40 protein-coding genes, 1 pseudogene and 1 riboswitch (1 of these 42 only partly in view) are annotated in these 48,540 nt (G+C 70.9%); of the genes and pseudogenes, 32 read left to right on the top strand and 9 right to left on the bottom strand.

The window, feature by feature from the left end; genetic code table 11:
- The first annotated feature begins 434 nt into the window (after positions 1 to 434).
- Complete coding sequence (locus tag CW359_RS12345) at positions 435 to 2,102, top strand: thiamine pyrophosphate-binding protein (protein ID WP_105969911.1); 1,668 nt, start codon at positions 435 to 437, stop codon at positions 2,100 to 2,102.
- A 67-nt stretch (positions 2,103 to 2,169) separates the two neighbouring features.
- A complete protein-coding gene (locus tag CW359_RS12340; protein ID WP_105969910.1) occupies positions 2,170 to 2,904 on the top strand; it encodes an IclR family transcriptional regulator in 735 nt (244 codons plus the stop codon).
- Positions 2,905 to 2,993: 89 nt separating this feature from the next.
- Here CW359_RS12340 and CW359_RS12335 read toward each other — a convergent pair whose 3' ends face one another.
- The 3 genes from CW359_RS12335 to CW359_RS12325 form a co-directional block, all read right to left on the bottom strand.
- Positions 2,994 to 4,466: a sugar ABC transporter ATP-binding protein gene (locus CW359_RS12335; RefSeq protein WP_105969909.1), complete on the bottom strand. Its 1,473-nt coding sequence runs from the start codon at positions 4,464 to 4,466 to the stop codon at positions 2,994 to 2,996.
- 1 nt (position 4,467) lies between these two features.
- A complete protein-coding gene (locus CW359_RS12330; RefSeq protein WP_105969908.1) occupies positions 4,468 to 5,538 on the bottom strand; it encodes a sugar ABC transporter substrate-binding protein in 1,071 nt (356 codons plus the stop codon).
- Between the two features lie 70 nt (positions 5,539 to 5,608).
- Entirely contained in the window at positions 5,609 to 6,658 is a 1,050-nt protein-coding gene (locus CW359_RS12325; RefSeq protein ID WP_105969907.1) for an ABC transporter permease, read from the bottom strand.
- 146 nt (positions 6,659 to 6,804) lie between these two features.
- Here CW359_RS12325 and CW359_RS12320 point away from each other — a divergent pair, with 146 nt between their 5' ends.
- On the top strand, positions 6,805 to 7,530 hold the full coding sequence (locus tag CW359_RS12320) for an SDR family NAD(P)-dependent oxidoreductase (protein WP_105969906.1): 726 nt from the start codon (positions 6,805 to 6,807) through the stop codon (positions 7,528 to 7,530).
- Between the two features lie 10 nt (positions 7,531 to 7,540).
- On the opposite strand, the gene CW359_RS12315 is transcribed toward CW359_RS12320, so the two are convergent.
- The gene (locus tag CW359_RS12315; protein ID WP_198655188.1) at positions 7,541 to 9,022 is read right to left on the bottom strand and encodes a M1 family metallopeptidase; all 1,482 of its coding nucleotides are present in this window, start codon (positions 9,020 to 9,022) and stop codon (positions 7,541 to 7,543) included.
- A 164-nt stretch (positions 9,023 to 9,186) separates the two neighbouring features.
- Between CW359_RS12315 and CW359_RS12310 the strand changes: the two genes are divergently transcribed.
- The 4 genes from CW359_RS12310 (at position 9,187) to CW359_RS12295 (ending at position 15,545) form a co-directional block, all read left to right on the top strand.
- Complete coding sequence (locus tag CW359_RS12310) at positions 9,187 to 11,139, top strand: Xaa-Pro dipeptidyl-peptidase (RefSeq protein ID WP_105969904.1); 1,953 nt, start codon at positions 9,187 to 9,189, stop codon at positions 11,137 to 11,139.
- Positions 11,136 to 12,407 carry a M14 family metallopeptidase gene (locus tag CW359_RS12305; RefSeq protein WP_105969903.1) on the top strand — a complete coding sequence of 424 codons (1,272 nt, stop codon included), beginning with the start codon at positions 11,136 to 11,138 and terminating at the stop codon, positions 12,405 to 12,407. The genes CW359_RS12310 and CW359_RS12305 overlap by 4 nt, the downstream gene beginning before the upstream one ends.
- A 402-nt stretch (positions 12,408 to 12,809) precedes the next feature.
- Positions 12,810 to 13,853: an oxidoreductase gene (locus CW359_RS12300; protein ID WP_105969902.1), complete on the top strand. Its 1,044-nt coding sequence runs from the start codon at positions 12,810 to 12,812 to the stop codon at positions 13,851 to 13,853.
- A gap of 48 nt (positions 13,854 to 13,901) precedes the next feature.
- The gene (locus CW359_RS12295) at positions 13,902 to 15,545 is read left to right on the top strand and encodes an ABC-F family ATP-binding cassette domain-containing protein (RefSeq protein WP_105969901.1); all 1,644 of its coding nucleotides are present in this window, start codon (positions 13,902 to 13,904) and stop codon (positions 15,543 to 15,545) included.
- A gap of 288 nt (positions 15,546 to 15,833) precedes the next feature.
- Here CW359_RS12295 and CW359_RS12290 read toward each other — a convergent pair whose 3' ends face one another.
- Positions 15,834 to 18,221, bottom strand: coding sequence for a Tex family protein (locus tag CW359_RS12290; protein WP_105969900.1), 2,388 nt, complete (start codon positions 18,219 to 18,221; stop codon positions 15,834 to 15,836).
- A gap of 211 nt (positions 18,222 to 18,432) precedes the next feature.
- On the opposite strand from CW359_RS12290, the pseudogene CW359_RS47315 reads away from it, so the two are divergent.
- Positions 18,433 to 18,572, top strand: a pseudogene (locus tag CW359_RS47315) (DJ-1/PfpI family protein); the annotation flags it as partial.
- Here the strand turns inward: CW359_RS47315 and CW359_RS12280 are convergent.
- Complete coding sequence (locus CW359_RS12280) at positions 18,559 to 19,314, bottom strand: enoyl-CoA hydratase/isomerase family protein (RefSeq protein WP_105969899.1); 756 nt, start codon at positions 19,312 to 19,314, stop codon at positions 18,559 to 18,561. The pseudogene CW359_RS47315 and the gene CW359_RS12280 overlap by 14 nt on opposite strands.
- A 243-nt stretch (positions 19,315 to 19,557) precedes the next feature.
- Between CW359_RS12280 and CW359_RS12275 the strand changes: the two genes are divergently transcribed.
- Positions 19,558 to 20,067: an ATP-binding protein gene (locus CW359_RS12275; protein WP_105969942.1), complete on the top strand. Its 510-nt coding sequence runs from the start codon at positions 19,558 to 19,560 to the stop codon at positions 20,065 to 20,067.
- A 15-nt stretch (positions 20,068 to 20,082) separates the two neighbouring features.
- Here CW359_RS12275 and idi read toward each other — a convergent pair whose 3' ends face one another.
- The gene (idi, locus tag CW359_RS12270; RefSeq protein WP_105969898.1) at positions 20,083 to 20,679 is read right to left on the bottom strand and encodes an isopentenyl-diphosphate Delta-isomerase; all 597 of its coding nucleotides are present in this window, start codon (positions 20,677 to 20,679) and stop codon (positions 20,083 to 20,085) included.
- A gap of 230 nt (positions 20,680 to 20,909) precedes the next feature.
- Positions 20,910 to 21,845 carry a cation diffusion facilitator family transporter gene (locus CW359_RS12265; protein WP_105969897.1) on the bottom strand — a complete coding sequence of 312 codons (936 nt, stop codon included), beginning with the start codon at positions 21,843 to 21,845 and terminating at the stop codon, positions 20,910 to 20,912.
- A gap of 361 nt (positions 21,846 to 22,206) precedes the next feature.
- Between CW359_RS12265 and CW359_RS12260 the strand changes: the two genes are divergently transcribed.
- From CW359_RS12260 to CW359_RS12170, 20 genes are all read left to right on the top strand, one after another.
- A complete protein-coding gene (locus CW359_RS12260) occupies positions 22,207 to 24,051 on the top strand; it encodes a DUF5941 domain-containing protein (RefSeq protein ID WP_105969896.1) in 1,845 nt (614 codons plus the stop codon).
- The gene (locus CW359_RS12255) at positions 24,048 to 24,800 is read left to right on the top strand and encodes a phosphocholine cytidylyltransferase family protein (RefSeq protein WP_105969895.1); all 753 of its coding nucleotides are present in this window, start codon (positions 24,048 to 24,050) and stop codon (positions 24,798 to 24,800) included. Before CW359_RS12260 ends, CW359_RS12255 begins: the two co-directional genes overlap by 4 nt.
- Positions 24,788 to 25,849: an iron-containing alcohol dehydrogenase family protein gene (locus CW359_RS12250; RefSeq protein WP_105969894.1), complete on the top strand. Its 1,062-nt coding sequence runs from the start codon at positions 24,788 to 24,790 to the stop codon at positions 25,847 to 25,849. The genes CW359_RS12255 and CW359_RS12250 overlap by 13 nt, the downstream gene beginning before the upstream one ends.
- On the top strand, positions 25,827 to 26,609 hold the full coding sequence (locus CW359_RS12245; protein ID WP_105969893.1) for a CDP-alcohol phosphatidyltransferase family protein: 783 nt from the start codon (positions 25,827 to 25,829) through the stop codon (positions 26,607 to 26,609). The genes CW359_RS12250 and CW359_RS12245 overlap by 23 nt, the downstream gene beginning before the upstream one ends.
- Positions 26,606 to 27,490, top strand: a complete 885-nt coding sequence (locus CW359_RS12240; RefSeq protein WP_105969892.1) for a glycosyltransferase family 2 protein — start codon at positions 26,606 to 26,608, stop codon at positions 27,488 to 27,490. The genes CW359_RS12245 and CW359_RS12240 overlap by 4 nt, the downstream gene beginning before the upstream one ends.
- A 101-nt stretch (positions 27,491 to 27,591) precedes the next feature.
- Complete coding sequence (locus tag CW359_RS12235) at positions 27,592 to 28,521, top strand: ABC transporter permease (protein ID WP_105969891.1); 930 nt, start codon at positions 27,592 to 27,594, stop codon at positions 28,519 to 28,521.
- Positions 28,514 to 29,293, top strand: a complete 780-nt coding sequence (locus CW359_RS12230; protein ID WP_105969890.1) for an ABC transporter ATP-binding protein — start codon at positions 28,514 to 28,516, stop codon at positions 29,291 to 29,293. Before CW359_RS12235 ends, CW359_RS12230 begins: the two co-directional genes overlap by 8 nt.
- Before the next feature lie 381 nt (positions 29,294 to 29,674).
- On the top strand, positions 29,675 to 30,577 hold the full coding sequence (gene hpnC / locus CW359_RS12225) for a squalene synthase HpnC (protein WP_105969889.1): 903 nt from the start codon (positions 29,675 to 29,677) through the stop codon (positions 30,575 to 30,577).
- Positions 30,574 to 31,524 carry a presqualene diphosphate synthase HpnD gene (gene hpnD, locus CW359_RS12220; protein ID WP_105969888.1) on the top strand — a complete coding sequence of 317 codons (951 nt, stop codon included), beginning with the start codon at positions 30,574 to 30,576 and terminating at the stop codon, positions 31,522 to 31,524. The genes hpnC and hpnD overlap by 4 nt, the downstream gene beginning before the upstream one ends.
- Positions 31,524 to 31,664: a DUF6380 family protein gene (locus CW359_RS47550; protein WP_408647475.1), complete on the top strand. Its 141-nt coding sequence runs from the start codon at positions 31,524 to 31,526 to the stop codon at positions 31,662 to 31,664. Before hpnD ends, CW359_RS47550 begins: the two co-directional genes overlap by 1 nt.
- Positions 31,661 to 33,082, top strand: coding sequence for a hydroxysqualene dehydroxylase HpnE (hpnE, locus tag CW359_RS12215; protein ID WP_105969887.1), 1,422 nt, complete (start codon positions 31,661 to 31,663; stop codon positions 33,080 to 33,082). Before CW359_RS47550 ends, hpnE begins: the two co-directional genes overlap by 4 nt.
- A 62-nt stretch (positions 33,083 to 33,144) precedes the next feature.
- On the top strand, positions 33,145 to 34,212 hold the full coding sequence (locus CW359_RS12210) for a polyprenyl synthetase family protein (RefSeq protein ID WP_105969886.1): 1,068 nt from the start codon (positions 33,145 to 33,147) through the stop codon (positions 34,210 to 34,212).
- Between the two features lie 111 nt (positions 34,213 to 34,323).
- Positions 34,324 to 36,327: a squalene--hopene cyclase gene (shc, locus tag CW359_RS12205; RefSeq protein ID WP_105969885.1), complete on the top strand. Its 2,004-nt coding sequence runs from the start codon at positions 34,324 to 34,326 to the stop codon at positions 36,325 to 36,327.
- The gene (locus tag CW359_RS12200; RefSeq protein WP_105969884.1) at positions 36,327 to 36,962 is read left to right on the top strand and encodes a phosphorylase family protein; all 636 of its coding nucleotides are present in this window, start codon (positions 36,327 to 36,329) and stop codon (positions 36,960 to 36,962) included. The genes shc and CW359_RS12200 overlap by 1 nt, the downstream gene beginning before the upstream one ends.
- Before the next feature lie 5 nt (positions 36,963 to 36,967).
- Positions 36,968 to 37,990, top strand: a complete 1,023-nt coding sequence (hpnH, locus tag CW359_RS12195; protein WP_105969883.1) for an adenosyl-hopene transferase HpnH — start codon at positions 36,968 to 36,970, stop codon at positions 37,988 to 37,990.
- A 4-nt stretch (positions 37,991 to 37,994) separates the two neighbouring features.
- On the top strand, positions 37,995 to 39,152 hold the full coding sequence (ispG, locus tag CW359_RS12190; protein WP_105969882.1) for a flavodoxin-dependent (E)-4-hydroxy-3-methylbut-2-enyl-diphosphate synthase: 1,158 nt from the start codon (positions 37,995 to 37,997) through the stop codon (positions 39,150 to 39,152).
- A gap of 45 nt (positions 39,153 to 39,197) precedes the next feature.
- Positions 39,198 to 41,135, top strand: coding sequence for a 1-deoxy-D-xylulose-5-phosphate synthase (gene dxs / locus CW359_RS12185; protein ID WP_105969881.1), 1,938 nt, complete (start codon positions 39,198 to 39,200; stop codon positions 41,133 to 41,135).
- Positions 41,132 to 42,541: an aspartate aminotransferase family protein gene (locus CW359_RS12180; protein ID WP_105969880.1), complete on the top strand. Its 1,410-nt coding sequence runs from the start codon at positions 41,132 to 41,134 to the stop codon at positions 42,539 to 42,541. Before dxs ends, CW359_RS12180 begins: the two co-directional genes overlap by 4 nt.
- 83 nt (positions 42,542 to 42,624) lie before the next feature.
- The gene (locus CW359_RS12175) at positions 42,625 to 43,239 is read left to right on the top strand and encodes a helix-turn-helix domain-containing protein (protein WP_105969879.1); all 615 of its coding nucleotides are present in this window, start codon (positions 42,625 to 42,627) and stop codon (positions 43,237 to 43,239) included.
- Positions 43,236 to 43,358 carry a DUF6126 family protein gene (locus CW359_RS12170; protein WP_105969878.1) on the top strand — a complete coding sequence of 41 codons (123 nt, stop codon included), beginning with the start codon at positions 43,236 to 43,238 and terminating at the stop codon, positions 43,356 to 43,358. The genes CW359_RS12175 and CW359_RS12170 overlap by 4 nt, the downstream gene beginning before the upstream one ends.
- Positions 43,359 to 43,379: 21 nt before the next feature.
- Here the strand turns inward: CW359_RS12170 and CW359_RS12165 are convergent, their stop codons facing one another.
- The gene (locus CW359_RS12165) at positions 43,380 to 44,177 is read right to left on the bottom strand and encodes a tyrosine-protein phosphatase (protein WP_105969877.1); all 798 of its coding nucleotides are present in this window, start codon (positions 44,175 to 44,177) and stop codon (positions 43,380 to 43,382) included.
- 169 nt (positions 44,178 to 44,346) lie between these two features.
- Between CW359_RS12165 and CW359_RS12160 the strand changes: the two genes are divergently transcribed.
- The 3 genes from CW359_RS12160 to CW359_RS12150 all read left to right on the top strand — a co-directional run.
- Positions 44,347 to 46,428: an alpha-galactosidase gene (locus CW359_RS12160; RefSeq protein WP_105969941.1), complete on the top strand. Its 2,082-nt coding sequence runs from the start codon at positions 44,347 to 44,349 to the stop codon at positions 46,426 to 46,428.
- A 312-nt stretch (positions 46,429 to 46,740) separates the two neighbouring features.
- Positions 46,741 to 46,900, top strand: a riboswitch (cyclic di-AMP (ydaO/yuaA leader).
- Between the two features lie 2 nt (positions 46,901 to 46,902).
- Entirely contained in the window at positions 46,903 to 47,895 is a 993-nt protein-coding gene (locus CW359_RS12155) for a M23 family metallopeptidase (protein WP_105969876.1), read from the top strand.
- A gap of 198 nt (positions 47,896 to 48,093) precedes the next feature.
- Positions 48,094 to 48,540, top strand: the 5' portion of a protein-coding gene (locus CW359_RS12150; RefSeq protein WP_157968526.1) for a rhamnogalacturonan lyase family protein. 1,452 nt of this gene lie beyond the right edge of the window; the window shows 447 of its 1,899 coding nt (coding positions 1–447); it begins with the start codon at positions 48,094 to 48,096; its stop codon lies off the right edge, out of view.

The following is a 48,540-nucleotide window of genomic DNA, read 5'->3' as shown; positions in this document are numbered from 1 at the left end:
GCCGGGGGGGGGGGGGGGGGGGCGGTTGGGGGGGGGGGGGCACGGCGGGGGTGGGTGGTGGATCGGCCTGGACGGCCTCGTCCTCAAACGCCGGACGGGCTGAGTGGTGCTGGTCGTGGTCGGGGCCGGGGCTGGGGGCGCTGGTCAGGGCCGGGGGCGGTGGCCGGGGCTGAAGGGGCAGGCTTGGGGCTTGGCCTTGTAGCGCCGGTTCGTATCTTCAGCCTGTCCGGCGTTTGAGGACGAGGCCGTTCAGGCCGACAAGCGGGGGTCTGGGGGCGCAGCCCCCAGGGATGGGAACGGGTAGGGGCGGCGGGGGCGAGGAAAAGCGTGTCGTTCAGCGACACGGCTCCCTTGCTCCTCACCCACCTGTCCCCTGACCCTGACCAGCAACCGGCCCGCACCACCCCACCCCTCCCCGCCCCCGAGGAGCCCCCATGGGATCCCGCCCCGCCCTCGCCCTCCTGGAAATCCTCCGAGGCGAAGGCGTGGACCGCGTCTTCGGCAACCCCGGCACCACCGAACTCCCCTTCCTCACCGCACTCACCGAACTCACCGCCCCCGCCCACACCGAGGGCACCGACACCCCAACCCCCACCTACACCCTCGGCATCCACGAAGGAGCCGTCGTCTCCATGGCCGACGGCTACGCCCGAGCCACCGGCCGCCCCGCCTTCGTCAGCCTCCACATCGCCGCCGGCCTCGCCAACGGCCTCCTCGGCCTGCTCAACGCCCGCCGCTCCCGCACCCCCCTCGTCGTGATGGCGGGCCAACAGGACCGCCGCCACCTCCAGCAGGACCCGATGCTCACCGGCGACCTCGTCTCCCTCGCCACCCCCGCCGTGAAGGCCGCCTACGACATCCAGCACGCCCACGACCTCCCCCTCGCCCTGCGCCGCGCCTTCGCCCTCGCCGCCAGACCCCCCGCCGGCCCCGTCTTCCTCTCCGTCCCCATGGACCTCCTCGCCGAGGACACCGAGGTCGACGTCCCGGCCCGCGGCACCCCACCCCGACCCGGTCCAGCCCCCGCCCCCGACCTCGACCGCGCCGCCGCCCTCCTCGGCGCGGCCACCCGCCCAGTGATCGTCGCCGGTGACGCGGTCGGCCGCGAGGGCGCGCTGCCCGCGCTGATCCGGACCGCCGAGGCCTGTGGTGCCACCGTCCACCACCAACCCATGGCCGACTGGCTCGACTTCCCGACCACCCACCCCCTCCACGCGGGCATGCTCCCGCCCCGCCACGACGCGATCCGTGCCGCCCTCGCTCCGTACGACACCGTCCTGATCGCCGGCGCGCACGCCTTCACGCCCCACCACTACACGCCGGGTCCGGCGCTCCCGCCCGGCATCACCGTCGTACAGCTGGACTCCGACCCGGACGAGATCGGCCGCAACTTCCCCGTCGACGCGGGGCTGGTGGGCGGACTCGCGCCCTCCCTCGACAAGCTCGCCGAGCTGCTGCGCGGTCAAGTGCCCGCGCACACCGCGAAGTCGCGGATCCTGCGCGCCGGAGAGCGGCACAGCAGCGAGCGCGAGCGGACGGAGGCCGCCGCCCTCGCCGCGTACTCCCCGGCGCCCCTCGCCCCCTGGGCCGCCGCGCACGCCGTCGCCCGGGGACTGCCGCCGGACGCCGTGGTGGTCGAAGAGGTCATCACCGTAGGGCTGTTGCTGCGGCAGCTGGTACGGCTCGACCGTCCCGGAAGCTATACGCACACCGTCGGCGGCGGCCTCGGCTGGGGCATCGGTGCCGCCGTCGGACGCTCGCTCGCCGAGCCCGGGCGGCCGGTCGTCGCCGTACTCGGGGACGGGTGTGCCCTGTTCGGGCTTCAGGGGCTGTGGAGCGCGGCCCGTACGCGGGCTCCCGTGCTGTTCGTCGTCATGAACAACGGTGTCTATCGCACCCTCCAGGACACCTATGCGGCGATGGGCGGCCAAGGCGTCTGCCCGGGAACGGAGTTGGGGCCGCTCGACTTCACCCAGGCGGCCCGGTTCTTCGGCGTCGACGCCGTACGGGCGAGCGGCGCCGAGCAGGTGCGGGAGATCGTCGCCGGGGCGGGCGAGTTGACCCGGCCGATGCTGCTCGACGTACCGCTGCGGCAACCGTGAGGAGACGTTCCGGACTCATAGCCACGCGCGTCTTGTCACCCGGCCCCCAGGGCCCGACCATCTCCCCATGACGGACGGACCGGTTCCGAAGTCGGTGCTCGCGCGAGGCGTGACGCTGCTACGAGTCTGCGGTGACGCCGACACCGCGCTGAGCCTCGCCGAACTCGCCCTGCGCACCGGCCTGCCCAAGCCGACCGCGCACCGGCTGATCGGCGAACTGGTCCGGCTCGGGCTCGTCGAACGCACCCCCGAGGGCTCGTACCGCATCGGCCTCGCCCTCTTCGTCCTCGGCCAGTCGGCGCCGTCCGTACGCGAACTCCGGGACACGGCACTGCCGTTCCTCGGCGATCTGCACGACGCGACGAAGGAGAACGTCCACCTGGCCGTGCCGGACGGCACCGACACCCTGTTCCTGGAGAAGATCACCGGCCGCCGCGCCACCCCGATCGTCTCCCGCAGCGGAGGCCGGCTCCCCGCCCACTGCACGGCCACCGGCAAGATCTTCCTCGCCCACGGCCCCCGGCTGTCCCGCGCCACCCTGCCCCGCCTGACCCCCCGCACCCTCACCCTCCCCGGCCAGCTCGCCCGCGACCTGGCCCTGACCCGGGCCCGCGGCTACGGCGTCAACCTGGAGGAGGCCGAGGTAGGCATCTCGGCGGTGGCGGCCCCGGTCTACGGCCGCGACTCCCGCCCCGTCGCCGCCATCTCGGTGACCGGCGGCACCCGTCGCCTGGACGTGGACCGAGTCGGCGCCCACGTGTGCGCGGCGGCCCGAGCGCTGACGAGGCGACTCTCGGCCTGAGCCCTTCACCCTCCTTACCCCTACCCTCCTTAGCCCTCCACCGCCTTACCCCGCGCCCTCACTCCCCTTGCCCCGCCGCCCCTTACCCCTCACTCCACCCTCGGCGCCCCCCGCTGAATCGCCACCGCCAACTCATGCTCCGTCAACCGCTTTCCGTACACCTCTCCAGTGATCCGCCCCCGCACGAACACCAGCACCCGGTCGCACACCTCGGCCAGTTCGGCGAGGTCGGTCGAGGCGAGCAGGACGGCCGCGCCGTCCGCCGCCAACTCGCCGACTATGCGGTGCATTTCGGCCCGTACGCCGACGTCGACGCCCCGGGTCGGATCGTCCAGGACCACGATCCTCGGGTCGGTCGCGAGCCACTTCGCGAAGACGACCTTCTGCTGGTTGCCGCCGGAGAGACGGCCCACGACGTCGTGCGGGCCGCCGCGCAGTCGTAGACGTTCCGTCAGTTCCGCTGTCCTGCCGACGAGTTCGGCGCGGGACGGCATCACGCCACCCCGCCCCAGCGCCAGCCAGCTCACCGCCGTCGCGTTCTCCCACACCGTCCGCCCGGTCATCAGCCCGTACCGCTTCCGGTCGCTCGGCACGAACGCGACCCCGGCCCGCACCGCCGCCCGCAGCGAACGCGGCTGTCCCCGGCCCCCGATGTCGACCCGCCCGGCAGAGACATCCGAACGGCCGCACACCACCTCCAACGCGCCCAGATGTCCCGCCCCTTGGAGCCCCGCGACCCCGACCACCTCGCCCGCCCGCACCGTGAACGTCACGTCCGTGAGCCGCCCGGGCACGCTCACCCCGGCCAGCACCACCGGCGGCGGCGCGTCGATCGACTCGCGCCTCCGGCGGCGTACCGGCGGGGCGGGCCGGCCGCCGAGCATCGCGGTCACCAGCTCGGGGACGTCGAGTTCCGTGCGGCGTACGCCTGCCAGGGCGACCCGGCCGTCCCGCAGGACCGTCACGCGCTGCGCGAAGCGCATCACCTCCTCCAGGAAGTGGGTGACGTACAGGACCGCGATGCCCCGCTCGGTGAGGGTGCGCAGGACGCGTTCGAGGCGGTCCACGGCCGCCGCCGGGAGCGCCGAGGTCGGTTCGTCGAGGACCAGGAGTCCGGGGCGGCGCAGCAGGGCCCGGGCGATCTCCGTCAACTGCTGGTCCGCCAGCGGGAGTTCGCCGAGCAGGGTGCCGGGCTCGACGGCCAGGCCCAGGTCGGCCAGGACCGGGCGGGCGGCGCGGTCCATCGCGCCGTGGTCCAGCAGGCCGAAGCGGCGCGGTGGGCGGTGCGGGAAGAGGTTCTCCCGGACCGTGAGGTCGGGGAAGAGGCTCAACTCCTGCGAGACCACCGCGATTTGAGTCGCCCCGGTCAGACGCACCGTCCCCTCGTCCGCCGCCAGCGTCCCCGAGAGGATGCGCACCAGCGTCGACTTGCCCGCCCCGTTCTCCCCGACCAGCGCGTGCACCTCGCCGCCCCGCAGCCTGATCCCGGCGCCGTCCAACGCCCGCACCCCGCCGTACGACTTGACCAGGTCCCGCGCCACCAGCACATCCCCGTACGTCATTTCAGCGTGCGTCCTTCAGCGGCTTGAGGTTGGCCTGCTGGTCGCCGAGGAGCTTGTCGATCGTCGGCTTGTACCAGTCGTACGCCGCCTCGGGGGACTTCTGGCGGGTGATGATCTCGTCGATGTTGGTGGAGTCCACGACCCCGCCCGGGGACAGGAACCAGCCGTCGAGCAGCTTGCCGTCGTTCTCCCGGACCGCCTCGATCAGCATCGCCGTCGACAGATAGCCCTTGAGGAAGTGCTGCGGGTCGATGGTGACGAAGTTCGAGCCGTCCTTGACCGCGTCGAGCGTCTTCGGGTCGACGTCGAAGCCCGCCGTCAGCCACTTGCCGCCCTCCGCCTGCTTGATCTTGGCGAGGTTGTAGCTGTCGGCGTCCCCGACCCCGAGGAAGGCCAGCGCGTCCGGGTGCGCGTTGACCTGCGCCGACCAGGAACTGTAGTTCTGCCCGGGATCGCTGTACGTCTGGAAGGGGCCGAGCACCTTCACGTCCGGCACCTTCGCGGCGAACGTGTCGGCGATCCCCTTGGCCCGGTTGTCCAGCACCGGCGTGCCCGGGTTGGGCACGCCGATGACGATCTCGCCCTTCGGGTCGGCACCGAGCCGCTTCAGTGCCTCCGTCGCCATCAACTCGCCCAGCGCGTAGTTGTCGTTGCCCACATAGAAGGTGACCTTGCTGCCGTCGGTGGGGGAGGTGTCCAGGGCGACGATCGGGATGCCCTGGTCGACCGCACGGGCGGCGGGCCTGGTGAAGATCGGCGGGTCGAGGTTCTCCAGGACGATGCCGTCCTTCGCGCGGGCGGTGAGGTTCTGGAAGAGCTGCACCTCGGCGGGGCCGTCGGTGTTGGGCGGCCCGACGGCCTTGAAGTTCACGTCGCCCGCGTGGCTCGCCGCGCTCTCCGCGCCGAGGACCATCTCGTGCGCGAAGTTCAGGGAAATGTTGGCAACTGCTATGCCCATGTTGAGCTTTCCGCCCGAACCGGCGGAACCGCTGTCGGAGTCGCCGCATCCGGCGGCGGCCAGCAGCACCAGCGCGCCGAGCGCGGCGGGCAGCGTACGGAGTCGGCGGTGCATCGTGGCCTCCAAGGGAGCGACCCACAGGGGTGGTTGACGGGTGTGACAGAGGGGGGAGCCACCTGGGTGGCTATTTGCGTCGGCGTCCGGTCCGGCGCAGCGCGCTGTCGGCCGCGACCGCGACGAGGATGACCCCGCCGGTCGCGAACGACGTCCAGTTGATGGGGACTTCGAAGAACACGAGCCCGGCGGCCACGACCGACAGGATCATCGCCCCGGCCACCGCACCGATCACCGAACCGCGCCCGCCGGCCAGCGGAGTGCCGCCGATGATGCACGCGGCGATGGCCTGCAGCTCGTAGCCCTGGCCGAGCGTCGGATCACCGGCGCCGTTGAAGGCGAGGGCGAGAGCGGCGGCGCAGGCCGTGGTGAGGCCGGAGAGGGCGAGGGCCTGAACCCGGGTGCGTACGACGGGTATTCCGCTGAACTCGGCGGCCTCGGGGTTGGAGCCGATCGCCCGAACCCGGGCCCCGAAACGGGTGCGGGCGAGCACCACCGACAAGGCGACGACCACCGCGAGCAGCACCCAGAGCGCGAACGGGACTCCGCCCGCGTCGCCGCCCGCGAGGGTGAAGAACGAGTCGTCCAGCGGCAGATCGGTGATCTGCCTGCCGTCCGCGAGGGCCAGCCCGACACCCCGGAACAGCAGCAGCGTGCCCAGCGTGACGATGAACGACGGCAGCGCGAGCAGCGTCGTGACGAGCGCGTTGAACACCCCGAGCAGAATCCCGGTGGCCAGCATCACCGGCACGGCGAGCCACGGCGGCGTCCCCTCCCGCACCAGCAGCGCCCCCACGACCAGGCACATCGCGTAGCTGCCACCCACCGACAGGTCGACCTCGCGCATGGCGAGCGCGAACACCATCCCGCACGCCATCAGCGAGATGTACACGGAGTTGTGCGCGGTGGAGAGCAGGTTGTCACTGGCGAGGAAGTCGGGATACGGGATACCGATGCCCGCGATCAGCAGCCCCAGCACGAGCAGTACGCCCAGTTCGTCCCGTACCACCCGGCGCGGCAGCAGTCCGGCGAGCCGCGGCGGCACCCTGAACCGCCGCCGCCCGCCACCCTGTTCACGGGCGCGCTCGGCGTCGTCCACGGCAGGCTCGGTCTCGGTCATCGGACACGGCTCCCGTACGGGCGGCTGCAACGCGGGCTGGGGGGTGCACCGCAGCGTGGGCCCCCCGGGCGCGGGCGGCAACCGGGCCGTTCCGGCGAGTGAAATGCGCTCTTGCCGAGCGGCCGGTGTCTCACCACACTCGCCCCATGGAGACGCGCACCGCCCTCGTGACCGGCGCGGCACAGGGCCTCGGCCACGAGTTCGCCGTCGCGCTCGCGGGCCACGGCTACCGGGTCGCCGGACTGGACCTGGTCCCGCAGCCCGAGACCGCCGGAAAGGTGCTGGACTACCTGGAGTTGACCGCCGACGTCACCGACGAGTCCCAGGTGAGCCAGGCCCTGGAACGCGTCATCGACCGCTTCGGCACCCTGCACATCCTGGTCAACAACGCGGGCGTCTACCCCTCCTCGCCCTTCGAGGACACCACCCCGGAGGAGTGGCGGCGCGTGATGCGGGTGAACCTGGAGGCGCCGTTCCTGGTCACCCAGGCCGTGCTGCCGCACCTCAGGGCGGCGGGCTGGGGGCGCATCGTGAACATCACCTCGGCGGCCGTCCTCACCGCCCCGCCCACGATGGTCCCCTACGTCACCTCGAAGATGGGCCTGATCGGCTTCACCCGCGCGCTCGCCTCGGCCCTCGGCCCCTGCGGCATCACGGTCAACGCCATCGCCCCCAGCATGGTCCGCACGGCGACGGCCGAGCGGACGGTGGGCGCGGACGGCGGCTTCGAGCACGTCCGCGCCCAACAGGCCGTACCGCGCACGCAGTTGCCGTCCGACCTGGTCTCGACCCTCCTCTACGTCATCGACGAGGGCAGCGGCTTCCTGACCGGCCAGACCCTCAACGTGTCAGGCGGGTCGGCCTACTTGTGAGGCGTGCGGCTCAGTGCCCGTCGTCGTGCACGGAGTTGGTCGCCGCGATCGCCTTCCACGACTTCGGTGCCACCGGCACGGCCGACGCCCGTACCGCCGGAGCCGCCGGTTTCGACGCCTGGAACAGCCACGTGTCGAAGAGCGCCCCCAGCGACTCGCCGGACACCTGCTCGGCGTACGCCCGGAAGTCGGCGACGGACGCGTTGCCGTACGCGAACCTGGTGGGCCAGCCCTTCAGGATCGCGAGGAAGTCGGTGTCGCCGATCTCGTTGCGCAGCGCCTGGAGGGCCAGCGCGCCTCGGTCGTAGACGGCCAGGTCGAACTGGTTCTCGGGGCCCGGGTCGCCCGGCTTCACGGTCCAGAACGGGTCGTCGGCCGGGTGGACGGCGTACACGTAGTCGGCGAGTTCCTGTGCCGTGCCCTCGTTCTCGTGCTCGGACCACAGCCACTGCGCGTACCGCGCGAAGCCCTCGTTGACCCAGATGTCCTTCCAGCCGGCGACGGACACCGCGTCGCCGTACCACTGGTGGGCCAGCTCATGGACGACGACGGAGACGTTCGTGCCGTTCGCGAACTGGCGGGGACTGTAGAAGGGGCGCGTCTGCGTCTCCAGCGCGTACCCGGTGTTCGTGTTCGGGACATACCCGCCGAGGGAGTTGAACGGATACGGGCCGAAGTACTCCGCCAGCCAGTCGGCGACCTCCCCGGTCCGCTCGACGCTCGCCCGCGCGGCCCCGTAGTTGTCGCCGAGGTCCTTGCTGTAGGCGTTGACCACCGGGATGCCGCTCTCGGTCGTCCCGGTCGTGAGGTGGAACCTCCCGACGGCGAGCGTGGCGAGATAGGTGGCCTGCGGCTTGTTGGAGCGCCAGTTCCAGCGGGTCCAGCCGAGGCGTGAACTCGTCGACTGGAGCGTGCCGTTGGAGATCGCCTGCGAGCCGTCCGGGACGAGCACCGAGACGTCGTACGTGGCCTTGTCGAGCGGGTGGTCGTTGCTGGGGAACCACCACCAGGCGGCCTCGGGCTCGTTGGCGCCGACCCCGCCGTCGGGTGTCCGGTGCCAGCTGGTGAAGCCGTACGCCTGCTTCGACGACGGCACCCCGCTGTACCGCACCACGACCGTGACCGCCGTCCCCTTGGCCAGGGGAGTACGCGGAGTGATCTCCAGCTCGTGCTCACCGGAGGTCGCGAAGGCAGCCCGCGAGCCGTTGACCCGCACCTCGCTCACGTCGAGCAGGAAGTCGAGGTCGAAGCGCGACAGATCCTGGGTCGTGGTCGCCAGGAGGGTCGCCGTACCCTCCAACTCGTCTGTCGCGGGCTGGTACTTGAGCCGCAGGTCGTAGTGCGAGACGTCGTAGCCGCCGTTGCCGTACGACGGGTAGTAGGGGTCGCCGATGCCCGGGGCGCCGGGGGAGGGGCTCGCGGCGGATGCCGGGACCGCCAGCATCAGGGAGGCCGCCGCGAGCGCGCCCGACGGGATGAGTCTGCGGTGCACGAAAGCTCCAAGTCGTGGGGGGCATGAAGTCTGTTCGCAGCCTATTCATCACCTGTGGGACCGGGCGGGTCCACAACCACCCGTGTCACACGATCGCCATTCGGCCGCCACGATCCCAAGAGGCCCTCTTTTGAACGGGAGTTGACCGCAGTACCGTCCGGCGCATGCCGAAACGCACGCGCTTCACGACCTGGAGAACGCTCGCGACGGCGGCCACCGCCGCCCTGATGGCCGCCCTGCTCACCCCGGCGGTCGCCCACAGCGCCCCACGCGAGAGCAGCCCCGTCTACTCCTACGCCGACGCGATCCGCGAGGCCGTCTGGGTGGACACCGGACTCGACGGCGACAGCGACGGAAGGACCGACCGCGTCGCCGTCGACATCGTCCGGCCGCGTGAACCCGCCGCGCAGGGCCGGAAGATACCCGTGATCATGGACGCCAGCCCTTACTACTCCTGCTGCGGACGCGGCAACGAGAGCCAGCGCAAGACGTACGACGCGAACGGCAACGTTGTCCAGATGCCGCTGTTCTACGACAACTACTTCGTGCCGCGCGGCTACGCCTTCGTCGGCGTCGACCTGGCCGGCACCAACCGCTCCGACGGGTGCGTCGATGTCGGCGGACGCTCCGACATCCAGTCCGCGAAGGCCGTCGTCGACTGGCTGAACGGCCGCGCCAAGGCCTACACGAGCCGCACCGGCACCGACCGCGCCGAAGCCACCTGGACCAACGGCCGGACGGGCATGATCGGCAAGAGCTACGACGGCACGATCGCCAACGGCGTGGCCGCGACGGGCGTAAAAGGCCTGAAGACCATCGTGCCGATCAGCGCCATCTCCTCCTGGTACGACTACTACTTCGCCCAGGGCGCCCCGCTCTACGACTCCGGCCCCGAATGGCTGTCGAACTACGTCGAGAGCCCCGCCGCCCGCGCCAAGTGCGCCGCCGTACAGCAGAAGATCGTGGCCGGAGCCCCGCGCACCGGTGACTGGACGTCCTTCTGGACCGAGCGAGACTACGTGAAGGACGCCCGCAAGATCAGGGCCAGCGTCTTCGTCATCCATGGCCAACAGGATCTCAACGTCCGCCCCAAGCACTTCGGCCAGTGGTGGGACGCCCTCGCGAAGAACCGTGTCGAGCGCAGGATCTGGCTCTCCCAGACCGGCCACGTCGACCCCTTCGACTTCCGCCGCGCCGCCTGGGCCGGCACCCTGCACCGCTGGTTCGACCACGAACTCCTCGGCTACGACAACGGCATCGACGACGAACCCATGGCCGACGTCGAACGCCACCCCGACCAGTGGGTCACCTCGAACGTCTGGCCGCCCCGCGCCACCGACACCGTGAGCCTGCGCCCCGGCACCGGCGAACAGCCCGGCGTCGGCACCCTCGGCCTGCGCAAGCAGCGGGGCACGGAGAGGTTCACCGACGACCCGCGCCTGAGCGAGACGGACTGGTCGGCGCGGATCGACACCCCGACACCCGGCAAGGCGGGCTTCATCACCGAGCCGCTCGCCACCGACCTGCGCGTATCGGGCTCGTCCACGGTGACCGTGCGAGCGACCCCGACCACCACCACGGCCCACCTGACGGCCGTCCTGGTCGACCTCGGCCCGGACACCATCCGGGACTACGCCGACGCCGCCGAGGGCATCACCACGCTCGCCGACCGCACCTGCTGGGGCCCGAGCACCACCGGCGACAGCTCCTGCTTCCGCTCGACGCAAGCGAAGACGACGGCCGTCGACTACACGATCGTCAGCCGAGGCTGGGCCGACCTGGGCAACCACGCCTCGGCCACGAAGGGCACCCCGCTCACCCCGGGCAGGCCCTACACGATCACCCTCGACCTGCACGCCACCGACCACGTGCTCCCGGCCGGCCACCGACTCGCCCTGATCGTCGCGGGCACCGACAGGGACCTCATCGACCCCCCGTCGACCACCCCGACCCTCACACTCGACCTGTCCCGTACGACGGCCAGGGTCCCGCTCGTCGGCGGTGCGGGCGCGTTCGCGCGGGCCACGGCCGGTACCGTCGCGGCCACCCCGACCCCGTCCGTCCTCGACGGCGTACGCGACCCGCGCGCCGCCCACCGCATCCCGGGAGCGCTGTGAAGCCGCGTCTGGCCACGGTGATCGCCGCCGCCCTCGCCGCCCCCTTGCTGTCCGCCCCCGCCTATGCCGCCGATGCCCGACCGACGCCCCCACGCACCGGCTTCGAGCAGACGAACGGCGCCCGCTGGACGACCCAGCCCGAGGAGCAGGACTTCCTGGCCACCGTCGACCGGGCGAGCACCCGCGTCACGCTCACCCGCATCGGCACCACCGAGCAGGACCGCCCGCTGCAACTCGTACGCATCGCCGAGCGCCCGACCACCCGCACCGTCCTGCTCATCTGCAGCCAGCACGGCGACGAGCCGTCCGGCCGCGAGGCCTGTCTGACGACGGTCCGCGACCTGGCGTACACGAAGGACGCGCGCACGAAGGAGTTCCTGTCCCGCACGACCCTGCTGGTCGTCCCCACCGCCAACCCCGACGGCCGCGCCGCCGACACCCGGGGCAACAGCGACGGCGTGGACATCAACCGCGACCACCTGTCCCTCCGGACGGCGGAGGCACGGGCGATGGCGACGATCCTCCGCGACCGCCGACCGGATGTCGTCTACGACCTGCACGAATACACGGCCACCCCCCTGTACTACGAGAAGGACCTGTTCGACCTCTGGCCACGCAACCTGAACACCGACGCGGCCGTACACACGGAGGCGCGGACCCTTTCCCGGTCGTACGTCCGACCGGCGGCCGGGAGCGCGGGCTTCACGACAGGCACGTACGGCATCTGGACCGACCCCGTCACCGGCGACCCGATCCGGCAGGTCGCCGGCGACGGACAGGAACGCATCCTGCGGAACATGTCCGGCGTGAAGCACTCGGTAGGACTCCTGATCGAGAGCCGCGTCGAGCCGCCGACGGAGGGCACGCCGGAGCCGGACAACAACCGCCGCCGGGTGAACTCCCAACTGGCTGCCCTGAAGGGCTTGTTCAGCTTCGCCGGCGAACGAGGCCGCCAGGTGGACACGGCAACTGCCGCCGCCCGCCTGACCGGTTACCGGGACACCGGCCCGATCTACCTCGGCGGCGCGGACAACGACCCCGCCGAACCGACCGAGGTGATCGAGAACCCGGCGTGCGGCTATCGGCTCACGGCAGAGCAATTCGCCGAGGTGGCAGACGAGTTGGCCCTGCACGGAGTACGGACGAGGCCGGACGGCGCCGGGGCGTACGTACCCCTGCGCCAGTCACTGCGAGCCCTGGTTCCGCTGCTACTGGACGAACGGGCCCCGTACCACCTGACGGCGGGGGAGGCGGACGTGAACTGCTGAGCCGGCGGGAAGCGGGCTGTCCGCAGGTTGTCTGTGCAGGGGGGCTGGTGAGGTCGGGTGGCGCGAAAGTGCCCCCGACCAGGGGCGCGGGGAACCGCGCGACCAGCCCCCACCGCCCCGCAGCCAAAGAACCACCCATCCCGTACCCCCACCTCGTCCAGCCGCAGCCCAGCATGTACACCCTCGACCATGCGTACGCCCGCCCCATCCGGCCACCACGCCCACACCCGGACCCGGCGCCCACGCCCGACCGGTACCACCCCCATGGCCAGGCCACAGACCCCACCGCCGGCCACGATCACCCCACCACTCCGCCGCGCGCCCCCGCACGCCCCCGCGGGGACGTTAGCGGAATATGTCATGCCGTGCTCAGATCGCTCCCAGTCTGGGGATACTCACAGCATGTCTGCCGAGTACGCCACCTTCGGCCTGGCACCGGCGATGCGTGCCGGTGGAGTCCTCGCCAACGGTGACTACCAAGTCCACCGGGATTTCCTCGACTTCATCGTCGACGGCCGCCCCCTCCTCTACCAGCTCTCCGACCTCGACGCGGTCTCCCCGCTCGCCTCCGACGTCCCGCCCGCGATCTTCACCGCCCAGGTCCGCGGCCTGCTCCTGGAGGCCGACGCGCCCCTGGAGGGCGGCCGTTACGTCATCTACGGCTGTCCCGAGTGCGCCGACCTCGCGTGCGGCGCCGTGACGGCGGCCATCGAACGGGACGGCGACGACTACGTGTGGCGCGACTTCGCCTGGCAGACGGCCGCCCAGGTCGACCTGGAACTGAACGGCTACCACGGCATCGGGCCTTTCCGTTTCCCCGGCGCCGAGTACCGCGAGGCGCTCGGTTCCCTCCTCGACACCGCGGAGACCGCCGAGTCCGTGGAGCAGGGCGCGGCCCGCCGCCGGGTGCTGCTGATCGGCGCCCGGGTCGCCGTCCTCGCCAAGCTCGCCGCCGCGCTGCGCACGATCGGGATCGGCGCCGACATCACGCGGGAGGCGACGGACGTCCCCGCCGACGAGCTGCGCGGCTACGGCGCCGTCGCCTTCGGCCGGACGACCGGCGAGGAGGAACGTGCCGCCGTACGCCGTTCCTTCGAACACGCGGGCGTCGAGGTGGCGTACGTCGACGGCCTCGCCCCGATCGTGCCGCTCCTCGTCGCCCAGATCGAACACGCCCTGGACCGCAGCCCGTTGGAACGCCGCCGCCTCACCCGCCTGGTCGCGGCCGACGGCGAGGCGGGCATAGAGGTCACCTCCACCTGCCGTGTCCACCTCACCGCGTACCGCCAGGACCGCCTGTCCCGCACCCAGGCCCAGGAGGTCTTCGACGGCATCCTCGAACCCGGCAGACACCGCATCGCCCTGGACGCGAAGGCGGTGAAGGGGGAGTCGTTCATCGTGGCGCGCACGTCGGGAACCGTGCTGGTGGAGCCGATGGCGAGGTGAAATCCCGGACGCGAGCCCAGGCCTTCGGCCGTTAGGATCGACACCCTGATGACTGCCACCCTCGTCGCCAAGAACCTCGCCGCCGGCCACGGCGACCGCTCCCTCTTCTCCGGGCTCGACCTCGTCGTCGCGCCCGGAGACGTGATCGGGCTGGTCGGAGCCAACGGCGCGGGCAAGTCCACGCTGCTGAAGATGCTCGCCGGGCTGCTCCCGCCCGAGCAGGGCGAACTGCGCCTCTCCCCGCCGACCGCGAGCGTCGGCCACCTCCCGCAGGAGCCGGAGCGCCGGGAGGGCGAGACCGTACGCGACTTCCTCGCCCGCCGCACGGGCGTGGCCGAGGCTCAGCGCGTGATGGACGAGGCGACCCAGGCCCTGGTGGACGGCTCGCCGGGCGCGGACGACGCGTACTCGACAAGCCTGGAGCGCTGGCTCGACCTGGGCGGTGCCGACCTGGACGAACGGGCGGAGGAGGTCGCGGACTCCCTGGCCCTGACGGTGGACCTGGACCAGCCGATGACGTCCCTGTCGGGCGGCCAGGCGGCAAGAGCAGGCCTCGCGTCGCTCCTGTTGTCCCGCTACGACGTCTTCCTGCTGGACGAGCCGACGAACGACCTGGACCTCGACGGCCTGGAGCGACTGGAACGCTTCGTCAAGGGCCTGCGCGCGGGCACGCTCGTCGTCAGCCACGACCGCGAGTTCCTCACCCGCACGGTGACGAAGGTCCTCGAACTCGACCTGGTCCAGCAGCAGATCAGGCTGTACGGCGGCGGCTACGAGGCCTATCTGGAGGAGCGCGAGGTCGCCCGCAGGCACGCCCGCGACGACTTCGAGGAGTACGCCGACAAGCGTGGGGCCCTCCAGGACCGGGCCCAGATGCAGCGCGGCTGGATGGACAAGGGCGTCAAGAACGCCCGGCGCAAGGCGAACAACGACAACGACAAGATCGGCCGCAAGTTCCGCAGCGAGGCGAGTGAGAAGCAGGCGGCGAAGGCGCGGCAGACCCAGCGCATGATCGAGCGGCTCGACGTGGTCGAGGAGCCGCGCAAGGAGTGGGAACTGCGCATGGAGATCGCGGCGGCCCCGCGCTCCGGCTCGGTGGTCGCCACCCTGCGGGACGCGGAGGTGCGCCGCGCGGGCTTCACGCTGGGCCCGGTGAGCGTCCAGATCGACTGGGCGGACCGGATCGCGGTCACGGGAGCGAACGGCGCGGGCAAGTCGACGTTCCTGGGCGCCCTGCTGGGCCGCGTCCCGCTGGACGCGGGCCATGCGACGCTCGGCTCGGGCGTGGTGGTGGGCGAGGTGGACCAGGCCCGCAAACTCTTCCACGGCCCGGAGGCCCTGCTGGACGCGTTCTGCGAGGCGGTACCGGAGACGGAGCCGGCAGAGGTACGCACGCTGCTGGCCAAGTTCGGCCTGAAGGCGGACCACGTACTGCGCCCGGCGGCGACGCTGTCCCCGGGCGAACGCACGAGGTCAGCGCTGGCGCTGCTCCAGGGCAGGGGAGTGAACCTCCTGGTCCTGGACGAACCGACCAACCACCTGGACCTCCCGGCGATCGAACAACTGGAACAGGCCCTCGACTCGTACGAGGGCACGCTGCTCCTGGTGACCCACGACCGCAGAATGCTGGACGCGGTAAGGGTGACCCGACGCTTCGAGGTCACCGCGGGCAAGGTGTCGGAACAGGCATGACCGCGGGCGGGTGGGGGCTGGTCGCGCAGTTCCCCGCGCCCCCAAAAGAGCCCCGTCCGACCGTGGTTGTTCGGCCGCGGGCCCGGTGGGGGTTGCCCGCGCAGTTCCCCGCGCCCCTAAAAGACCCGCCCGTCCCCAGTCCGCATAGCTGCGGGCATGCGTGCCGCTAGGGGCGGCACGGGTGGGCGCAGCGGCACCCCGTACAGCGCCGGGCCGTGCGACCCGCCCGTCGGTCAGCACCAGCGCCGGGTGTCCTCACCGCGAAGGGCACCCGGCACCAGCCAAACCTCACCGTCGCTTAGGGTCCACCAACCCCGCCTTCCGCAACGCATCAGCCATCGCACTGTTCCCCGGCGCGGGCGCGGGCGCCCCCTGCCGCGAGCCCCCACCACCGCCCTGCCCCTGCCGCTGCTGTCGAGGCTGCGGCGGCCTGCCGCCACCCCGCTGCTGCGACCGCCCGCCCCCACCCCCCTGCTGCTGCTCCCCGGAGGGCACCGCCTCGTCGTCCAACCGCAGCGTCAGCGAGATCCGCTTCCGGGGAATGTCGACATCAAGCACCTTCACCTTGACGATGTCCCCGGACTTCACCACGTCGTGCGGGTCCTTGACGAACGTCTTCGACATCGCCGACACGTGAACCAGCCCGTCCTGGTGGACGCCGACATCCACGAACGCCCCGAAGGCCGCCACGTTCGTGACGACCCCCTCCAGCACCATCCCGGAGGACAGGTCGCCGATCTTCTCGACCCCGTCCTTGAAGGTGGCCGTCTTGAAGGCGGGGCGCGGGTCACGCCCCGGCTTCTCCAGCTCGCGCAGGATGTCCGTAACCGTCGGCAGACCGAACGTCTCGTCGACGAAGTCGGCGGGACGCAGCGAGCGCAGCACCGCCGTGTTGCCGACCAGCGAAGTCACCCCGCTCCCCGCCGACTTCACCATCCGCCGCACCACCGGATACGCCTCCGGGTGCACACTGGACGCGTCCAGCGGATCGTCCCCGCCCCGGATCCGCAGGAACCCCGCACACTGCTCGTACGCCTTCGGCCCGAGCCGCGCGACCCCCTTCAGCTGGGACCGCGACTTGAACGGCCCGTTGGCGTCCCGGTGCGCCACGATGTTCTCCGCGAGCCCGGAGGAGATCCCGGAGACCCGGGACAGCAGCGGTGCGGACGCCGTGTTGACATCAACCCCCACGCCGTTCACACAGTCCTCGACCACCGCGTCCAGCGAGCGCGACAGCTTCACCTCGGACAGGTCGTGCTGGTACTGCCCGACGCCGATCGACTTCGGGTCGATCTTCACCAGCTCGGCCAGCGGGTCCTGCAGCCGCCGCGCGATGGACACCGCGCCACGCAGCGAGACGTCCATGTCGGGCAGCTCCTGCGAGGCGAACGCCGACGCCGAGTACACGGACGCGCCCGCCTCGGACACCATCACCTTGGTGAGCTTCAACTCCGGGTGCTTGGTGATCAGTTCACCGGCGAGCTTGTCCGTCTCCCGGGACGCCGTGCCGTTGCCGATCGCGATCAGGTCGACCGCGTGCTCCTTGGCGAGGCGGGCCAGCTTGGCGAGCGCCTCGTCCCACTTGTTCGCGGGGACGTGCGGATAGATGACGTCCGTGGCGACGACCTTGCCGGTCGCGTCCACCACGGCGACCTTCACGCCCGTACGGAACCCGGGGTCCAGCCCCAGCGTCGCGCGCGTGCCGGCCGGGGCGGCGAGCAGCAGGTCGCGCAGGTTCGCCGCGAAGACGTTGACCGCCTCGTCCTCCGCGAGCGTACGCAGCCGGAGGCGCACGTCGATGCCGAGGTGCACCAGGATGCGGGTGCGCCAGGCCCAGCGCACGGTGTCCACGAGCCACTTGTCGCCGGGACGGCCGCGCTCGGCGACCCCGAAGCGGTGGGCGATGATCCCCTCGTACGAGGACGGGCCCTCCGTCGCCTCCTCCGGCTCCAGGACCAGGTCGAGGACGTCCTCCTTCTCGCCGCGCAGCATCGCGAGGATGCGGTGCGAGGGGAGGGCGGTGAAGGGCTCGGCGAAGTCGAAGTAGTCGGCGAACTTGGCGCCCGCCTCCTCCTTGCCGTCCTTCACCTTGGCGGCCAGCCGCCCGCGCACCCACATGCGCTCGCGCACCTCGCCGATCAGGTCGGCGTCCTCCGAGAACCGCTCGGTGAGGATCGCGCGGGCGCCGTCCAGTGCGGCCTGCGGATCGGCGACGCCCTTGTCGGCGTCCACGAAGGCCGCGGCAGCCGCCAGCGGGTCGACGGTCGGGTCGCCGAGCAGCCCCTCGGCCAGCGGCTCCAGTCCCGCCTCGCGCGCGATCTGCGCCTTCGTCCGCCGCTTCGGCTTGAACGGCAGGTAGATGTCCTCCAGCCGTGCCTTGGTCTCCGCCCCGCGGATCTGCGCCTCGACCTCGGGCGTCAGCTTGCCCTGCTCGCGCACCGATTCGAGGATCGCGGCCCGCCGCTCCTCCAGCTCCCGCAGATAGCGCAGCCGCTCCTCCAACGTGCGCAGCTGCGCATCGTCGAGCATCTCGGTCGCTTCCTTGCGGTAGCGGGCGATGAAGGGCACTGTCGAGCCCCCGTCGAGCAACTCGACGGCGGCCCTCACCTGCCGCTCCCGTACGCCGAGCTCCTCGGCGATCCTGCCTTCGATGGACCCTACGAGGGGTGTCGTCACGATCCCGTACCGCCTTCTCCACTGAGGTTGCGCGGCAATTGTGGCAGGTGACACCGACAACCGGGTACTTCCACCGGCCATGTCCGCACGGTTGGACAGCGCGCCCCAAAGGGGCGCGGGGAACTGCGCGACAAGCCACGGCGTTGCCGCACCGGACCGACAACACTTCGCGCCACCGCCCTTCCGGCGGAGCGAAACAGACAGGACTCCCGGCCGCCGGGCCACCTCGCACTGGCTCGCGCTCGACGAACTCAACAAGTACGGCGCCCCTACGACGCCGGCGCCCCGCACAAGGCGCCCGCGCGCCTGGTCGAACTGCTCCGCTCGCGCAGCCGGTTCACGCCGAAGTAGGCCAGGTCCAGGAGAACTCCGGTGGCCGGCGTTCCAGGAACGCGGCCACCCCCTCCGCCGCCTCGTCGCCGGTACGCGCCTGCTCGGCCCAGTGCGCGTCCCGGTCCGTGCGGCCGTTCGCGAACTCCTTCGCCGCCGCCTGGGTGAGACGGGAGCGGGAAGCCAGGACGCGGGTGAACTCCGTCACCCGCTTGTCGAGTTCACCGGAAGGCAGCACCTCGTCCAGGAACCCGGTGCGCAGCGCCCGCTCCGAGTCGATCAACTCGCCCGAGAAGAGGAGGTACTTGGCGGTCGCGGGGCCCACCAGGGCCGCCAACCGCCGGGTGGACGACGCCGGGTACACCAGGCCCAGCTTCGCCGGAGTCACCCCGAACAGCGACCCCTCCTCCGCGAACCGCAGATCGCAGGCCGCAGCCAGCTGCGCCCCGCCGCCCACGCAGTGCCCGCGTACCGCCGCCAGCGTCGGCTTCGGGAAGGCCGCGAGGGTCTCCTCCGCCGCCACGGCCAGCCGCTGGGTCTCCTCCGGCGAGCCCTTGAGCGTCGAGATGTCGGCCCCCGCGCAGAAGGTTCCGCCCGCTCCGGTGAGCACCAGCACCCGGACGTCAGGATCGGCGGCCAGGGTCGCGAGCAGCGGGGGCAGCGCCCGCCACATGTCGGCCGTCATGGCGTTGCGCTTGGCCGGGTTGTGGATCACGACGGTGGCGATCCCGTCGGCGGCACTGTGGGTCAGCTGCGGCTCCATGAACCGGATCGTATCCGCCGGTCACCGGCCCCGGACGAGGGCGGCACTCAAACCCGTACAACCCGAATAGTTCACGAAGGCGGCACCACCTGACCAGGACCGGTCGCATGCGAACCCGGGACGTACGGCTTCCGTCAGAAGCGTTCGATACGTGCTGACTTCTGTTCAGTTCTCCGGTGGGGAGCCGCCGTTATCAACACTCGTCGTGTGGTGACAATCGAGCGCGAGGGCGGCGACCGGACGATGGAGAACCATGGGCGCGAGTCCGACTCCCGCCCAGCGGACGACGGGGTGCCCATGGAGCGGAGACCTCCGGATCCGCTTCCTTATGAAGGGGTCTGGAGGTTCACCGCGCCCGCTGTCGACGCCTCCGTCCCGCAGGCGCGGCACGCGGTACGGGACCTGCTGTACCGGCAGGGCGTGCCCGCCTCGCCGGACCTGGTGCACGGGCTGCTGGTGATCGTCTCGGAGCTGGCGACGAACGCCGTCCGGCACGCGGCGCTGCTCTCGCCGACGCTCGCCGTGGAGGTGGCCGTCGGTGCCGAGTGGGTGCGGGTGTCCGTGGAGGACAACCACCCCTACCGCCCGACCGCCCTGGAGGCCGACCACGGCCGGACCGGCGGACGCGGACTGCTCCTGGTCCGCGAGATCGCCAGGGAGGCGGGCGGGGTCTGCGACATCGAACACACGGCGAGCGGCGGCAAGGTCGTCTGGGCGGCCCTGCCGCTCAAGCCCGCACCGCTGCTGCCATAACGGCAGCAGCGGCTGTCACCAGCCGGCCGACGGGCCCGTCAGCTCCCGGACCGCCGGGCGGGCCGCGTCCAGCACGGTCATGAACCAGGCCGAGAACGGGTCCTTGGCATGCCGCTCCGCCAACTCGGCCGGGGTCACGAAGTCCGTGGCCCCGACCTCCTCCGGGTCCGGCGCGAGCGGCGACTGCGCCATCCCGACGAACAGGTGGTTGAACTCCTGCTCGACCAGGCCCGACTCCGGGTCGGGGTGGTTGTAGCGGACCGTGCCCGCCTCGGCGAGCAGCGACGGGGAGATCCCCAGCTCCTCGTACGTCCGCCGGGCCGCCGCCGCGAAGGGCGCCTCGCCGGGGTAGGGGTGGCCGCAGCAGGTGTTGGACCAGACGCCGGGGGAGTGGTACTTGCCCAGCGCGCGCTGCTGGAGCAGCAGTCTGCCCTGCTCGTCGAAGAGGAAGACGGAGAAGGCCCGGTGCAGCCGGCCCGGTGGCTGGTGCGCGGAGAGCTTCTCGGCGGTGCCGATCGTCGTGCCGTTCTCGTCGACCAGTTCGAGCAAGATCGCTTCTGCTGTGCCGTTCGACGAACTGTTGTGCGTCGCGGTGGCAGGTGTGATCGGCATACCCATCCTTCGCCTCGGTCTTCGAGCCCCAAGTCTGCCGTACGAATCCGGCACTCCCGGCACTTCGCGGCACCCCCGCATGTCCGGCGGCGAAGCCCCCGGACAGCGACCGGATAGTCAATCGTGCCCTGTCCCCCGGCCGTGGAACCGCCGGGGAGGGGGGCTTGAAGAAGGGGACGCGGGCGCGCGCCGGACGGCTGCGTTCCGGTCGGCGGGGCGAAAAGAGCCGCTCAGTGACAGATGGACTCGTGCTCCGCGTGCCCGCCCGGCTCCAGCTGGAAGGTGCAGTGCTCGACGTCGAAGTGGTCGCCCAGGCAGCCCTGCAGCTCGTGCAGCATCTTCTCGTGCCCTATGCCGCTCAGCACGTCCGAACTGACGACCACGTGCGCCGACAGCACCGGCATCCCGGAGGTGATCGTCCAGGCGTGCAGATCGTGTACGTCCTCCACGCCCGGCAGCGCCAGTATGTGGGCCCGTACCTCCGCCATGTCGACACCCCGGGGGGCCGCCTCAAGCAGCACGTTCAGGGTCTCCCGCAGCAGCTTCCACGTACGCGGCACGATCATCAGACCGATGACGACCGAGGCGATCGGGTCGGCCCGCTGCCAGCCCGTGGCCATGATGATCACCGCGGAGACCAGCACCGCCGCCGAGCCCAGCGCGTCCGCGACGACCTCAAGGAAGGCCCCGCGCACGTTCAGGCTCTCCTTCTGGCCGCGCATCAGCATCGTGAGCGAGATCATGTTCGCGGTCAGGCCGATCAGACCGAACACGACGGTCGTCCCGCCCGCGGTCTCCGCCGGTGTGACGAACCGCTGGATCGCCTCGTACAGGACGTAGCCGCCGACGCCCAGCAGCAGCAGACAGTTGGCGAGCGCGGCCAGGATCTCGGCGCGGGCGTACCCGAAGGTGCGGTTGCCGGTCGGCGGGCGGTTCGCGAAGTGGATGGCCAGCAGCGCCATGCCGAGGCCCAGCGCGTCCGTCGCCATGTGCGCGGCGTCCGCGATCAGCGCGAGGGAGTCGGCGACGACCCCGCCGACGACCTCGACCACCATGACGGTGAGCGTGATGGCCAGCGCGATGCGCAGCCGCCCCTGGTACGCGGCTGCCGCCGTGCCCGTGGTCGGCGCGCTGTGCGCGTGTCCGTGATCGTGCCCAGCCCCCATGGAAGCCGCCTCCTGTGTCGTCCCGCGCCCGGTCCCGAACCCCGTCCGGCGATCACAGTGAACTACGGGTGGGGGGTATGTGGCAACGCGGCACTGAACACCGTTGTCATGTGCCCTGACCTGCGGAAACGAATCGCAGGTCAGCGATGCGCGGCTCGCTCCGCCGGGGGTGCGCCGACGACGGTCGCGACGGACACCCGCCCGGGTCACGGCCGGGGGCCGTGAACAGCCGGTGAACACGGGCGCGGCCTCATCCGATAGCCTCTGCCGACATGCTGCCCGGCCACCGTGGGTCAGGGTTTCCCCCACCATCATGTAAATGACCGGCGTGCACGCGTCGGTGTCCAGGGAGTGAGTTCGGTTGCCGACCGCCATCCTCACGGGTCAGCCGGTTCCCGGATCGTCGATCGAGGACGATCTGCGGTCCCTGGGCTTCGACGTCCGGAGCGCGGCCGACGGCCCGGCGACCGAGACCCTCCTCGCCGAGGCCCCCTGCGCCGAACGGGTCGCCATCGTCGACGCCCGCTTCGTCGGCCACGTCCACGCCCTGCGCCTCGGCCTCACCGACCCCCGCTTCGCGCTCGCCGCGATCCCGGGCGCCGTGGCGGCACAGCCCGACGCCGGCCGTACGGCCCTGACCCGTGTCCTGGCCCGGGAGATCTCCACCGGCGAGGACGCCCCGACGGGCCCCGGCGCCGCCGCCTCCGCCGTAGCCGTGGACAGCCTCGCCGACCGCATCGCCCTCGCCCTGGACGCGGACGGCGCCCCCGTCCACCGCCCCGAGCTGGGCAGCCTCACCGCCACCGTCCCCGCCGACCCGCGGGCGCTGGGCGAGGCACGCCAGGCCGTCGCCGCCGTCGACGACGAGGCCGTACGCCTGAAGTCGGCCGTGAAGTCCCGGGACGGCTTCTTCACGACGTTCTGCGTCAGCCCGTACTCCCGCTACCTGGCCCGCTGGTGCGCCCGTCGCGGCCTCACCCCGAACCAGGTCACCACCGCCTCGCTGCTCACCGCCCTGATCGCGGCCGGCTGCGCGGCCACCGGCACCCGCGGCGGCTTCGTCCTCGCCGGCGTGCTCCTGCTCGTCTCCTTCGTCCTGGACTGCACGGACGGCCAGCTCGCCCGCTACTCCCTCCAGTACTCGACGCTCGGCGCCTGGCTGGACGCCACCTTCGACCGCGCCAAGGAGTACGCCTACTACGCGGGCCTCGCGCTGGGAGCGGCCCGGGGCGGCGACGACGTATGGGCGCTGGCCCTCGGCGCGATGATCCTGCAGACCTGCCGGCACGTCGTCGACTTCTCCTTCAACGAGGCGAACGCCGGAGACCCGGCCGCGACGGCCAACACCAGCCCCACGGCCGCCCTCTCCGACCGCCTCGACAGCGTCGGCTGGACGGTCTGGGTCCGGCGCATGATCGTTTTGCCGATCGGCGAGCGCTGGGCACTGATCGCCGTCCTCACCGCCCTCACCACCCCCCGCGTCACCTTCACCGTGCTGCTCATCGGCTGCGGCTTCGCGGCGACGTACACCACGGCGGGCCGTGTACTGCGCTCACTCACCCGAACGGCTCAGCGCACCGATCGGGGAGCGCAGGCTCTCGCGGACCTCACGGACAGCGGGCCGCTCGCCGAGCTGGTCGCACGCGTTCCCGGGCGTACGACGGGCGGCTCGCGCCTGCTCCTCGCGCTCGAAGGCACGGCGATGATGATCTTCGCCTTGTCGGTGTGCGGGTACGGCAGCCCGATCCCCGCGGTCCTCACCGTGCTGTACGTGCTCAGCGCGGGCGGCGCGGTCGCACTGCCCCTGACGGGCCGCCTCGACTGGCTCGTCCCCCCGGTCTTCCGGGCTGCCGAATACGGCACAGTCCTCCTTCTCGCGGGCAAAGCGGAGGTAAACGGAGCACTTCCCGCAGCTTTCGGCCTCGTGGCCGCCGTCGCCTACCATCACTACGACACGGTGTACCGCATCCGTGGCAACGCCGGAGCGCCCCCGCGCTGGCTGGTACGGGCGAGCGGAGGGCACGAGGGCCGGACACTGGTGGTCGTCGTACTGGCCGCGCTGCTCAGTGCCTCGCAGTTCGTGGTCGCGCTCACGGTCCTCGCCGTGGTCGTGGCCCTGCTGGTGCTCGCCGAGAGCATCCGCTACTGGGTGGCCGCCCACCAGGGCGGCGCGCCCGCAGTACACGACGAAGGAGAACCCGCATGATCGGCCTCGTGCTGGCGGCCGGCGCCGGACGGCGTCTGCGCCCCTACACCGACAGCCTGCCCAAGGCTCTCGTGCCGGTCGGCCCCGCGGGCGAAGAGGACGGCCCCACCGTCCTCGACCTCACCCTCGCCAACTTCGCCGAGATCGGCCTCACCGAGGCCGCGATCATCGTCGGCTACCGCAAGGAGACCGTCTACGCGCGCCAGGCCGCCCTGGAGGCGAAGTACGGGCTCAAGCTCACCCTCATCGACAACGACCGCGCCGAGGAGTGGAACAACGCCTACTCCCTCTGGTGCGGCCGGGACGCCCTCGCCGACGGCGTCATCCTCGCCAACGGCGACACCGTGCACCCCGTCTCCGTCGAGAAGACCCTGCTCGCCGCGCGCGGTGACGGGAAGCGCATCATCCTGGCCCTCGACACGGTGAAGGATCTCGCCGACGAGGAGATGAAGGTGATCGTGGACCCGGAGAAGGGCGTGCGCAGGATCACCAAGCTGATGGACCCGGCCGAGGCCACCGGCGAGTACATCGGCGTCACCCTCATCGAGGGCGCCGCCGCCGCCGAACTGGCCGACGCCCTCAAGACCGTCTGGGAGACCGACCCCCAGCAGTTCTACGAGCACGGCTACCAGGAACTGGTCGACCGCGGCTTCCGGATCGACGTGGCGCCCATAGGCGAGGTCCCGTGGGTCGAGATAGACAACCACGACGATCTCGCCCGAGGACGGGAGATCGCGTGCCGGTACTGACGAGGCTGATCCCCTCGCCGGTCGTCGTCGACATCCGCCGGGGGGCCCTGGACGACCTGGCGGACGTGCTGTTCGACCAGCGGATCTCGCACTCCGGGAAGATCGCCGTCGCGATCAGCTCCGGCTCCGGCGCCAGGCTGCGCGAGCGGCTGGCCCCCGCGCTGCCCGGCGCGAGCTGGTACGAGGTCGCCGGCGGCACCATCGACGACGCGATCCGGCTGGCCGACGCCATCAAGTCGGGCCACTACGACGCCGTCGTCGGCCTCGGCGGCGGCCGGATCATCGACTGCGCCAAGTTCGCCGCCGCCCGCGTGGGCCTGCCGCTGGTCGCCGTCGCCACCAACCTCGCGCACGACGGCCTGTGCTCCCCGGTCGCCACCCTGGACAACGACGCGGGGCGCGGCTCGTACGGCGTACCGAACCCGATCGCCGTCGTCATCGACCTGGACGTGATCCGCGAGGCCCCGGCCCGGTTCGTGCGTTCCGGGATCGGCGACGCCATGTCGAACATCTCCGCGGTGGCCGACTGGGAGCTGGCGAGCGAGGTCAACGGCGAGAAGATCGACGGCCTCGCCGCCGCGATGGCCCGCCAGGCCGGCGAAGCGGTGCTGCGCCACCCCGGAGGGGTCGGCGACAACGCCTTCCTCCAGGTGCTGGCCGAGGCCCTCGTCCTCACCGGGATCGCCATGTCGGTGTCGGGCGACTCCCGCCCCTCCTCCGGCGCCTGCCACGAGATCAACCACGCCTTCGACCTGCTGTACCCCAAGCGGGCCGCCAGCCACGGCGAACAGTGCGGCCTCGGCGCCGCCTTCGCCATGTACCTGCGCGGAGCGCCCGAGGAAGCGGCCTACATGGCCCAGGTACTGCGCCGGCACGGGCTGCCGGTGCTGCCGGAGGAGATCGGCTTCACCACGGACGAGTTCGTACGGGTCGTCGAGTACGCCCCGCAGACCAGACCCGGTCGCTACACGATCCTGGAACACCTCGACCTCACGAACGACCAGATCAAGGACACGTACGCGGACTATGTCAAGGCCATCGGTAGCTGAACTACGCCCCGTCGTCCACCCCGAAGGGGTGAAGGACCGGCGCAGCGGCGAGCACTGGGCGGGACGCCTCTACATGCGCGAGGTGTCCCTGCGGGTCGACCCGTACCTGGTGAACACCAGGATCACGCCCAACCAGCTCACGTACCTGATGGTCGTCGCGGGCGGCCTCGCGGGCGCGGCCCTTCTGCTGCCCGGCCTGACCGGCGCGATCCTGGGCGTCGTACTGATCCAGCTGTACCTGCTCCTCGACTGCGTCGACGGCGAGATCGCCCGCTGGCGCAAGCAGACCTCGATCACCGGCGTGTACCTCGACCGCATCGGCCACTACCTCTCCGAGTCGGCCCTGCTGATCGGCTTCGGGCTGCGCGGCGCCGACCTGTGGGACGGCTCCGGGAGTCCCGAGTGGCTGTGGGCGTTCCTCGGGACCCTGGCCGCCCTCGGCGCGATCCTGATCAAGGCCGAGACCGACCTGGTGGACGTGGCCCGCTCCCGCAGCGGGCTGGAGGCCGCCAAGGAGGAGCTGTCGGTGCCGCGCTCCGAGGGGCTCGCCCTGGCCCGTAAAGCCGCCGCCGCGCTGAAGTTCCACCGGCTGATCGGCGGCGTCGAGGCGAGCCTGTTCATCCTCTTCGTGGCGATCCTCGACGCCTTCGGCGGTGACCTGTTCTGGACCCGGCTGGGCATCGCCGTGCTGGCCGGGATCGCGATCCTGCAGACCGTGCTGCACCTGGTGTCCATCCTCGCCTCCAGCAGGCTCCGGTGAGTAGCGCCATGAAGGTCGGCGCGGTGATCATCACCATGGGCAACCGGCCCGACGAACTGCGCGCCCTCGTCGACTCCATCGCCAAACAGGACGGCGACCCGGTCGAGGTCGTCGTCGTCGGTAACGGCTCGCCCGTCCCGGACCTCCCCGAGGGCGTACGGAGCGTCGAACTGCCCGAGAACCTCGGCATCCCCGGTGGCCGCAACGTCGGCATCGAGGCGTTCGGCCCGGCCGGCGGTGACGTGGACATTCTGATGTTCCTCGACGACGACGGGCTCCTGGGCCACCAGGACACCGCCGAGCTGTGCCGCCGGGCCTTCACCGACGACGCGGAACTCGGCATCATCAGCTTCCGCATCGCCGACCCCGACACCGGCCTCACCCAGCGCCGCCACGTGCCACGGCCGGGCACCACGGACCCGATGCGCAGCTCCCGCGTCACCAGTTTCCTCGGCGGCGCCAACGCCGTCCGTACCAAGGTCTTCGCCGAAGTGGGCATCCTCCCCGAGGAGTTCTTCTACGCCCACGAGGAGACCGACCTGGCCTGGCGGGCCCTCGACGCGGGCTGGATGATCGACTACCGGGCCGACATGCTGCTCTACCACCCCACGACCGCGCCCTCCCGGCACGCGGTCTACCACCGCATGGTCGCCCGCAACCGGGTCTGGCTGGCCCGCCGCAACCTTCCGGCCCCCCTCGTACCCGTGTACCTGGGGGACTGGCTGCTGCTCACCCTCCTCCGACGGCCCTCCCGCCCGGCGCTCAGAGCCTGGTGGGGCGGGTTCAAGGAGGGCCTGACCACCCCGTGCGGACCCCGCCGGCCCATCCGGTGGCGTACGGTGTGGCGGCTGACCCGGCTGGGCCGCCCCCCAGTCATCTGAGAAGCTCTTACCCAGTGCCCCCGCGGACCGGCCGCACTCTGCACCCCGGCCCGCGCTCTGCCCCGTTCAGCTGCGCATATTGAAGACGAAAGTTTCCATTTGTGAGTGAGACAACGCATGACGGCGGTGTCGCGGTGAGCGACCGACCGTCACCCGACGACGGCCTCTCCGCGGCCGGACTCGCCGCGAAGTACGGGCTCGCCGTGAGCGGCGCCCGTCCCCGACTCGTCGAGTACGTCCGCCAGTTGTGGGGACGGCGTCACTTCATCCTCGCCTTCTCGCAGGCGAAACTGACCGCCCAGTACAGCCAGGCCAAACTCGGCCAGCTGTGGCAGGTGGCCACACCGCTGCTCAACGCGGCCGTGTACTTCTTCATCTTCGGCGTGATCCTCGAAGCCGACCGGGGCATGCCCCGCGAGGTGTACATCCCGTTCCTCGTCACGGGCGTCTTCGTGTTCACCTTCACGCAGAGCTCGGTGATGGCGGGCGTCCGCGCGATCTCCGGCAACCTCGGCCTGGTGCGCGCCCTGCACTTCCCGCGCGCCGCCCTGCCGGTCTCCTTCGCGCTCCAGCAGCTCCAGCAACTGCTCTTCTCGATGATCGTGCTGTTCGTGGTGTCGATCGGCTTCGGCAGCTACCCCAAGCTGTCCTGGCTGCTGATCATCCCGGCGCTGGTCCTCCAGTTCCTCTTCAACACCGGCCTCGCGCTGATCATGGCCCGCTGGGGCGCGTCCACCCCGGACCTCGCCCAGCTGATGCCGTTCGTGATGCGTACGTGGATGTACGCGTCCGGCGTGATGTTCTCCATCCCGGTCATGCTCGCCGACAAGCCCCAGTGGCTCGCCGACGTCCTCCAGTGGAACCCCGCCGCCATCTACATGGACCTGATGCGCTTCGCGCTCATCGACGGCTACGGCTCGGAGAACCTGCCCCCGCACGTCTGGGCGGTCGCGGGCGGCTGGGCCGCGCTGTTCGCCCTCGGCGGCTTCGTGTACTTCTGGCAGTCGGAGGAGAGGTACGGCCGTGGCTGACCCGATCCCCGGGGACAAGATCCCCACCGTCATCGCGGACGAACTCCACATCGTCTACCGCGTCAACGGCGCCAAGACCGGCAAGGGCAGCGCCACCTCCGCCCTCAGCCGGATCGTCAGGCGAGGCGACTCACCCGGCGTACGCAAGGTGCACGCCGTACGCGGTGTCTCCTTCGTCTCCTACCGCGGTGAGGCCGTCGGCCTGATCGGCTCCAACGGCTCCGGCAAGTCGACCCTGCTGCGCGCCATCGCGGGCCTGCTCCCCGCCGAGAGCGGGCACGTGTACACGGACGGGCAGCCCTCCCTCCTCGGCGTCAACGCCGCCCTGATGAACGACCTCACGGGCGAACGGAACGTCATATTGGGCGGTCTCGCGATGGGGATGTCCCGCGAGGAGATCAAGGAGCGCTACCAACAGATCGTCGACTTCTCGGGCATCAACGAGAAGGGCGACTTCATCACCCTGCCGATGCGCACCTACTCCTCCGGCATGGCCGCGCGGCTGCGGTTCTCCATCGCCGCCGCCAAGGACCACGACGTACTGATGATCGACGAGGCCCTGGCGACCGGCGACCGCTCCTTCCAGAAGCGCTCCGAGGACCGCATCCGGGAGCTGCGCAAGCACGCCGGCACGGTCTTCCTCGTCAGCCACAACAACAAGTCGATCAGGGACACCTGCGACCGTGTCCTGTGGCTGGAACGCGGTGAACTGCGCATGGACGGGCCGACGGACGAGGTCCTCAAGGAGTACGAGAAGTTCACCGGCAAGTAGCCGGACGGCCCGGTGAAGATCAGCCGGGCGAAAACGGGCCCCGCCGGAACTGTTCCGGCGGGGCCCCGCGTCTGCAAAGGAAACGTCAACTCCGGTCCGCCCCAGGAATCTTGACGCCAATCGGTTCGTTCTTGTGATGCGCAGGACACCCCGACGGACCATGCCGCGTTGTACAACGTAAGCTGTACGGGTGCTGAATCGCGGCAAGTAGGGCGATACCGCGCGACACCCGGCATCGGACCGCCGCGCGGACGGCCGGGCGGCGTGTCCGAAATAGTGCCCATTGGGTCAGCAGTGTAGAACGGGAGATGTGACGGCGATGGCTACGGAAACTCCCCAGCTCCCCACACCGTGTGCCGTCCCCGCCCCGGGCAGTGAACGGTGACGGCAACCGGTCGCACGCGCACCGCCGACCCGGAGCGCGGCACGCTCGACAAGGCCGCGGACGAGAACTTCCCCGTGGCCCCTTTCTTCCTGCCCAGGGCCTGGCGCACCGACCTCATGGCCGTCTACGGCTTCGCCCGCCTCGTCGACGACATCGGTGACGGCGACCTCGCCCCCGGCGGCGCCGACGCCCGCCTGCTGGGCGTCGCCCCCGAGGCGGCCGACGACCGGCTCGCCCTCCTCGACGCCTTCGAGGCCGACCTGCGCCGCGTCTTCGACGGCACCCCGCACCACCCCCTGCTGCGCCGCCTCCAGCCGACCGTGCGCCGCCGCGCCCTCACCCCGGAGCCGTTCCTCGGGCTGATCGCCGCCAACCGCCAGGACCAGCTGGTCACGCGGTACGAGACGTACGACGACCTGCTCGCCTACTGTGAGCTGTCCGCCAACCCCGTCGGCCGCCTCGTCCTCGCCGTCACCGGCACCGCGACACCCGAGCGGATCCGCCACTCGGACGCCGTGTGCACGGCCCTCCAGATCGTCGAGCACCTCCAGGACGTCGCCGAGGACCTCGGCCGCGACCGTATCTATCTGCCCGCCCAGGACATGAAGCGCTTTCACGTCCAGGAGGCGGACCTCGCCGTCCCCACCGCCGGAGCGTCGGTGCGCGCACTGATCGCATACGAAGCGGACCGCGCCAGCGACCTGCTGCGTGAAGGCACCCCCCTGGTGGGGAGCGTCCACGGCAGGCTGAAGCTGCTGCTCGCGGGTTTCGTGGCGGGGGGAAAGGCGGCGGTCCGCGCGATCGCCGCCGCCGAGCACGACGTACTTCCCGGCCCGCCCAAGCCCGGCAGGATCCAGTTGCTGCGCGAGGTGGGCACAACCCTGCGAGGAAAGGGGTGATCCGGACCGTGGAGTCGGAACCACACGTGTCCGCACCGGTACTCGCCGCCTACAGCTACTGCGAGGCCGTCACCGGGCAGCAGGCCCGCAACTTCGCGTACGGCATCAGACTGCTGCCGACGGCGAAGCGGCGTGCCATGTCCGCCCTGTACGCGTTCTCACGGCGCGTCGACGACATCGGTGACGGCACGCTGGCCCCCGAGGTCAAGGCGGCACGGCTGGAGGACACCAGAGCGCTGCTCACCCGGGTGCGCGAGGGCGCGGTCGACGAGGACGACACCGATCCCGTCGCGGTCGCCCTCAGTCATGCCGGGACGCACTTCCCGATCCCGCTCGGCGGCCTCGACGAACTCATCGACGGCGTCGTGATGGACGTACAGGGCGAGACCTACGAGACCTGGGACGACCTGAAGGTCTACTGCCGCTGTGTCGCCGGGGCCATCGGACGGCTCTCGCTCGGCGTGTTCGGCACCGAGAAGGGCGCGCGGGGTGCGGAACGCGCCCCCGAGTACGCCGACACGCTGGGGCTCGCGCTGCAGCTCACCAACATCCTGCGGGACGTCCGCGAGGACGCCGAGGACGGGCGGACCTATCTTCCCGCCGACGACCTCGCCAAGTTCGGCTGCTCGGCCGGGTTCAACGGTCCGAAGCCGCCCGAGGGCTCCGACTTCGCGGGCCTCGTCCACTTCGAAGTACGGCGCGCCCGCGCCCTGTTCGCCGAGGGCTACGGCCTGCTGCCCATGCTCGACCGGCGCAGCGGCGCCTGTGTCGCCGCCATGGCCGGCATCTACCGGCGGCTCCTCGACCGCATCGAGCGCGAGCCGGAGGCCGTCCTGCGCGGCCGGGTCTCGCTGCCCGGACGCGAGAAGGCGTACGTCGCGGTGCGCGGCCTGTCCGGTCTGGACGCCCGGCATGTGTCCCGACGGACCGTCAGGAGGCGGGCCTGATGGACAAACCGGTCCAAGGTGAGGTGCCCGAGGCGAAACGGTGCGCAACCCTCCGGTCGGGGACGGCGTCCCTGACTTCAACGGCCTGCCGCGCGGCGTTCATCCGGCGCGGCGGGTGCGCAGGGGGGAGTGCGGGATGAGCGACGGTACGCAGCCCGGGGAGCGCCCGGGCCACCACGGCGGCGAGAAGAGCGCCGTGGTGGTCGGCGGCGGCCTGGCCGGCCTCACGGCCGCGCTCTCGCTCGCCGACGCCGGGGTCCGCGTCACGCTCCTCGAAGGCCGGCCGCGGCTCGGCGGACTCGCCTTCTCCTTCCAGCGCGACGGCCTCACCGTCGACAACGGCCAGCATGTGTACCTGCGTTGCTGTACGGCCTACCGCTGGTTCCTCGACCGTATCGACGCCGCCGAACTCGCCCCGGTGCAGGCGCGGCTCGACGTGCCGGTCGTCGACGTGGCGAAACCCGCCGGACGGCGGCTGGGCAGACTCCGGCGCGACGCACTGCCCGTACCTCTGCATCTCGGGCGCAGCCTGGCCACGTATCCGCACCTCTCGCTCGCCGAGCGCGCCAGAGTCGGGCGTGCCGCTCTCGCGCTCAAGGCACTGGACCTCGCCGACCCGGCGCTGGACGCGCAGGACTTCGGCAGCTGGCTGGCCGCGCACGGTCAGTCGACGCGTGCCGTCGAGGCACTGTGGGACCTGGTGGGGGTCGCCACCCTCAACGCGGTGGCCGGGGACTCGTCCCTCGGGCTCGCCGCGATGGTGTTCAAGACCGGTCTGCTGTCCGACCCGGGCGCGGCCGACATCGGCTGGGCGCGCGTCCCGCTGGGCGAACTGCACGACACTCTGGCCCGCAAGGCGCTCGACTCCGCGGGCGTGCGTACCGAAGTCCGTACACGCGTCACCTCCGTCCGTCACCACGAGAACGGCCGTTGGACGGTCGAGGTTCCCGGCGAGACGCTCGACGCGGACGCCGTCGTGCTTGCCGTGCCCCAGCGGGAGGCGCACGATCTGCTGCCCGCCGGTGCGCTCGACGCCCCCGGGCGGCTGCTGGAGATCGGCACCGCGCCCATCCTCAACGTGCATGTGGTGTACGACCGGAAGGTGCTGAACACGCCGTTCCTCGCGGCCCTCGGCAGCCCGGTGCAGTGGGTCTTCGACCGGACCGAGGCTTCCGGGCTCGGCGGCGACGGCCAGTATCTGGCGCTGTCCCAGTCGGCCGCGCAGGACGAGATCGACGAACCCGTGGCGGCGCTGCGCGAGCGGTATCTGCCGGAGCTGAAGCGGCTGTTGCCCCGCGCGCGGGGCGCCGGGGTGCGGGACTTCTTCGTCACCCGGGAGCGGACAGCGACGTTCGCCCCCGCCCCCGGCGTCGGCCGGCTGCGGCCCGGCGCCCGCACCAATGCCCCCGGCCTGTACCTGGCCGGTTCGTGGACCGCCACGGGGTGGCCCGCGACCATGGAGAGTGCGGTCCGCAGTGGCGTGAGCGCGGCCGGTGCCGCGCTGGGCGCCCTGGGCCGGCCCCGCCACCACCTCTTCGACGTCGAGGAGGCAGCGTGATGCTCGATCATCAGCAGGCGACGGGCCCCCGCACCCCCAGCACCGCACCAAGAGGAGAGACTGTGCCCACTGTGCCCCCGGCCCCGAAGGCTGCCGACGTAGTGGACGTGACCGCGCTCCTTGAGCGCGGCCGGACCCTGGCCACTCCGGTGCTGCGGGCGGCGATCGGCCGTCTCGCGGCGCCCATGGACACCGTCTCCGCCTACCACTTCGGCTGGATCGACGCCCAGGGCAGGCCCGCGGCCGGTGACGGAGGCAAGGCCGTCCGCCCCGCGCTCGCCGTCCTGTCCGCCGAGGTCACCGGCGCCGACCCCGAGGTCGGCATCCCCGGCGCGGTCGCCGTCGAGCTGGTGCACAACTTCTCGCTGCTGCACGACGACCTGATGGACGGCGACGAACAGCGCCGCCACCGCGACACCGTCTGGAAGGTGCACGGCCCCGCCCAGGCGATCCTGGTCGGCGACGCCCTGTTCGCGCTGGCCAACGAGATCCTCCTGGAACTCGGCACCGTCGAGGCGGGCCGTGCCACCCGCCGCCTCACCACCGCGACCCGCGCCCTCATCGACGGCCAGGCGCAGGACATCTCCTACGAGCACCGCGACCGCGTCAGCGTCGAGGAGTGCCTGGAGATGGAGGGCAACAAGACCGGCGCCCTGCTCGCCTGCGCCAGCTCCATCGGCGCGGTCCTCGGCGGCGCGGACGACCGTACGGCCGACACGCTGGAGAAGTACGGCTACCACCTCGGCCTGGCCTTCCAGGCCGTCGACGACCTCCTCGGCATCTGGGGCGACCCGGAGGCCACCGGCAAGCAGACCTGGAGCGACCTGCGCCAGCGCAAGAAGTCCCTGCCCGTCGTCGCCGCCCTCGCGGCGAGCGGCCCGGCCGCCGACCAGCTCGGCGACCTGCTCGCCGCCGACGCGAAGAGCAGCGACTTCGAGAACTTCTCCGAGGAGGAGTTCGCCGTCCGCGCCGCCCTGATCGAAGAGGCGGGCGGCCGGGAGTGGACCGCCGAGGAGGCGCGCCGGCAGCACACCATCGCCGTCGACGCGCTGAACGCCATCGACATGCCCGACCGGGTGCGTGCGCAGTTCACCGCGCTCGCCGACTTCGTCGTCGTACGAAAGAGATGATCACTATCGGTCGAATAAGCCTCGCGTAGTCGCCGGCCGGCGCCGCGTTCCAGTGGCGCACCGGCCGACGGCGGACCCAAGCAGAGACATCCACTGCACGAAGGGGAAGCCATGACAGCGACGACCGACGGAAGCACCGGGGCACTGCCGCCCCGCGCTGCCTCGGCCAGCGAAACCGACACCGACACCCCAGTGGCGGCAGGGGTCCAGGATGCTGCCGCGCGCGCCGTCAGGCGTGCCACCGATCATCTCCTCGCGCGGCAGGACGCCCAGGGCTGGTGGAAGGGCGACCTGGAGACCAACGTCACCATGGACGCCGAGGACCTGCTGCTCCGTCAGTTCCTGGGCATCCGCGACGAACAGACCACCCAGGCAGCCGCGTTGTTCGTCCGCGGCGAGCAGCGCGACGACGGCACCTGGGCGACCTTCCACGGCGGACCCGCCGACCTCTCCGCCACCATCGAGGCGTACGTCGCCCTGCGGCTGGCCGGGGACGCACCCGAAGCGCCGCACATGGCGAGGGCGTCCGCCTTCGTCCGGGACCGGGGAGGCATCGCCGCCGCCCGGGTCTTCACCCGGATCTGGCTGGCCCTGTTCGGCTGGTGGAAGTGGGACGACCTCCCCGAACTCCCGCCGGAACTCATCTACTTCCCGAAGTGGATGCCGCTCAACATCTACGACTTCGGCTGCTGGGCCCGGCAGACCATCGTGCCGCTCACCATCGTCAGCGCGAAGCGCCCGGTCCGCCCGGCGCCCTTCCCGCTCGACGAGCTGCACACCGATGCCGGGATGCCGAACCCGGGCAAGTCCCTCGCTCCGCTGGTCAGTTGGGACGGTGCGTTCCAGCGGCTCGACAAGGTTCTGCACGGCTACCGCAAGGTCGCGGTGCGCCGGCTGCGCAAGGCCGCGATGAACGCCGCCGCCCGCTGGATCATCGAGCGCCAGGAGAACGACGGCTGCTGGGGCGGCATCCAGCCGCCCGCCGTCTACTCGGTGATCGCCCTGCACCTGCTCGGCTACGACCTCGAACACCCGGTCATGCGGGCCGGGTTGGAGTCCCTGGACCGCTTCACGATCTGGCGTGAGGACGGGGCCCGGATGATCGAGGCCTGCCAGTCGCCGGTGTGGGACACCTGCCTCGCCGTCATCGCCCTCGCCGACGCCGGTGTGCCCGCCGACCATCCCCAACTGGTCAAGGCCGCCGACTGGATGCTGGGCGAGCAGGTGGTCAGACCCGGCGACTGGTCCGTCCGCCGGCCCGAACTGCCGCCGGGCGGCTGGGCGTTCGAGTTCCACAACGACAACTACCCCGACATCGACGACACCGCCGAGGTCGTCCTCGCACTGCGCCGGGTCCGGCACCACGACCCGGAGCGGGTCGAGAAGGCCATCGGGCGCGGAGTGCGCTGGAACCTCGGGATGCAGTCGAAGAACGGCGCCTGGGGTGCCTTCGACGTCGACAACACCAGTTCGCTGCCCAACAAGCTGCCGTTCTGCGACTTCGGCGAGGTGATCGACCCGCCGTCCGCCGATGTCACCGCGCATGTCGTGGAGATGCTCGCCGTCGAGGGGATGTCCCACGATCCGCGCACCCGGCGCGGCATCGAGTGGCTGCTCGCCGAACAGGAGCCCGAGGGCGGGTGGTTCGGCCGCTGGGGCGTCAACTACGTCTACGGCACCGGCTCGGTGGTGCCCGCGCTGACCGCGGCGGGGCTGCCCGCCGCGCACCCGGCGATCCGGCGCGCGGTTGCCTGGCTGGCGAAGGTCCAGAACGAGGACGGCGGCTGGGGCGAGGACCTGCGCTCCTACAACGACAGCAAGGGCTGGAGCGGCCGGGGCGCCTCCACCGCCTCCCAGACGGCCTGGGCGCTGCTCGCGCTGCTGGCCGCCGGGGAGCAGGAGTCCAAGGCCGTCGAACGCGGTGTCGAGTGGCTCGCCGCGACCCAGCTGCCGGACGGCTCCTGGGACGAGCCGTACTTCACCGGCACCGGCTTCCCCTGGGACTTCTCGATCAACTACCACCTCTACCGCCAGGTCTTCCCGCTCACCGCGCTCGGCCGGTACGTCCACGGCGAGCCCTTCGCCGAGTCGTCCGGCAAGGTCAAGGGGGGCTGATGGACAGGCCCCCCGAACCGGCCCCGCTGCTGATCGCCTGCGCGCTCGGTATCGAACGGCTCGCCCTGCGCCGGGGCGCACGCGGCGACGGACCCGTCACCGTGCTGCGTACGGGCATGGGGCCCGACGCGGCCGAGGCGGCCGTCACCCGGGCCCTCGCCGACCCGGCGCTGCGCGACGCCGTCGTCCTGGCCACCGGTTTCTGCGCGGGCCTGGCCCCCGGAATGCACCCCGGTGACCTGGTCGTCGCCGAGGAGACCCGGGACCCGCGCGGCACGACCCGCTGCGACGGAGTCGAACTCCTGGTCAAGGAACTGGTGCGCGCCGTGCCCGGGCGCACCGTCCACACCGGCCCGCTCACCGGTTCCGACCACGTCGTACGCGGTCCCGAGCGGGCCGCTCTGCTCGCGACCGGCGCAATCGCGGTCGACATGGAGTCGGCGGCCACGCTCCACTGCGCCGTGCGCACGGGCGTGCGCCCGGTTGCGGCCGTACGGGTGGTCGTGGACGCTCCAGAACATGAACTCGTCCGGATCGGCACGGTACGCGGTGGAATATCGGCTTTCCGCGTTCTTCGTTCGGTCCTTCCCGCTTTTGTCGAATGGCACCGTTCCTTGCTGCTCCCCAGGAGGTGAGTCAGATGGCCATGCCGCTCCGCCAGACCATCAAGATCGCTACATATTTGGCCGAACAGAAACTCCGCAAGCGGGACAAGTTCCCGCTGATCGTCGAACTCGAACCGCTCTACGCCTGCAACCTGGCGTGCGAGGGCTGCGGAAAGATCCAGCACCCGGCCGGTGTGCTCAAGCAGCGCATGCCGGTCGCCCAGGCCGTCGGGGCGGTGCTGGAGTCCGGGGCGCCGATGGTGTCCATCGCGGGCGGTGAGCCCCTGATGCACCCTCATATCGACGAGATCGTGCGGCAGTTGGTGGCCAGGAAGAAGTACGTCTTCCTCTGCACCAACGCGATGCTGCTGCGCAAGAAGATGGACAAGTTCAAGCCCTCGCCGTACTTCGCGTTCGCCGTGCACATCGACGGTCTGCGTGAGCGGCACGACGAGTCCGTCGCGAAGGAGGGGGTGTTCGACGAGGCCGTGGCCGCCATCAAGGAGGCGAAGAAGCGCGGTTTCCGAGTGACCACCAACTCGACCTTCTTCAACACCGACACCCCGCAGACCATCATCGAGGTGCTCAACTTCCTCAACGACGACCTCCAGGTCGACGAGATGATGATCTCGCCCGCCTACGCCTACGAGAAGGCCCCCGACCAGGAGCACTTCCTCGGCGTCGAGCAGACCCGCGAGCTGTTCAAGAAGGCGTTCGGCGGCGGCAACCGGCGGCGCTGGCGGCTCAACCACTCCCCGCTCTTCCTGGACTTCCTGGAGGGCAAGGTCGACTTCCCGTGCACGGCGTGGGCGATCCCGAACTACTCGCTGTTCGGCTGGCAGAAGCCCTGCTACCTGATGAGCGACGGGTACGTGACGACGTACAAGGACCTCATCGAGAAGACCGACTGGGACTCCTACGGCCGCGGCAGGGACGACCGGTGCGCCAACTGCATGGCGCACTGCGGCTACGAGCCGACGGCCGTCCTGGCCACCATGGGTTCCCTGAAGGAGTCCCTGCGTGCCATGCGCGAGACCGTCGCCGGAAACAGGGAGTGACGTCGTGACCGCCATCTCCTTGGGCGTTCCCGAGGTACCGGTCCGTCCGATCGCCGAACGCCGGGTCTCCCGGCGGATCGAGGTCGGACCGGTGGCGGTCGGGGGCGGGGCCCCGGTGTCGGTGCAGTCGATGACGACGACGCGTACGTCCGACATCGGCGCCACGCTCCAGCAGATCGCCGAACTCACCGCGTCCGGCTGCCAGATCGTCCGCGTCGCCTGCCCTACGCAGGACGACGCGGACGCCCTGGCGACGATCGCGCGCAAGTCGCAGATCCCGGTGATCGCCGACATCCACTTCCAGCCGAAGTACGTGTTCGCCGCGATCGAGGCCGGCTGTGCGGCCGTTCGCGTCAATCCCGGCAACATCAAGCAGTTCGACGACAAGGTGCGGGAGATCGCGCGGGCCGCGAACGACCACGGCACGCCGATCCGGATCGGGGTCAACGCCGGTTCGCTGGACCGGCGGTTGCTCCAGAAGTACGGCAAGGCGACGCCGGAGGCGCTCGTGGAGTCGGCGCTGTGGGAGGCGTCGCTGTTCGAGGAGCACGGGTTCCGGGACATCAAGATCTCCGTCAAGCACAACGACCCGGTGATCATGGTCAACGCCTACCGGCAGCTCGCCGAACAGTGCGACTACCCGCTGCACTTGGGAGTCACCGAGGCCGGTCCCGCCTTCCAGGGGACCATCAAGTCGGCTGTCGCCTTCGGGGCGTTGCTCAGCGAGGGCATCGGCGACACCATCCGGGTCTCGCTGTCCGCGCCGCCCGCCGAGGAGGTCAAGGTCGGCATCCAGATCCTGGAGTCGCTGAACCTGCGGCAACGTCGGCTGGAGATCGTGTCCTGTCCGTCCTGCGGGCGGGCCCAGGTCGACGTGTACAAGCTCGCCGACCAGGTCACGGCCGGGTTGGAGGGCATGGAAGTGCCGTTGCGCGTCGCCGTCATGGGGTGCGTCGTCAACGGCCCCGGCGAGGCGCGGGAGGCAGACCTCGGGGTCGCCTCCGGCAACGGAAAAGGGCAGATCTTCGTGAAGGGCGAGGTCATCAAGACCGTGCCCGAGTCGAAGATCGTGGAGACCCTGATCGAGGAGGCGATGAAGATCGCCGAACAGATGGAGCAGGACGGCGTCGCGTCGGGGGAACCGGCGGTCACCGTGAGCTGAGCAGCAGCACGGGCTGACGAGTACGGAAGAAGAGGGGGCCCGAGCGTGACGATTCTGGAGAACATCCGGGGACCACGCGACCTGAAGGCGCTGTCCGAGGCGGAACTCGGTGAACTGTCCGACGAGATACGGGAGTTCCTGGTGCACGCGGTCGCCAGGACCGGCGGCCACCTCGGGCCCAATCTGGGGGTGGTGGAACTCTCCATCGCGCTCCACCGGGTCTTCGAGTCGCCGGTCGACCGCATCCTGTGGGACACCGGCCACCAGAGCTACGTACACAAACTCCTGACAGGGCGTCAGGACTTCTCGAAGCTGCGCGGCAAGGGAGGCCTGTCCGGCTATCCCTCGCGGGAGGAGTCCGAGCACGACGTCATCGAGAACAGCCACGCCTCCACGGCGCTCGGCTGGGCGGACGGGCTCGCCAAGGCCCGTGACGTGCAGGGCGAGAAGGGGCATGTCGTCGCGGTGATCGGCGACGGCGCGCTCACCGGCGGGATGGCCTGGGAGGCGCTCAACAACATCGCGGCGGCCAAGGACCGGCCCCTGATCATCGTCGTCAACGACAACGAACGCTCCTACTCGCCGACCATCGGCGGCCTCGCCAACCACCTGGCGACGCTGCGGACGACGGACAGCTACGAGCAGGTGCTGGCCTGGGGCAAGGACGTGCTGCTGCGCACGCCCGTCATCGGCAACACCATCTACGAGTCCCTGCACGGCGCGAAGAAGGGGTTCAAGGACGCGTTCGCGCCGCAGGGCATGTTCGAGGACCTGGGGCTGAAGTACGTGGGCCCGATCGACGGTCACGACATCGGGGCCGTGGAGTCCGCGCTGCGGCGCGCGAAACGTTTCCACGGGCCCGTGCTCATCCACTGTCTGACCGAGAAGGGGCGCGGCTACGAGCCCGCGCGCTCGCACGAGGAGGACCACTTCCACACCGTCGGTGTGATGGACCCGCTCACCTGCGAGCCGCTTGCGCCCTCCAATGGCCCTTCCTGGACCTCGGTGTTCGGCGACGAGATCGTGCGGATCGGGGAGGAGCGGGAGGACGTCGTCGCGATCACGGCGGCCATGCTGCATCCGGTGGGGCTCGGCAAGTTCGCCGAGCGCTTCCCCGACCGGGTCTGGGACGTCGGGATCGCCGAGCAGCACGCGGCCGTGTCGGCGGCCGGACTGGCGACAGGGGGGCTGCATCCGGTCGTCGCCGTGTACGCCACCTTCCTCAACCGTGCCTTCGACCAGTTGCTGATGGACATCGCGCTGCACCGGTGCGGGGTGACCTTCGTGCTGGACCGCGCCGGTGTCACGGGAGTTGACGGAGCGTCACACAATGGCATGTGGGACCTGTCCATCCTCCAGGTCGTGCCCGGGCTGCGGATCGCCGCACCCCGCGACGCCGACCAACTCCGCGCCCAGCTGCGGGAGGCGGTGGCCGTGGACGACGCGCCCACCCTCATCCGGTTCCCCAAGGAGTCGGTGGGGCCGGCGATCGAGGCGGTCGGCCATGTGGGCGGCATGCATGTCCTGCACCGGTCCGAGGAGGCCGCCGACGTGCTCCTGGTGGCCGTAGGGGTGATGGCGCCGGTGTGTCTCCAGGCCGCCGAGCTGCTGGAGGCGCGCGGCATCAACTGCACGGTCGTGGACCCGCGTTGGGTCAAGCCCGTCGATCCCGCGCTGCCGGGGTTGGCCGCCTCGCACCGGATGGTGGCCGTCGTCGAGGACAACAGCCGGGCGTCCGGCGTCGGCGCGGCGGTCGCGCTCGCCCTCGGTGACGCCGATGTCGATGTGCCCGTAAGGCGGTTCGGGATCCCGGAGCAGTTCCTCGCGCACGCCAAGCGCGGCGAGGTGCTCGCCGACATCGGCCTCACGCCCGTCGAGATCGCGGGGCGGATCAGCGCGGGGCTGGCCGTCAAGGCCGAGCTGGCCAAGGAAGAGCCGCCCCAGGGGAAGGCCAAGGAGAAAGCCGAGGAGAAACAGGAATGACGACCGCTGAACCCGGTTCCCCGTCGGGGGAGTTCGACCTCGGCGCGCTGCTGGCCGAGCGCGGCGCCGAGCGCTACGAGCTGCACACCAAGCACCTCAACCACCAGCTCCCGCGCATGCTGCACACCATCGGCTTCGACAAGGTCTACGAGCGGGCCGAGGGCGCGTACTTCTGGGACGCGGACGGCGACGACTACCTCGACATGCTCGCCGGGTTCGGGGTGATGGGCCTCGGCCGCCATCACCCCGTGGTCCGCAAGGCGCTGCACGACGTCCTCGACGCCCAGCTCGCCGACCTCACCCGCTTCGACTGCCAGCCGCTGCCCGGACTGCTGGCGGAGCGGCTCCTCGCCCACAGTCCGCATCTGGACCGGGTGTTCTTCGGCAACAGCGGTACGGAGGCCGTGGAGACCGCGCTCAAGTTCGCCCGGTACGCCACCGGGAAGCCGCGCGTCCTGTACTGCTCGCACGCCTTCCACGGCCTGACCACCGGCTCCCTGTCGGTGAACGGCGAGGACGGCTTCCGGGACGGCTTCGCCCCGCTGCTGCCCGACACCGCCGTACCGCTCGGTGATCTCGACGCCCTGGCACGGGAGTTGAAGAAGGGCGACGTCGCCGCCCTGATCGTCGAGCCGATCCAGGGCAAGGGCGTCCACGAGGCACCGCCCGGATATCTGCGCGCCGCCCGGGAGTTGCTGCACAGGCACAAGGCGCTGCTCATCGCGGACGAGGTGCAGACCGGCCTCGGGCGGACCGGGGACTTCTACGCCTACCAGCACGAGGAGGGCGTCGAGCCCGACCTGGTGTGCGTGGCGAAGGCGCTCTCCGGCGGGTATGTGCCGGTGGGCGCCACGCTCGGCAAGGAGTGGATCTTCAAGAAGGTCTACTCGTCGATCGACCGGGTCCTCGTGCACTCGGCGAGCTTCGGCGGCAACGCCCAGGCCATGGCGGCGGGCCTCGCCGTGCTGTCGGTCATGGAGAACGAGCAGATCGTCGCCAACGCCCGGGCCACCGGGGACCAGTTGAGGACCAGACTGGCGGCGCTGGTCGACAAGTACGAACTGCTGGCCGACGTACGCGGCCGGGGCCTGATGATCGGCATCGAGTTCGGGAAGCCCAAGTCGCTGAAGCTGCGCAGCCGTTGGACCATGCTCCAGGCCGCCCGCAAGGGGCTCTTCGCCCAGATGGTCGTCGTACCGCTGCTGCAACGGCACCGGATCCTGACCCAGGTCTCCGGCGATCACCTGGAGGTGATCAAGCTGATTCCGCCGCTGGTCGTCGGGGAGCGGGAGGTGGACCGGTTCGTGGACGCCTTCACCGCCGTGATGGACGACGCGCACGGGGGGAGCGGACTGATGTGGGACTTCGGGAAGACACTGGTCAAGCAGGCGGTGGCGAACAGGTAGGACGGGGAGAGCAGGAGGCCTGGAATTTTTGCCTCTGAGGCAAGAGATTTGCCTCAGAGGCAATGCTGCGGCTGAATGGAGGCATGAGCCTTCCCGAGGAGTCAGGGCCGGTCGAAGACCTGCCCGTCGTCGCTCCGCAGCTCCGCGCGCTGCGCCGCCGGGCCTCCCTCACCCTGGAGGCCGCGGCCAGGTCCGCCGGGCTGTCGCCCGCCCACCTCTCCCGCCTGGAGACCGGGCAACGCCAGCCTTCGCTGCCGATGCTGCTCGGGCTCGCCCGTATCTACGGTACGACGGTCTCCGAACTGCTCGGTGAGACGGTCGCCGACCGGGACGCCGTCGTGCGCGCCGGTGACATGGAGCCGACGGCCGCCGGTGGCTGGTCGTACTGGCAGGCCGGTTCGTCCGGGCGCGGGATGCAGGCCCTGCGCGTCCATGTGCCCTACGGGGCACAGGGCGACATCGTGCGCGTCCACCCCGGTGAGGAGTGGCTGTACGTCCTCAAGGGGCGGCTGCGCCTGCGTCTCGGCGACACCGCGCACGTGCTCGCGCCCGGGGATAGCGCCCACTTCGACTCGCTGACCCCGCACCGCCTCGCCGCCGACGGTCGCGACGGCACCGACCTGCTCTTCGTCCACACCCTGCTGCAGAGCCCCACCGCGGGGCTCTGCCTCGGCCCGACCCCTGGAGTCACGCCATGACGGACATGGAAGAGAAGTTCCCCCGGGCCCTGTGGGTACGGCTGCTCATCTACATCGCGGTCGGACATGTCTTCGCGGCCTTCATCTACCTCTTGTTCGAGGTGGGCGCGAACCAGTAGCCCGCAGGGGCGACGGCGGGCTCAGTCGAGAAGCCGCTCCCGCAGCCGCTCCCGGGTCTCCGGACCGACACCCAGCCCCTCTGTCAGATAGTTGTCGACGCCGCCCCAGGTCTCCTCGACCGTCGCCAGCGCCGCCGTCAGATACTCGGGCCGGGTGCCGAAGAGCGGGTTGAGCAGCTCCAGGACCTCGGGGCTGTAGGCCTGGGCGTCGGAGGCGGTGCGCCGGACCCGGTAGCGGCGGTGCTGCGCGTTCGACTCCATGTAGTCGGCCACGATCGCGTCGCGCTCCACCCCGACGGCCAGCAGCGTCACCGCGATGGACAGGCCCGCGCGGTCCTTGCCGGCCGCGCAGTGCATCAGGGCCGGGACGCTGTCCTCGGCCAGCGCGTGCAACATCCGGGAGTGCTCGGCCGTGCGGTCGCGCATGATCTCGCGGTAGGAGTTGATCATCCGCTGCTCGCCCTTGCCGTCGGCGAGGAGGCCGCGCAGTTCGTCGAGGTCGCCGTCCCGGACCATCTTCCAGAACTCCGCGCCGTGCGCCGGGTCGGACAGCGGGAGGTTCAGGTTGCGCACCCCCGGCAGCTCGACGTCGTTCCCCTCCAGCCGGATGTCCGCCGCGTTGCGGAAGTCGAAGATCGTGTGCAGCCCGAGCGAGCCGAGGAACGCCGCGTCCTCGTCGGTCGCATGGGCGAGATGACCACTGCGGAACAGCCGTCCGGGCGCCACCCGCCGTCCGTCCACGGTCGGCAGTCCGCCCACGTCACGGAAGTTACGTACGCCACCCAGCTCGGGCTCGGTCGACGGGACCTGCTGCGTCACGAGGGCTCCCTCCCACACCGCCCCGCGGACGCTGCTCGTCGACGGGCGCGCTTCGACGATACGACATGGCTGCGTAGGCCAAGGAGTTATCCACAGGCGTTGCCGTCAAGGGCTCTGGCGCTGATGATGTTGAGACTTGGGCGTGCCTGTTCGGATCTGTGGGGACATGATGCTGGAAATCGCCGGAACCGGTCGTACGTGGCTTCTCTCGGGGCCCACGAGCAGTTACGCCGTCCATCTCACCGAGGACGACGAACTGCTGCATCTGCACTGGGGTCCGCGGATCGCCCTCGCCGACGCCGAGGCACTGGCCGTCCGTCCGCTGCCTGACTACTGGCCCTTCGAGTCCCCGCTCGACGGCCGCGAGGAGTACCCGGTCGAGGGTGGCCCCCGTTTCGTACGGCCCGCCCTGTCCGTGCGGACCGACGAGCGCCGGGGCACCGAATGGCGGTTCGAGGCGTACGAGGCGGAGGGCGACGAACTCCGGCTGCGGTTCCGGGACACCGGGCTGGCCGTCACGCTCCACTACCGGATGCGCCATGACGTCGTCGAGCGCTGGGTGAGCCTCACCAATGACGCACCCGACGGAACCGCGCCCCTGGAGCTGCTCCGCGCCGACTCCGCCACCTGGACGCTCCCCGACCGCGACGGCTGGCGCCTGTCCCAGCTCCACGGACGCTGGGCCGCCGAGTCCCGCCTCGTGACCACCGACCTCACCTACGGTGAGAAGGTCATCGGCAGTCGGCGCGGGCACACCGGGCATCAGCATCTGCCCTGGGTGGCGCTCGACACCGACGCGACCGAGGAGCGCGGCGAGGTGTACGCGTGCGCGCTCGGCTGGTCCGGGTCCTGGCGGATCGCCGTCGCGCAACTGCCGGACGCGCGCGTGCAGATCACCGGCGGGGCCGGATACGACGACTCCGGGCTGCTGCGGCTGTCGGCCGGGGAGTCCTTCGTCACGCCCGTCTTCGCGGGGCTGTGGAGCGACTCCGGGCACGGTGGGGCGAGCCGGGCGTGGCACGCGTACCAGCGCGCGTTCGTCGTCCCGGACGCCGACCGGGACCGGCCCGTGCTCTACAACTCCTGGGAGGCCACGGAGTTCGACATCTCCGAGGAGCAGCAGGGCACGCTGGCCCGGCGGGCAGCCGCGATCGGCGTCGAGCTGTTCGTCGTGGACGACGGCTGGTTCGGGGCCCGCACCAGCGACCGGGCCGGCCTCGGCGACTGGACGCCCAACCCGGACCGCTTCCCGGCGGGGCTGAAGCCGCTCGCCGAGTACGTGCACGCGCTGGGGATGCAGTTCGGCATCTGGGTCGAGCCCGAGATGGTCAACCCGGACAGCGATCTGTACCGGGCACACCCCGACTGGGTGCAGTTCCAACCGGGACGAAAGAGGACGGAGTTCCGCAATCAGCTCGTACTGAACCTCGCGCGTGAAGACGTCCGGCAGTATCTGTGGGAGCAGCTCGACGGGCTGCTCTCCAGCGCGCCGATCGACTATGTGAAGTGGGACTTCAACCGCTGCTTCACCGACGCGGGCTGGCCCGGCGAGGACTATCCGCAGCGACTGTGGGTCGACCACGTGCACGGGCTGTACGCCCTGCTGGACCGGCTGCGCGCCGCCCACCCGGGCGTCGCCTTCGAGTCCTGCTCGGGCGGTGGCGGGCGGATCGACCTCGGGGTCCTCGCCCGTACGGACCAGGTGTGGACCTCCGACAACACCGACCCGCTGGACCGGCTCGCCATCCAGGAGGGGTTCAGCCGGCTCCATCCCGCGCGGGTCATGGCCGCCTGGGTCACCGACAGCCCGAACGCCCAGCTCAACGGGCGGGTCAGTTCGCTGCGGTTCCGGTTCGTGAGCGCGATGGCCGGGGTGCTCGGCGTCGGCGGCGACCTCACCACGTGGACCGAGGAGGAGCTGGCCGAGGCGGGGGAGTGGGTGGCGCTGTACAAGGAGATCCGGCCCGTGGTGCAGCGCGGTGACCTCTACCGGCTGCGGCGGCCGACCGGCGGGCTGAGCGCGGTGCAGTACGTGCACGGCGACGACGCCGTCGTCTTCGCCTGGCTCCAGGCGCAGCACCACGGTGAGCCGCTCCCGGCCCTGCGGCTGCGCGGACTCGACCCGTCGGCGACGTACGAATGCCGCGAAACGGGCGAAGTTCACCGGGGCGCCGTGCTGTTGCATCACGGGCTGCGGACCGGGCTCAAGGGTGACCTCGATGCGGCAATTTTCCGCCTGCGTCGCATCTGATCCTCCTGCCCGTTATGGCGTCTATGGCGCCTTCGTTCCAACTCGCCTGGGAATAAGGGTTGCTGTGAATCGGGCGAGTGAGCAGCGTCATATCCGTGACCGTGTGTCGCCGACATGTCCACGTAATTTCGGCGTGTTTTAAGGGACTTCGTGGGGCGGAAAGATCCGTAATTCACGGACAGTGACGGGGAATTCTGGGGAGGATCACAGAAAACCCGTACACAGGGAACCTCAGGCTTGTTTCCGTGCGTCTTGGTCGCTTACGTTCGCCACCAATCCGGACGGACGCCCAATCCTGCCGCCGCCCGGAGCCCGCATCGAACACCCGACAACGGCAGGAGCGGGGGACCCACAGGTAGAACGCCTGTTCCGGTCTCTGGAACAGGCTTGGGGTTAAGTCACGTTCAGGCGTGACCGGACATCTCCAGTCCGCACCCGACAGCTCACCTCGCAGGCGACGGAGAGGAATTCGCCATGCCCGCGAAGGGTAAGCACCGCCGTCCGAAGTCCCAGCGTTTCACCCGCTCGATAGCCGCCGCCGGAACCGGCGGGGCGGCTCTCGCCCTTCCGCTGCTGGGAGCCACCGGCGCCCACGCGGCCACGGCGGAGTCCACCGCCCAGTCCGTTTCCTCGCTTCCGGATTCGGCGAAGTCCGTAACCGCGGACTCCGTTTCCGCGCAGCCGGAAAAGGCCGCCGCGTCCGCGCCTTCCGCCGCCAAGAAGGCGGCCGTCAGGACCTACTCGGTCCAGGCCGGTGACTACCTCTCGAAGATCGCCCAGGAGCAGAGCGTCAGCGGTGGCTGGCAGAAGCTCTACTCGGACAACCGGACCGCCATCGGCTCCGACCCGAGCCTGATCCACCCCGGTCTGAAGCTGACGATCGGCAAGAAGGCGGCCTCGACCTCGGAGTCCTCCTCGTCCTCGGCGAAGTCCTCGTCGTCCTCGTCCTCCTCCTCGAAGTCGACCCGGACGGAGACGGCCAAGCCGGCCACCGAGAGCGCGACGGACACCTCGACGACGACCGAGGCCGCCGACACCAGCGGCTCCAGCAACTCCGGTGGCTTCACCCTCCCCGTGGCCGGTGCCACCATCGGCACCGCCTACCACGTGGCGGGCAGCATGTGGTCCAGCGGTTACCACACGGGCGTCGACTTCGTCGTCCCGACCGGCACCTCGCTCAAGGCCGTCGGCGCCGGCACGGTCGTCTCCGCGGGCTGGGGCGGGGCGTACGGCAACCAGGTCGTCATCAAGCTCGCCGACGGCTACTACGCCCAGTACGCGCACCTCTCGCAGCTCTCCGTCTCGGCCGGCCAGACCGTGACCGAGGGGCAGCAGGTCGGCTTCTCGGGTGCCACCGGCAATGTGACCGGACCGCACCTGCACTTCGAGATCCGCACCACCCCGGACTACGGCTCCGACGTGGACCCGGTCGCGTACCTCCGCTCGAAGGGCGTCTCCGTCGGCTGACGCGGACACCCCACGAGAACAACCGTCAAAGGCCGGACCCGGCGATCGGGTCCGGCCTTTGACGCTTTCATGATCATCGCATTGCAGTCTTGTGGCGCGTGTGCCCGGAGCGTCGACAGGGCGAGAAGGTGAGGGGCACAGTGAACTCCGTTGTCTCGCAAGCGCTTTCTACTCTCTGCGACTGTCTACGGAGGACCTGTGCAGCTCAGCCGAAGCCGAAGTCGACGCCGAAGAACCGGTGCCGTCGTCGCCGCGATCCTGACGGCCGGGGTGCTCTCCGCGCCCGCCGGACACGCGGACGCGGCCGGGTCCCCGCGCCGGGTGGTGGAGAACCTCGACCGAGGCCTGGTCGCCGTGCCGTCCGGCAAGGGCACCTTCCTCAGCTGGCGGCTGCTCGGCACCGAGTACGCCCGCCATGGAAACGCCGTCGCCTTCAACGTGTACAAGGGCGGACGCCGCCTCAACGCGGTGCCGGTGACCAAGTCCACGACGTACCAGGACAACAGCCGGGGCGCGGGCACCTACAGCGTCCGGGCGGTCGTCAACGGGCGGGAGTCGCGGCCGAGTTCGGCGCTGACGTTCGACAAGGGCTACGCGGAGATCCCCCTCGCCGCGGCCGACGGCTACAGCGTGCAGCATGCCTGG

Origin of the sequence: Streptomyces geranii, assembly GCF_002954775.1 — a bacterium.
Taxonomy (GTDB): Bacteria; Actinomycetota; Actinomycetes; order Streptomycetales; family Streptomycetaceae; genus Streptomyces; species Streptomyces geranii.
Note: the sequence above shows the minus strand (reverse complement) of the source record. Positions and strands in the feature narration are given on the sequence as shown.

What these genes read in the sequence shown, in the direction of transcription:
- CW359_RS12310 (WP_105969904.1), top strand. Translation starts at nt 9,187, where the DNA reads ATGCCGAAACGCACGCGCTTCACGACCTGGAGAACGCTCGCGACGGCG.
- hpnE (WP_105969887.1), top strand. Translation starts at nt 31,661, where the DNA reads ATGAGCGACGGTACGCAGCCCGGGGAGCGCCCGGGCCACCACGGCGGC.
- CW359_RS12255 (WP_105969895.1), top strand. Translation starts at nt 24,048, where the DNA reads ATGATCGGCCTCGTGCTGGCGGCCGGCGCCGGACGGCGTCTGCGCCCC.
- CW359_RS12155 (WP_105969876.1), top strand. Translation starts at nt 46,903, where the DNA reads ATGCCCGCGAAGGGTAAGCACCGCCGTCCGAAGTCCCAGCGTTTCACC.
- CW359_RS12330 (WP_105969908.1), bottom strand. Translation starts at nt 5,538, where the DNA reads ATGCACCGCCGACTCCGTACGCTGCCCGCCGCGCTCGGCGCGCTGGTG.
- CW359_RS12325 (WP_105969907.1), bottom strand. Translation starts at nt 6,658, where the DNA reads ATGACCGAGACCGAGCCTGCCGTGGACGACGCCGAGCGCGCCCGTGAA.
- idi (WP_105969898.1), bottom strand. Translation starts at nt 20,679, where the DNA reads ATGCCGATCACACCTGCCACCGCGACGCACAACAGTTCGTCGAACGGC.
- CW359_RS12200 (WP_105969884.1), top strand. Translation starts at nt 36,327, where the DNA reads ATGGACAGGCCCCCCGAACCGGCCCCGCTGCTGATCGCCTGCGCGCTC.
- CW359_RS12320 (WP_105969906.1), top strand. Translation starts at nt 6,805, where the DNA reads ATGGAGACGCGCACCGCCCTCGTGACCGGCGCGGCACAGGGCCTCGGC.
- CW359_RS12345 (WP_105969911.1), top strand. Translation starts at nt 435, where the DNA reads ATGGGATCCCGCCCCGCCCTCGCCCTCCTGGAAATCCTCCGAGGCGAA.
- CW359_RS12300 (WP_105969902.1), top strand. Translation starts at nt 12,810, where the DNA reads ATGTCTGCCGAGTACGCCACCTTCGGCCTGGCACCGGCGATGCGTGCC.
- CW359_RS12335 (WP_105969909.1), bottom strand. Translation starts at nt 4,466, where the DNA reads ATGACGTACGGGGATGTGCTGGTGGCGCGGGACCTGGTCAAGTCGTAC.
- CW359_RS12340 (WP_105969910.1), top strand. Translation starts at nt 2,170, where the DNA reads ATGACGGACGGACCGGTTCCGAAGTCGGTGCTCGCGCGAGGCGTGACG.
- CW359_RS12180 (WP_105969880.1), top strand. Translation starts at nt 41,132, where the DNA reads ATGACGACCGCTGAACCCGGTTCCCCGTCGGGGGAGTTCGACCTCGGC.
- CW359_RS12275 (WP_105969942.1), top strand. Translation starts at nt 19,558, where the DNA reads ATGGAGAACCATGGGCGCGAGTCCGACTCCCGCCCAGCGGACGACGGG.
- CW359_RS12245 (WP_105969893.1), top strand. Translation starts at nt 25,827, where the DNA reads ATGTCAAGGCCATCGGTAGCTGAACTACGCCCCGTCGTCCACCCCGAA.
- CW359_RS12280 (WP_105969899.1), bottom strand. Translation starts at nt 19,314, where the DNA reads ATGGAGCCGCAGCTGACCCACAGTGCCGCCGACGGGATCGCCACCGTC.
- CW359_RS12170 (WP_105969878.1), top strand. Translation starts at nt 43,236, where the DNA reads ATGACGGACATGGAAGAGAAGTTCCCCCGGGCCCTGTGGGTACGGCTG.
- hpnH (WP_105969883.1), top strand. Translation starts at nt 36,968, where the DNA reads ATGGCCATGCCGCTCCGCCAGACCATCAAGATCGCTACATATTTGGCC.
- shc (WP_105969885.1), top strand. Translation starts at nt 34,324, where the DNA reads ATGACAGCGACGACCGACGGAAGCACCGGGGCACTGCCGCCCCGCGCT.
- CW359_RS12265 (WP_105969897.1), bottom strand. Translation starts at nt 21,845, where the DNA reads ATGGGGGCTGGGCACGATCACGGACACGCGCACAGCGCGCCGACCACG.
- CW359_RS12160 (WP_105969941.1), top strand. Translation starts at nt 44,347, where the DNA reads ATGCTGGAAATCGCCGGAACCGGTCGTACGTGGCTTCTCTCGGGGCCC.
- CW359_RS12175 (WP_105969879.1), top strand. Translation starts at nt 42,625, where the DNA reads ATGAGCCTTCCCGAGGAGTCAGGGCCGGTCGAAGACCTGCCCGTCGTC.
- CW359_RS12295 (WP_105969901.1), top strand. Translation starts at nt 13,902, where the DNA reads ATGACTGCCACCCTCGTCGCCAAGAACCTCGCCGCCGGCCACGGCGAC.
- CW359_RS47550 (WP_408647475.1), top strand. Translation starts at nt 31,524, where the DNA reads ATGGACAAACCGGTCCAAGGTGAGGTGCCCGAGGCGAAACGGTGCGCA.